The sequence below is a fragment of the Nocardia sp. NPDC050718 genome (assembly GCF_040654235.1).
In the GTDB taxonomy this organism is placed as follows: Bacteria; Actinomycetota; Actinomycetes; order Mycobacteriales; family Mycobacteriaceae; genus Nocardia.
The window spans coordinates 211,235-266,785 of the sequence record NZ_JBFAHQ010000006.1; the positions used below are offsets into that span (position 1 = coordinate 211,235).

General features: G+C 69.7%; 56 protein-coding genes, 1 tRNA gene and 2 pseudogenes (2 of these 59 only partly in view). 30 read left to right on the forward strand and 29 right to left on the reverse strand.

Annotation, left to right across the window (positions count from 1 at the left end):
* A protein-coding gene (locus tag AB0H54_RS26615) for a WYL domain-containing protein (RefSeq protein ID WP_357348826.1) crosses the window boundary here: on the reverse strand, nt 1-277 show its start. The gene continues 734 nt to the left of window position 1, outside the view; only the first 277 of its 1,011 coding nucleotides appear in the window; it begins with the start codon at nt 275-277; its stop codon lies off the left edge, out of view.
* Nucleotides 278-387: 110 nt separating this feature from the next.
* On the opposite strand from AB0H54_RS26615, the gene AB0H54_RS26620 reads away from it, so the two are divergent.
* Nucleotides 388-783: a RidA family protein gene (locus tag AB0H54_RS26620; protein ID WP_357349098.1), complete on the forward strand. Its 396-nt coding sequence runs from the start codon at nt 388-390 to the stop codon at nt 781-783.
* Nucleotides 784-861: 78 nt separating this feature from the next.
* Here AB0H54_RS26620 and AB0H54_RS26625 read toward each other — a convergent pair whose 3' ends face one another.
* The 3 genes from AB0H54_RS26625 to AB0H54_RS26635 form a co-directional block, all read right to left on the reverse strand.
* Nucleotides 862-1,848 (reverse strand): hypothetical protein, encoded by a 987-nt coding sequence (locus AB0H54_RS26625; RefSeq protein ID WP_357348828.1) that lies wholly within the window; start codon nt 1,846-1,848, stop codon nt 862-864.
* Between the two features lie 242 nt (nt 1,849-2,090).
* Entirely contained in the window at nt 2,091-2,786 is a 696-nt protein-coding gene (locus AB0H54_RS26630) for a DUF2993 domain-containing protein (RefSeq protein ID WP_357348830.1), read from the reverse strand.
* Between the two features lie 83 nt (nt 2,787-2,869).
* On the reverse strand, nt 2,870-3,130 hold the full coding sequence (locus AB0H54_RS26635; protein WP_357348832.1) for a hypothetical protein: 261 nt from the start codon (nt 3,128-3,130) through the stop codon (nt 2,870-2,872).
* Between the two features lie 184 nt (nt 3,131-3,314).
* On the opposite strand from AB0H54_RS26635, the gene AB0H54_RS26640 reads away from it, so the two are divergent.
* Together AB0H54_RS26640 and AB0H54_RS26645 are read left to right on the forward strand one after the other, a co-directional pair.
* Entirely contained in the window at nt 3,315-4,205 is an 891-nt protein-coding gene (locus AB0H54_RS26640) for an SDR family NAD(P)-dependent oxidoreductase (protein WP_357348833.1), read from the forward strand.
* Nucleotides 4,205-4,966, forward strand: coding sequence for a glucose 1-dehydrogenase (locus AB0H54_RS26645; protein ID WP_357348835.1), 762 nt, complete (start codon nt 4,205-4,207; stop codon nt 4,964-4,966). Before AB0H54_RS26640 ends, AB0H54_RS26645 begins: the two co-directional genes overlap by 1 nt.
* A 6-nt stretch (nt 4,967-4,972) precedes the next feature.
* On the opposite strand, the gene AB0H54_RS26650 is transcribed toward AB0H54_RS26645, so the two are convergent.
* The 4 genes from AB0H54_RS26650 to AB0H54_RS26665 all read right to left on the reverse strand — a co-directional run bounded on the left by AB0H54_RS26650 (nt 4,973) and on the right by AB0H54_RS26665 (nt 9,330).
* Nucleotides 4,973-5,683 (reverse strand): hypothetical protein, encoded by a 711-nt coding sequence (locus AB0H54_RS26650; RefSeq protein ID WP_357348837.1) that lies wholly within the window; start codon nt 5,681-5,683, stop codon nt 4,973-4,975.
* Between the two features lie 191 nt (nt 5,684-5,874).
* Nucleotides 5,875-7,530: an AMP-binding protein gene (locus AB0H54_RS26655; protein ID WP_357348839.1), complete on the reverse strand. Its 1,656-nt coding sequence runs from the start codon at nt 7,528-7,530 to the stop codon at nt 5,875-5,877.
* A complete protein-coding gene (locus tag AB0H54_RS26660; RefSeq protein ID WP_357348841.1) occupies nt 7,527-8,081 on the reverse strand; it encodes a nuclear transport factor 2 family protein in 555 nt (184 codons plus the stop codon). Before AB0H54_RS26660 ends, AB0H54_RS26655 begins: the two co-directional genes overlap by 4 nt.
* Before the next feature lie 82 nt (nt 8,082-8,163).
* On the reverse strand, nt 8,164-9,330 hold the full coding sequence (locus AB0H54_RS26665) for a helix-turn-helix domain-containing protein (protein ID WP_357348843.1): 1,167 nt from the start codon (nt 9,328-9,330) through the stop codon (nt 8,164-8,166).
* A 159-nt stretch (nt 9,331-9,489) separates the two neighbouring features.
* Between AB0H54_RS26665 and AB0H54_RS26670 the strand changes: the two are divergent.
* Nucleotides 9,490-10,251 (forward strand): annotated as a pseudogene (locus AB0H54_RS26670) (class I SAM-dependent methyltransferase).
* A gap of 218 nt (nt 10,252-10,469) precedes the next feature.
* Nucleotides 10,470-12,530, forward strand: a complete 2,061-nt coding sequence (locus tag AB0H54_RS26675; RefSeq protein ID WP_357348845.1) for an AMP-binding protein — start codon at nt 10,470-10,472, stop codon at nt 12,528-12,530.
* A gap of 25 nt (nt 12,531-12,555) precedes the next feature.
* Here AB0H54_RS26675 and AB0H54_RS26680 read toward each other — a convergent pair whose 3' ends face one another.
* Nucleotides 12,556-13,212: a TetR/AcrR family transcriptional regulator gene (locus AB0H54_RS26680; RefSeq protein WP_357348847.1), complete on the reverse strand. Its 657-nt coding sequence runs from the start codon at nt 13,210-13,212 to the stop codon at nt 12,556-12,558.
* Between the two features lie 101 nt (nt 13,213-13,313).
* On the opposite strand from AB0H54_RS26680, the gene AB0H54_RS26685 reads away from it, so the two are divergent.
* Nucleotides 13,314-15,110: an FAD-dependent oxidoreductase gene (locus AB0H54_RS26685; RefSeq protein ID WP_357348849.1), complete on the forward strand. Its 1,797-nt coding sequence runs from the start codon at nt 13,314-13,316 to the stop codon at nt 15,108-15,110.
* Between the two features lie 24 nt (nt 15,111-15,134).
* Here the strand turns inward: AB0H54_RS26685 and AB0H54_RS26690 are convergent, their stop codons facing one another.
* Nucleotides 15,135-15,485, reverse strand: a complete 351-nt coding sequence (locus tag AB0H54_RS26690) for an Lsr2 family protein (protein ID WP_355282535.1) — start codon at nt 15,483-15,485, stop codon at nt 15,135-15,137.
* 129 nt (nt 15,486-15,614) lie between these two features.
* Complete coding sequence (locus tag AB0H54_RS26695) at nt 15,615-16,796, reverse strand: MFS transporter (protein WP_357348851.1); 1,182 nt, start codon at nt 16,794-16,796, stop codon at nt 15,615-15,617.
* 394 nt (nt 16,797-17,190) lie between these two features.
* On the opposite strand from AB0H54_RS26695, the gene AB0H54_RS26700 reads away from it, so the two are divergent.
* Nucleotides 17,191-18,258, forward strand: coding sequence for a cytochrome P450 (locus AB0H54_RS26700; protein ID WP_357348853.1), 1,068 nt, complete (start codon nt 17,191-17,193; stop codon nt 18,256-18,258).
* Between the two features lie 39 nt (nt 18,259-18,297).
* On the opposite strand, the gene AB0H54_RS26705 is transcribed toward AB0H54_RS26700, so the two are convergent.
* The 5 genes from AB0H54_RS26705 to AB0H54_RS26725 form a co-directional block, all read right to left on the reverse strand.
* On the reverse strand, nt 18,298-19,578 hold the full coding sequence (locus AB0H54_RS26705; RefSeq protein ID WP_357348855.1) for a hypothetical protein: 1,281 nt from the start codon (nt 19,576-19,578) through the stop codon (nt 18,298-18,300).
* A complete protein-coding gene (locus AB0H54_RS26710) occupies nt 19,575-20,042 on the reverse strand; it encodes an AAA family ATPase (RefSeq protein WP_357348857.1) in 468 nt (155 codons plus the stop codon). Before AB0H54_RS26710 ends, AB0H54_RS26705 begins: the two co-directional genes overlap by 4 nt.
* A 77-nt stretch (nt 20,043-20,119) precedes the next feature.
* Nucleotides 20,120-20,665 carry a dihydrofolate reductase family protein gene (locus AB0H54_RS26715; protein WP_355282552.1) on the reverse strand — a complete coding sequence of 182 codons (546 nt, stop codon included), beginning with the start codon at nt 20,663-20,665 and terminating at the stop codon, nt 20,120-20,122.
* Between the two features lie 93 nt (nt 20,666-20,758).
* Nucleotides 20,759-21,436 (reverse strand): response regulator transcription factor, encoded by a 678-nt coding sequence (locus AB0H54_RS26720; protein WP_357348859.1) that lies wholly within the window; start codon nt 21,434-21,436, stop codon nt 20,759-20,761.
* Nucleotides 21,433-22,653: a histidine kinase gene (locus AB0H54_RS26725; RefSeq protein ID WP_357348861.1), complete on the reverse strand. Its 1,221-nt coding sequence runs from the start codon at nt 22,651-22,653 to the stop codon at nt 21,433-21,435. The genes AB0H54_RS26720 and AB0H54_RS26725 overlap by 4 nt, the downstream gene beginning before the upstream one ends.
* Before the next feature lie 195 nt (nt 22,654-22,848).
* Between AB0H54_RS26725 and AB0H54_RS26730 the strand changes: the two genes are divergently transcribed.
* On the forward strand, nt 22,849-23,994 hold the full coding sequence (locus AB0H54_RS26730) for a lipase family protein (protein WP_357348863.1): 1,146 nt from the start codon (nt 22,849-22,851) through the stop codon (nt 23,992-23,994).
* Between the two features lie 18 nt (nt 23,995-24,012).
* Here AB0H54_RS26730 and AB0H54_RS26735 read toward each other — a convergent pair whose 3' ends face one another.
* From AB0H54_RS26735 to AB0H54_RS26750, 4 genes are all read right to left on the reverse strand, one after another.
* Complete coding sequence (locus AB0H54_RS26735) at nt 24,013-25,053, reverse strand: oxygenase MpaB family protein (protein ID WP_357348865.1); 1,041 nt, start codon at nt 25,051-25,053, stop codon at nt 24,013-24,015.
* 111 nt (nt 25,054-25,164) lie between these two features.
* Nucleotides 25,165-25,704, reverse strand: coding sequence for a nitroreductase family protein (locus AB0H54_RS26740; RefSeq protein ID WP_357348867.1), 540 nt, complete (start codon nt 25,702-25,704; stop codon nt 25,165-25,167).
* A 41-nt stretch (nt 25,705-25,745) separates the two neighbouring features.
* Nucleotides 25,746-26,177: a MarR family transcriptional regulator gene (locus tag AB0H54_RS26745; protein WP_355282570.1), complete on the reverse strand. Its 432-nt coding sequence runs from the start codon at nt 26,175-26,177 to the stop codon at nt 25,746-25,748.
* A 133-nt stretch (nt 26,178-26,310) separates the two neighbouring features.
* Nucleotides 26,311-26,916 (reverse strand): helix-turn-helix domain-containing protein, encoded by a 606-nt coding sequence (locus AB0H54_RS26750; RefSeq protein WP_357348869.1) that lies wholly within the window; start codon nt 26,914-26,916, stop codon nt 26,311-26,313.
* 106 nt (nt 26,917-27,022) lie between these two features.
* Here AB0H54_RS26750 and AB0H54_RS26755 point away from each other — a divergent pair, with 106 nt between their 5' ends.
* Together AB0H54_RS26755 and AB0H54_RS26760 are read left to right on the forward strand one after the other, a co-directional pair.
* Complete coding sequence (locus tag AB0H54_RS26755; protein ID WP_357348871.1) at nt 27,023-27,874, forward strand: SDR family NAD(P)-dependent oxidoreductase; 852 nt, start codon at nt 27,023-27,025, stop codon at nt 27,872-27,874.
* The gene (locus tag AB0H54_RS26760) at nt 27,871-29,118 is read left to right on the forward strand and encodes an NADH:flavin oxidoreductase/NADH oxidase family protein (RefSeq protein WP_357348873.1); all 1,248 of its coding nucleotides are present in this window, start codon (nt 27,871-27,873) and stop codon (nt 29,116-29,118) included. Before AB0H54_RS26755 ends, AB0H54_RS26760 begins: the two co-directional genes overlap by 4 nt.
* Nucleotides 29,119-29,228: 110 nt before the next feature.
* Here the strand turns inward: AB0H54_RS26760 and AB0H54_RS26765 are convergent, their stop codons facing one another.
* The gene (locus AB0H54_RS26765) at nt 29,229-30,179 is read right to left on the reverse strand and encodes an alpha/beta fold hydrolase (RefSeq protein ID WP_357348875.1); all 951 of its coding nucleotides are present in this window, start codon (nt 30,177-30,179) and stop codon (nt 29,229-29,231) included.
* The gene (locus AB0H54_RS26770) at nt 30,176-31,702 is read right to left on the reverse strand and encodes an NAD(P)/FAD-dependent oxidoreductase (RefSeq protein WP_357348877.1); all 1,527 of its coding nucleotides are present in this window, start codon (nt 31,700-31,702) and stop codon (nt 30,176-30,178) included. The genes AB0H54_RS26765 and AB0H54_RS26770 overlap by 4 nt, the downstream gene beginning before the upstream one ends.
* A gap of 160 nt (nt 31,703-31,862) precedes the next feature.
* Here AB0H54_RS26770 and AB0H54_RS26775 point away from each other — a divergent pair, with 160 nt between their 5' ends.
* Nucleotides 31,863-33,101, forward strand: a complete 1,239-nt coding sequence (locus AB0H54_RS26775) for a helix-turn-helix domain-containing protein (protein ID WP_357348879.1) — start codon at nt 31,863-31,865, stop codon at nt 33,099-33,101.
* A gap of 213 nt (nt 33,102-33,314) precedes the next feature.
* Here AB0H54_RS26775 and AB0H54_RS26780 read toward each other — a convergent pair.
* Nucleotides 33,315-33,391: transfer RNA gene (locus AB0H54_RS26780), tRNA-Pro, on the reverse strand.
* Between the two features lie 367 nt (nt 33,392-33,758).
* Here AB0H54_RS26780 and AB0H54_RS26785 point away from each other — a divergent pair.
* From AB0H54_RS26785 to AB0H54_RS26800, 4 genes and pseudogenes are all read left to right on the forward strand, one after another.
* Nucleotides 33,759-34,340: an ATPase gene (locus AB0H54_RS26785; protein WP_357348881.1), complete on the forward strand. Its 582-nt coding sequence runs from the start codon at nt 33,759-33,761 to the stop codon at nt 34,338-34,340.
* Between the two features lie 159 nt (nt 34,341-34,499).
* Nucleotides 34,500-34,748, forward strand: coding sequence for a hypothetical protein (locus tag AB0H54_RS26790; protein ID WP_357348883.1), 249 nt, complete (start codon nt 34,500-34,502; stop codon nt 34,746-34,748).
* Nucleotides 34,749-34,825: 77 nt separating this feature from the next.
* Nucleotides 34,826-35,017: pseudogene (locus AB0H54_RS26795) on the forward strand (YceI family protein); the annotation flags it as partial.
* Between the two features lie 191 nt (nt 35,018-35,208).
* Nucleotides 35,209-36,882: an aldehyde dehydrogenase family protein gene (locus AB0H54_RS26800; RefSeq protein ID WP_357348885.1), complete on the forward strand. Its 1,674-nt coding sequence runs from the start codon at nt 35,209-35,211 to the stop codon at nt 36,880-36,882.
* Here AB0H54_RS26800 and AB0H54_RS26805 read toward each other — a convergent pair.
* Nucleotides 36,861-37,463: a TetR/AcrR family transcriptional regulator gene (locus AB0H54_RS26805; RefSeq protein ID WP_357348887.1), complete on the reverse strand. Its 603-nt coding sequence runs from the start codon at nt 37,461-37,463 to the stop codon at nt 36,861-36,863. The genes AB0H54_RS26800 and AB0H54_RS26805 overlap by 22 nt on opposite strands.
* A gap of 96 nt (nt 37,464-37,559) precedes the next feature.
* Here AB0H54_RS26805 and AB0H54_RS26810 point away from each other — a divergent pair, with 96 nt between their 5' ends.
* Nucleotides 37,560-38,291, forward strand: coding sequence for an alpha/beta hydrolase (locus tag AB0H54_RS26810; protein ID WP_357348889.1), 732 nt, complete (start codon nt 37,560-37,562; stop codon nt 38,289-38,291).
* 484 nt (nt 38,292-38,775) lie between these two features.
* Nucleotides 38,776-39,774: an alpha/beta hydrolase family protein gene (locus tag AB0H54_RS26815; protein ID WP_357348891.1), complete on the forward strand. Its 999-nt coding sequence runs from the start codon at nt 38,776-38,778 to the stop codon at nt 39,772-39,774.
* Nucleotides 39,775-39,937: 163 nt separating this feature from the next.
* Here the strand turns inward: AB0H54_RS26815 and AB0H54_RS26820 are convergent, their stop codons facing one another.
* Complete coding sequence (locus AB0H54_RS26820; RefSeq protein WP_357348893.1) at nt 39,938-40,876, reverse strand: NAD-dependent epimerase/dehydratase family protein; 939 nt, start codon at nt 40,874-40,876, stop codon at nt 39,938-39,940.
* Nucleotides 40,877-41,006: 130 nt separating this feature from the next.
* On the opposite strand from AB0H54_RS26820, the gene AB0H54_RS26825 reads away from it, so the two are divergent.
* Both AB0H54_RS26825 and AB0H54_RS26830 read left to right on the forward strand, forming a co-directional pair.
* Nucleotides 41,007-41,690: a TetR/AcrR family transcriptional regulator gene (locus AB0H54_RS26825; protein ID WP_357348895.1), complete on the forward strand. Its 684-nt coding sequence runs from the start codon at nt 41,007-41,009 to the stop codon at nt 41,688-41,690.
* A gap of 65 nt (nt 41,691-41,755) precedes the next feature.
* A complete protein-coding gene (locus AB0H54_RS26830) occupies nt 41,756-42,208 on the forward strand; it encodes a flavodoxin domain-containing protein (protein WP_357348897.1) in 453 nt (150 codons plus the stop codon).
* A gap of 23 nt (nt 42,209-42,231) precedes the next feature.
* Here the strand turns inward: AB0H54_RS26830 and AB0H54_RS26835 are convergent, their stop codons facing one another.
* Together AB0H54_RS26835 and AB0H54_RS26840 are read right to left on the reverse strand one after the other, a co-directional pair.
* Nucleotides 42,232-42,852 (reverse strand): DUF1345 domain-containing protein, encoded by a 621-nt coding sequence (locus AB0H54_RS26835; protein WP_357348899.1) that lies wholly within the window; start codon nt 42,850-42,852, stop codon nt 42,232-42,234.
* 129 nt (nt 42,853-42,981) lie between these two features.
* On the reverse strand, nt 42,982-43,575 hold the full coding sequence (locus AB0H54_RS26840; protein ID WP_357348901.1) for a TetR family transcriptional regulator: 594 nt from the start codon (nt 43,573-43,575) through the stop codon (nt 42,982-42,984).
* A gap of 146 nt (nt 43,576-43,721) precedes the next feature.
* Between AB0H54_RS26840 and AB0H54_RS26845 the strand changes: the two genes are divergently transcribed.
* Genes AB0H54_RS26845 through AB0H54_RS26860 form a run of 4 tightly spaced genes read left to right on the forward strand, consistent with a single transcriptional unit; the run spans nt 43,722 to nt 46,929 of the window.
* Nucleotides 43,722-44,939 carry an acetyl-CoA C-acetyltransferase gene (locus tag AB0H54_RS26845; protein ID WP_357348903.1) on the forward strand — a complete coding sequence of 406 codons (1,218 nt, stop codon included), beginning with the start codon at nt 43,722-43,724 and terminating at the stop codon, nt 44,937-44,939.
* On the forward strand, nt 44,936-45,691 hold the full coding sequence (locus tag AB0H54_RS26850; RefSeq protein ID WP_357348905.1) for an SDR family oxidoreductase: 756 nt from the start codon (nt 44,936-44,938) through the stop codon (nt 45,689-45,691). The genes AB0H54_RS26845 and AB0H54_RS26850 overlap by 4 nt, the downstream gene beginning before the upstream one ends.
* A gap of 30 nt (nt 45,692-45,721) precedes the next feature.
* On the forward strand, nt 45,722-46,480 hold the full coding sequence (locus AB0H54_RS26855) for an SDR family oxidoreductase (RefSeq protein ID WP_357348907.1): 759 nt from the start codon (nt 45,722-45,724) through the stop codon (nt 46,478-46,480).
* On the forward strand, nt 46,477-46,929 hold the full coding sequence (locus tag AB0H54_RS26860) for a MaoC family dehydratase (RefSeq protein ID WP_357348909.1): 453 nt from the start codon (nt 46,477-46,479) through the stop codon (nt 46,927-46,929). The genes AB0H54_RS26855 and AB0H54_RS26860 overlap by 4 nt, the downstream gene beginning before the upstream one ends.
* 149 nt (nt 46,930-47,078) lie before the next feature.
* Here the strand turns inward: AB0H54_RS26860 and AB0H54_RS26865 are convergent, their stop codons facing one another.
* Nucleotides 47,079-48,038, reverse strand: coding sequence for an alpha/beta hydrolase (locus AB0H54_RS26865; RefSeq protein WP_357348911.1), 960 nt, complete (start codon nt 48,036-48,038; stop codon nt 47,079-47,081).
* Between the two features lie 154 nt (nt 48,039-48,192).
* Between AB0H54_RS26865 and AB0H54_RS26870 the strand changes: the two genes are divergently transcribed.
* Genes AB0H54_RS26870 through AB0H54_RS26880 form a run of 3 tightly spaced genes read left to right on the forward strand, consistent with a single transcriptional unit; the run spans nt 48,193 to nt 50,958 of the window.
* Nucleotides 48,193-48,855, forward strand: a complete 663-nt coding sequence (locus AB0H54_RS26870; protein ID WP_357348913.1) for a hypothetical protein — start codon at nt 48,193-48,195, stop codon at nt 48,853-48,855.
* On the forward strand, nt 48,848-50,197 hold the full coding sequence (locus tag AB0H54_RS26875) for a glutamine synthetase family protein (RefSeq protein WP_357348915.1): 1,350 nt from the start codon (nt 48,848-48,850) through the stop codon (nt 50,195-50,197). The genes AB0H54_RS26870 and AB0H54_RS26875 overlap by 8 nt, the downstream gene beginning before the upstream one ends.
* Nucleotides 50,194-50,958: a gamma-glutamyl-gamma-aminobutyrate hydrolase family protein gene (locus tag AB0H54_RS26880; RefSeq protein ID WP_357348917.1), complete on the forward strand. Its 765-nt coding sequence runs from the start codon at nt 50,194-50,196 to the stop codon at nt 50,956-50,958. The genes AB0H54_RS26875 and AB0H54_RS26880 overlap by 4 nt, the downstream gene beginning before the upstream one ends.
* Before the next feature lie 63 nt (nt 50,959-51,021).
* On the opposite strand, the gene AB0H54_RS26885 is transcribed toward AB0H54_RS26880, so the two are convergent.
* Entirely contained in the window at nt 51,022-51,699 is a 678-nt protein-coding gene (locus AB0H54_RS26885) for a TetR/AcrR family transcriptional regulator (RefSeq protein WP_357348919.1), read from the reverse strand.
* A gap of 282 nt (nt 51,700-51,981) precedes the next feature.
* Between AB0H54_RS26885 and AB0H54_RS26890 the strand changes: the two genes are divergently transcribed.
* The 4 genes in view from AB0H54_RS26890 to AB0H54_RS26905 are tightly spaced (at most 32 nt apart) and all read left to right on the forward strand, a layout consistent with a single transcriptional unit that may run on beyond the window.
* Complete coding sequence (locus AB0H54_RS26890; protein ID WP_357348921.1) at nt 51,982-53,589, forward strand: AMP-binding protein; 1,608 nt, start codon at nt 51,982-51,984, stop codon at nt 53,587-53,589.
* 10 nt (nt 53,590-53,599) lie between these two features.
* A complete protein-coding gene (locus AB0H54_RS26895; RefSeq protein WP_357348923.1) occupies nt 53,600-54,364 on the forward strand; it encodes an enoyl-CoA hydratase/isomerase family protein in 765 nt (254 codons plus the stop codon).
* Nucleotides 54,361-55,455, forward strand: coding sequence for a Zn-dependent alcohol dehydrogenase (locus tag AB0H54_RS26900; protein WP_357348924.1), 1,095 nt, complete (start codon nt 54,361-54,363; stop codon nt 55,453-55,455). Before AB0H54_RS26895 ends, AB0H54_RS26900 begins: the two co-directional genes overlap by 4 nt.
* A gap of 32 nt (nt 55,456-55,487) precedes the next feature.
* Nucleotides 55,488-55,551, forward strand: partial view of an aldehyde dehydrogenase family protein gene (locus AB0H54_RS26905; RefSeq protein ID WP_357348926.1) — the start only. The gene runs 1,394 nt beyond the window's last position; the window shows 64 of its 1,458 coding nt (coding positions 1-64); its start codon is at nt 55,488-55,490; its stop codon lies off the right edge, out of view.

Genomic DNA, 55,551 nt, shown 5'->3' on the forward strand with positions numbered 1-55,551 from the left:
CGAAAGCCTGTGCGCCACGGCGTGATCCGGCGATCAGCAGGGCCAGCGCCTCGTCGTTGTTCACCCCGGTGAGCTCGGTCCGGAACCCGGGGAGCAGCGCGAAGCCGCCGTGCCTGCCGCGTTCGGCGTAGACCGGCACACCGGCCGCCGACAGCGCCTCGATATCGCGCAGGACCGTCCGGGTGGACACCTCCAGCTCGGTGGCGAGCTCGGTCGCGGTGAGTCGGCCGCGCTGGCGCAGCAACAACACCAGCGACACCAACCGGTCTGCGCGCATCCGCAAACTCTACCGAATACACGACAGAGGATGTCGTGATTGCTTGCGAGGGTTGTCCCACGGCGTCGCGGACGCCGGACTACGACGAATCGAATGGAGCTGAAGTGGGACTGGAACGAACCGCGGTCAACCCGGTGACCTGGTCGGTGGCGATGGGATTCAACCAGGGCGAACTCGTCACCGGGCACACGCGCACCCTGTACTGCTCCGGACAGACCGCGATGAGCGGCGACGGCACGCCCCGGCACGAGGGCGATCTGGCCGCGCAGCTGGCGCTGAGCCTGGACAACCTGGAGGCCGTGCTCGCCGAGGCGGACATGTCGCTGGCCAATCTCGTCCGGCTCAACGTCTACACCACCGACGTGGACCTGCTGTTCCAGCACTACGGCGTGCTGGCGGCCCGGCTCGGCGCGGCCGCGGTGGCACCGGCGACCACCATGCTCGGCGTGACTCGGCTGGCGATTCCCGGTCAGCTGGTCGAGCTGGAGGGAACCGCCGTCGACTGAGGTGTTCCGGTGCGCCCGCGCAGCACAGTTCTGCGCGGGCATGGACGCGGAAGGTGCTCCGGGAGTACGACTTTCGTGTCAGGCGACGCGGCGGGTCGGGGGTTCCAGCACGTCGGCGAGCGGACGGCGCGGGCTCGCGGAGACCGGGGGAGCGGTGTGGTGCAGGCGGCCGACGCGGACCACCACCTGGGGGTGCGCGCAGTCGTGCAGCAAGGAGTGCCGGATCGCGTCGCGGAGTTCGGGGATGCCCAGCGGTTCGGATTGGATGCAGGTCGCCAAGCCCAGGCTGGTGGCCCCGAGCAGCAGGGCGCTGGTCGCCTCGCCCGCCCGCAGGCGGGCGCGGCGGTCGTCGGCCGCGGTGCAGATCACGACCCAGCTGGCGTGGTCGGCGCCCTCGCCGGGATCGTCGAGACCCGGGTCACGGAAGGCGCGGAGCGGGAGGGGGTCGTCGTGCCTCGGCAGCACCGTCGTGTGGGACGGCACGCCGTCCCCGTGATCGGCACGCCCGCTCCAGGTCGCGAGTTCGCGCAGATACGCGGCGTCGGAGCGGTGCCGCGCCGCCGCGGCCCGCATCGGCTCGGCCAGCAGGGGCAACAGCTGTTCCGGGATATTCCGGGCGACCGCGCCGAATTCGACAACGGTCGAGGACAGGGCGCGCAAGGCGCCCGCGGGCAACGGCAACGGCGCGAATCGGCGCCGCTCGGATTTCCGGAGCAGAATCGCGGCGGCGAGCTGGATATCGGTATCCGACGGCGGCCTCGGCGAGACGGTGACGGTGGCCAGATGATTCGGGTCGTCCGGGTCGGGCAGGAATTCGGGAATCGCCGACCAACCGGTGACCGCGAGTGCCACGCGCAAATGATGGAGGGCGGCGCCGCAACTGACGACCATGGCCTGTCCATCGGGATCTTCCACCGGCAATTGCCGCGCGGGATCGCTGTACAGCTCGACCCGTCCGTCGCCGACCTGCCAGCGCCACGGCTGCGTGTTGTGCACCGACGGCGCCTTCACCGCGAGTTCCAGCGCGGCGGTCATCGTATCCACGTCGAATAGCAACGGTGTCATTTCACGATCCCTCCTGACGGGATTGCGGCACGCGCTTCTCTTCCGGTCTTCCCACTGTGGAAGACGCGCCGCAATCGACCATAAGTCGGTCTCCCGAATTAAGCGAATTCATATCGTTTCAAATGCCCCGCATATCGGTCCGGCGCGCCCGGCCGTCGATCGAGCTGACCGGGGGGACAGCGGCGCGAGCTATCGGTTCCGTAACGAAAACAATGCGCGGGGCATTTCGCCGATCGCGTCGATCAGGGGAGGTCGGTGAAATGGACGTCGTGGGCGACGGCGGTGGCGTGCAGGCCGTCGGGGGCGGGGCGGATAGCGGTGAGGCGCGCGCCGAGGGGCAGTTCCTGGAGGGGAACGACGAAGGTGAGGGGGCCGCGGAGCAGCGACAGCGGGACGGTCGGGCCGCCGAGGGCGGACTGGACCGACACGGGGGTGACCTCGATGCCCGCGTCGGTGGGGGCGACGGTCACGAAGACGGTCGCGGGGACCGAGAGGCCGGCGACCGGGAAGGTGCCGGTGACGCGCAGTCCCTCGGGACTGTCGGAGATCGACTCCACGCCCGAGGGCGCGAAGGTCCGCACGACGTCGTAGGGAACCACGGCCGTCGCGGTCGCCGTGTCGGCGACGAGGTTCGCGGTGCGGTTACCGACGATGTCGGCGAGCGGCGCGGAGACGTCGGTGAGTACCACGTCGAGATCGCGGACGGAGATGTCCTCGCCACTCCAGTCGCCGACCCGGATGTCGATGTCGCGGTAGATGCCGTCGATGGCCTGGGTCAGGAACGGGACGCCGCCGATCTCGACGTCCGGTGGCTGCGCGAGGTCGTACCGAGCGGCAACGGCGCGGCCGATCTCGTTCTGCGCCAACACGACTGCGACGCGATCGCCGACGACGAGTCCGATCACCCCGACGACGATCAGTATCAGCACTGCGCGCATACGCTCACCCTCTCGGCCATCCCACCATCATGCTGTGGATCGTGGCCGCGTGCGGGCAGGGCGACATCGAAAGGCGGGAACCGCTACATCGCGCGGACGGTCACCACGGTCTCGGCGCTGGGGAATTCGATCACCCGGAGCCGCCCGTTGACGAGATCGATCGTGTCGGCGATCACCCGTCCGGCGTGCTGGGCGCCACCGGTAAAGCTCGTGCTGATCACCCGGAAGCTGCGCCGCGGGGTGAGGACCACATCGCCGGATCGCAGCAGTCCGGCCGAGGTGGGGGCACCCGGGCAACTCTCGATCGTGGTCTTGCGGCCCCGGCCGCCGAGCAAACCCAGCACGGTGTGTCTCCAGTCGTGTCCGTCGCGGAAGCCGCGTTCCGTCGCGGGAATCGCGAGCGGGTATCGGAGACTTCTTACCCATCGGCCGCGCCCAGGAAACCCCAGGCAATCCGACCCGACGCCGTTCCCGATGAGCGGGAAGAGGCGCAGGCAGCCGCGCGGGCCCGGTCCTACGGTGAGCGACATGACCGCGACACCCCACCCCGACGACCCGGCGAGCACGCCGGGCGTGCCCGCGATCGCCCTGGTGACCGGCGCCAGCCGGGGCGTCGGCCGGGGCGTCGCGCTGGCGCTCGGCGCCGCGGGGTGGACCGTGTACCTGACCGGCCGGGGCAGCGCCGGTGACGGCGGGCCGCTGGAGGTGGCCGCCGCCGAGGTGAGCGCCCGCGGTGGCACCGGCATCGCCGTGCACTGCGATCACCGCGACGACGCGCAGATCGCCGCCGTCTTCGCCCGGATCGCGTCCGAGCAAGACGGGCTCGACCTGCTGGTCAACAACGTCTGGGCCAATCCCGACGGCTTCGCCGGTTTCAGCGACCCGTTCTGGCGGCGACCGGTCGGCGACTGGGACTCGCTGATCGGCGTCGGCCTGCGGGCGCACTACGTCGCTTCGGTCGAGGCGGCGCGGCTCATGGTCGCGCGCGGCCGCGGCGTCATCGCCAACATCTCCTCCTTCGGTACCCGCGGCTACCTGCACTCGGTGCTGTACGGGATGTCGAAGGCGGGCCTGGACAAGATGGCCGCCGACATGGCGGTGGAACTGCGCGGTACCGGTGTCAGCACGCTGTCGCTGTGGCCGGGGATCGTGCGCACCGAGCAGGTACTGGCCCTGGGTGTCGAGGACATCGAGGGTTTCCCGATCGCGGGCGCGGAGACGCCCGAATTCGTCGGGCGGGTCGTGCTGGCGCTGGCCACCGACCCCGCGATCGGCGACCGCAGCGGCGCCACGGTGATCACCGCCGAGGCGGCGCTCGACTACGGCATCACCGATATCGATGGTGGACAGCCGGTCTCGCATCGCGCGGCCTTCGGCGGCGGCGCGGTCTTCGGCATCCGAGAAGAAAAGGAACTGTGATGGATCTTTCGGGCAAGGTAGTGCTGGTCACCGGTGGTGCGCGCGGTCTGGGCGCGGCCTTCGCGCAGGGCATCGTCGCCGCGGGCGGCAGTGTCGTGATCGGCGACCTGCTGGACGACGACGGTGCCGCCGTCGCGGCGGAGCTGGGCGAGCGCGCCCGCTTCGTGCACCTCGACGTCACCGACCCGGCCGCGTGGCAGACCGCGGTCGACACCGCGATCGCGGCGTTCGGCTCGCTGACCGGCCTGGTCAACAACGCCGGGGTGACCGCCACGGGCGTCCCGCTGGTCGAGGAGCCGCTGGAGACCTTCCAGCGGGTGATCCAGGTGAACCTGGTGTCGGTCAACATGGGCATCCACGCGGTCGTGCCCGCACTGCGGGCGGCCGGCGGCGGTTCCATCGTCAACATCTCCTCGGCCGCCGGACTCGTCGGCCTGGCGCACACGGGCGCCTACGGCGCGGCCAAGTGGGGTGTACGCGGGCTGACCAAGGTGGCCGCGATCGAGCTCGCGAGCGACCGGATCCGGGTGAACTCGGTGCACCCCGGCATGGTGCTCACCCCGATGACCGCGCCGACCGGCATCGTCCTCGCCGACGGCGCCTTCCCCAACGCGCCGCTGGGCCGGGTCGGTCGCCCCGAGGAACTCGCCGGGGCTGTCACCTACCTGCTCAGCGACGCCGCCTCGTACACGACCGGCGCCGAGCTGGCCGTCGACGGCGGCTGGACCGCCGGTCCGCCGGTCGTGCGTGTCGAGGCCTGACCCGACTCAGGGCCGAGCAGGCTTGCGGCACACCAGCATCTGGTGGGCGCCCGCCTGGAACTCGTAGTCGACATCGACGATCCGCCCCTCGATCCCGTGCTCGCGCAGATCCGCGAGCAGCCGGTCGAGGTCGCGGTAGCGTTCGTCCGCACCGATCGGGACCAGCGGGAAGATCCGCGCCTCGGTGCCCACCCGGAGCAGTTCACGGACCGCGGCGAGATGGAACGCGTAGTCGAGGTCGGCGGCGTAGCTGAACAGCAGGTGCGAGCTGAGCACGAGGTCGAAGGCGTTGTCGCCGAACGGCAGACCGGGCAGCGTGCCCGCGACATAGCGGTCCGGTTCGGCCCGGCTGTGCGCGGCGAACAGCTCGGCCGCACGCTGCCGGACCGTCAGGTGTTCGCCCGGGTCGGCGAAGTACGTGAACCGGAACTGCTCCGGATGCGCGCGGACGTAGTCGTTGCCGCGCACGACCTCGTCCGCCGCGGTGGCGGCGACCTCGGCGGTGCCGCCGTTCGCGTAGGCGAGGTCGCAGGCCGTCACGTCGCCGCCGAGGCCCCGGACCGCGGCGGTGAACCCGGCCGCGCCGCCGGGACAGTCCAGCAGGCGGCGGCGTAGGTCCGCGTCGGTGAGGGCGAACATCGCCCGGTACTCACCCAGTGCGCGGGAGCTGACCAGGAAGCCGCCGAACGGCTGGTTGCTGGTGTGGTCGGAAGTCATTGCCGGTACCCCGTTCTCGTCGGGGCCGCCGACCGGCGCGGACCGCGAGTCCGACGCGAGGACGGGATGCGGCCGCTCCGGGGGCGGCCGCACGCACAGTCGATGATGGCCGCTACCGCGGCCACCACCCCTGCGCTGTCATCGTCACCTGGCCATTGAATCACAGCGGGCCAGTGATTTACCGCGGGCGATCACAGCATGCGCTGCCTGCCGTGCGCGGCGAATTCCGATTCCAAGTCCCGTCGGTCCGCGTCGGTCATGCGGCGGTACCGCGGTCGGCCGCGGCCGACCCACCGATGCACCGGCTCCTCCGTCCGCCAGGCCTGCTCCTGGAGTTCGCGCTTGAGGACCTTGTTCGACCCGGTCACCGGCAGATTCGCCGAGACCCGCACGAACCGGGGCATGCCCTTGCTGCCGAGATCGTCCTGGGCGCAGAGGAATTCGGTGAACTCGTCGAGATCGAAGGCGCCCGGATCGGCGACTTCGACGGCGGCCATGACCTGATCGCCCGAGCGGGGATCGGGCACCCCGAACACCGCGGCGGCGATGACGGCGGGGTGCCTGCGCAGCACCTGCTCGATCAGCAGGGTCGAGGTGTTCTCACCGTCGACCCGCAACCAATCACCCTTGCGGCCCGCGAAATACAGGAATCCGTCGGTGTCGAGGTAGCCGAGGTCGCCGGTCCAGTACCAGCCGTTGCGGATCCGGTCGGCGTCGGCGGCCTCGTTCTTGTAGTAGCCCTCGAAGACGAGCGCGCCCGCCTTGTCGATCATCTCCCCGATCGCCTCGTCGGGATTGCGCACCCGGCCGTACTCGTCGAGCTCGGCCCGCGCGCACTCGCGCAGGGTTTCCGGATCCACCACCGCGACACCGGGATGCGCGGGCCTGCCGAGCGCGGCGGGCGGTGCGGCCGGATCCAGTGCGGCCAAGCTCGGCCCCTCGCTGGAGCCGTAGCCCTCGTGCAGTGCCGCGCCGAAGCGGCGCCGGAACTCGTCCTGGTCGGCGACCGACGCCTCGGTTCCGAAACCGCGGACCAGCGGATTATCCGAATCCTGCGCGGTTTCGGGGGTGGCGAGCAGGTAGCCCAGTGCCTTGCCGACATAGGTGAAGAAGGTCGCGCCGAAGTACCGCACGTCCGGAAGGAACTGCGACGCCGAGAATTTCGGCGTCAGGCACACCGTCGCGCCGACCGACAGCGCGGGCGCCCACAGCGCCATGATGGCATTGCCGTGGAACAGCGGCATGCAGCAGTAGTCCACGTCGTCGCGGATGTGCCCGAACTTCGCCGCCGCCGCGGCGGCGATCACCGCGAGGCGGCGCTGGGTGCACCGCACCGCCTTGGAGGTCCCGGTGGTGCCGGAGGTGAACAACAACAGCAGCAGATCCGCGGGTCCACCCACCGCTGTCGGCTCGACCCGGTGGGCATCGACGCGGGCGGCGTAATCGGGGCTGTCGACCAGCAGGAATCGGTCCTCGGTCAGGTCCAGATCCAGCCGCCGCAGCCGCGCCATCCCCGCCGCGTCGGTGACGATCAGCTGGCAGTCGACATACCGGATGTCCTCGGCCAGTTGCGCGTCGCCGCGGGTCGGATTGAGCCCGGCCACCGTCGCGCCCGCCAGCGCCGCCGCGCCCAGCCAGAAGACGAAATCGGGCACATTGTCGAGCAGTACGCCGAGGTGGAACGGGCCGTCGCGGCGCAGGCTCCGGGCCAGTTCCGCGCGCGCGGCCGACTCGTGGACAACCGCGTCCCAGGTCCAGTCGGTCTCGCGGGTGCGCAGACCGAGGCGCTGATCGCCGAGCCGGTCGAGCAGCATGGTCGCGATGTCGGCGTGGTTCCCGTCCGTCATCGCACGCCCGGGTGGACGAGGTCGATGTACTCCTGCGGCAATTCGTCGAAGGTCAGTTTGCGGATCTCGGACGGGCCGGAATGGTAGGAATCCTCGCCCTCGATGCGGCCCTCGGCATCGATCGGCCACAGCAGCAGCTGGCGGAACACGATCAGATAGTCGGCGTCGGGATCGTCGACGGGGATGCCGATCTGGAGGGCGTAGGAGCCCGGGTAGATCTGCTTCAGGAAGCCCTCGGTCACCACGCAGTCGTCGTCGACGACGAGCCGGTCCAGCTCGTACTCGAGGACATTGCTGCGACTGGCGACGAAGTCGGAGTAGTAGGTGTGCACGGTCTCGCGCCCCTTCGGGCCGACATCCCGGCCTGCGTTCCAGAAGTGGTAGGCGGGTTCGGGCACCAGGGTCCGCATGAGCCCGTGCAGGTCGGGGGCGGCCTCGGCCTTCATATGCTCGATGACGATGCCGAGCACCTGGCGATGCCGTTCGTTCGTGGTGACGGCCAGGCGCTGCTCCAGCGGCGCCCAGGTGCTGGTCGGATCGATGACCGCCATGGCGGGACTCCTTCTCGTTCACCGGGTTTCCCCGGTTGCCTCATCGGTGCCTGCCGATCATCGCTCGCCGGAGTGACCCAGATCACCCGACACCTGTCGCGGGATGGTCCGTCTCGGCCCGACGCGCGTCGGATCCGTCGGGCGACAGCTCGGCCGCGGACAGGGCGATCCGCCGCATCATCAGCGCCAGCGTGGCCATGAACCGGTCGAGCGATTCGCCGACGTCCCAGCCCATCGCCGCCTCGACCTGCGCGATCCGCGCGGCGACCGTGCTGTGGTGTAGGTGCAGTTCGTCCGCGGTGCGCCGCAGCGAACCGAACAGGCAGAACGCCTCGAGCGTGTCGACGGCCAGCGCACCGGCCTCGGTCGCGGCGAACTCGTCGAGCCGCATCACATCCGGTGCGCCGAGCAGTTTCGGCACCGGGAGTTCGCCGAGCAGGGCGAGTGAACCGAGCCGTTCGAAGGCGATCACCCGGCGGCCGTGCCAGGTCGAGGACGCGAACCGCAGCGCCCGGCGCGCCTGCTCCCACGAGGTGGCCGCCGCCAGCGCGGGCAGCCGTTCGCCCATGCCCACCCAGGGTCCGTCGGCGCCCCGGCGCGAGGCCGGAAATGCTTGGACGACAGCGGCATTCAGCACATCGGACAGTTCCCGGCAGCTGCTGCCGTCCTGGAGGAGGACGGCGGTGACGGTGCCGAGGATCGTCGAGCGGACCACCGGGACGCGCGCGCCGATGATGCGCACCGCGTCGGCCGCGCCCGGACCGGAGATCGCTAGCAGGCACAGCGGCCGCGCCGGGTCGACGCCGAGCAGCCGCATCGCGCGCACCCGATCGGCCCGCCGCTGTTCCTCCGAGAGCACCACCTCGAGCAGGGCCGGATCGGCGAGCCCGGTCGGCCCGGCGGCGCCCCGGCGCGAGGTCACTCGCAGGCAGTGCCGCATCCGGGCCACCAGCACCGCGTCGAGCGGGCGGGCGTCCCCGGCCCGCTCCAGCCACACCACCGGGTCCACACCGAACGCCGCGGGCGGCGGTGCGGCGGCGGCCAGCAGCCGCCCCGCCGCGTCGTACCGGATCGTGGTCCCCGACGGCCACCGCGCACCCGCCGGACACTCGGCCAGCACCGCGGCCGCCCGGATCACGGTGTCGGCATTGGCATCGGACTCGGCGAACCCGTCGAAATACTCGACCACCCGCAGCAGATCGTCGGCGAACTCCGCCGCACCCGGCGGCTCGGGATCGGTCGCACCCATTCGGCACCTCCACTGGCGGGGACGTCTCGACCAGAGTGTCAGCAGCATGCCGCCGCGCCGCGGAATTTCCCACGCGCCGTCCCGCTGGGTGGCACGATCCGAACCCTCCGCGGCTCGCCGCACCGATCGATCCATCGGCCGGTGGGGCAAGATCATGGTGTGCACCCGACCTTCGACGACTTGGTGACGGAGGCCGCGGCCGTGTCGGTGGACGGCTGGGACTTCACCTGGCTGGACGGGCGTGCCACCGAGGAGCGGCCGCCGTGGGGATACCAGCGGTTGATCGGCGAGCGGCTCGGGGCCGCCGCGGCGGGGCTGGACCTGCAGACCGGCGGCGGTGAGGTGCTGGCCGGGGTGCCGCGACTGCCCCGGGTCATGGCGGCGACGGAGGCGTGGCCGCCGAATGTCGCCGTCGCGACCGCGTTGCTGCGTCCTCGGGGCGTGGTGGTCGTCGCCGACAACGGCGAGCCGCCGCTGCCGTTCGCGGACGGGGCTTTCGATCTGGTGGTCAGCCGTCATCCCGTCACCGTGCACTGGGCCGAGATCGCCCGGGTCCTCGAACCCGGCGGTGCCTATCTCGCTCAGCATGTCGGACCGGCCAGTGTGTTCGAGCTCTGCGAGTTCTTCCTCGGCCCGCAACCTCGGGACGTGCGCTAGCGCCGGCACCCGGACACCGCCCGCACGCGGGCCGAAGCCGCGGGTCTCGAGGTGACCGATCTGCGGTCGGCGCGACTGCGGATGGAGTTCGGTGACATCGGCGCGGTGATCTACTTCCTGCGCAAGGTCATCTGGATCGTTCCCGGGTTCGCCGTGGAGCGCTACCTGGATCGGCTGCGGGAACTCCACGAACAGATCCGCGCCGACGGCCCGTTCGTCGCCCATTCGACGCGCTTTCTCATCGAGGCCCGCAAGCCGCGCTGACCGGTCGGTCCGGCCGGAAAGTTTGGTTCTTTTCACGATGGCGACCGGTCTCGTTTCGTTCGGTCGCCAGAATCCGGAGATCTTTCGTTCGCCCACGGCGGGCCGCGCCACCATGGGTTCTGGTGCAGTGCCTGCCGACCGGGCACCGCCGTGGCACGGGGGCCGCGGTGACGAGGCACTTCCCGGCAGTGTGGCCGGGCCTGCGGAAGCGCGAACGAATGCCGAGTGACGTCGTCGATGTGGCCGTGGACTTCGCCGTCCCGCGCCGGCCGCTGTGGGATGTGCTGCTGGAACCGCAGAGCTACCCGCGCCTGTGGACCGGGATCGGCGGGTGCGAGCGGATACTGCACCCCGACGGCGGCACCGTCTGGCAGGTCCGGGTCGGCGACGCCGCCCTCGGGGTCCGGACGGTGGGCCTGGCGCTGACGATCGGGCGCTGGTACGAGAGCTTCGAACTGCACAATCCGGAGACCGGCAGCTTCGCCATGGTCCGGCTCACCGGCGCCGACGACCGCACCTCGGTGAGTGTCACCGTCTTCGCGGCGCCCCGCCTGCATCCGGCGCTGCGCGGCGCGACCAACGCCACGATCGTCAACTGGGTCAAGGACGGCCTGCGCCGGGCGGCCGACGTGGTCCGCGGGGCACGGACGTCGGTGGTGGCCAACGGCGACCGGGCCCCGATCCGGCGCCGCTCCGAAATCGCGCGGTGGTGGGTGAACTCGGGCCTGGTCGCACCGCCGCTGACCTCGGCCCGGCAGCTGCGCTCGCTGTACCGGTGGGGATTCAATCTGGCGGGCGGGTACGCCGCGGGCGCCGCGCACAGCCCCGACCAGCTCGCCCTGCTCGACGACGGCAGTACCGCGACCTTCGCCGAGACCGACAAGCGCACCACCGCGCTGGCCGGCGCGATGTACGAGGTCGGCCTGCGGGCGGGCGACGCGGTCGGCCTGCTGGCCGGAAACCATTGCGGCATGGTCGAAACCATGGTCGCCGCGGGCAAACTCGGCGTCGACGTGGCACTGCTCAACGCCGGTCTGTCCGGACGGCGCATCGAGGAGATCGTGCAGCGGCACCGCCTCTCGGCGCTGTTCGTCGACACCGACCTGGCGCACCTTGTGCAGTACCTGCACCGCGATCTGCCCCGCTTCTGCACCGACGACCGGCCGGTGCGCCCGGATCAGACCACCATCGAGGACCTGATCGCGTTGCGCCGCACCAAGTTCCCGGTGCCGACCGTGCCAGGCAGGCAGATCGTGCTCACCTCGGGCACCAGCGGCACCCCCAAGGGCGCCCGTCGGCCGCACGCGAAGGGCTTCGACACTCTCGTCGCGCTGCTGTCCCGGATTCCGATCCACGTCGGCAGCACGATGATGATCCCCGCGCCGCTGTTCCACACCTGGGGACTGTCCGCACTGCAACTGAGCACCGCCGTGCGCGCCACCGTCGTGCTGTCCCAGGGTTTCGACGCCGAGGACTGCCTGCGCCGCATCGCCGAACACCGGGTCCAGACCCTCATCGCCGTGCCGACCATGGTGCAGCGCCTGGTCGACCTTCCCGAGGCGGTGCGCACCCGCTACGACCTGAGCAGCCTGCGGCACGTGATCAGCTGCGGCGCTCCGCTGGCGGCGATTACGGTGGACCGCTTCCTGGCCGACTACGGCGACGTGCTCTACAACCTCTACGGGTCGACCGAGGTCTCCTGGGCCAGTGTGGCCGGACCCGAGGAACTGCGGGCCGCCCCCACCACCGCGGGCCGCCCGCCGCTGGGCACCCGCATCGCCGTCCTCGACCCCGAGCGCGTGCCGGTGCCGGTGGGCATGATCGGGCGGATCTTCGTCGGCAACCACATGCTGTTCGACGGCTACGTCAGCGATGCGCCGCCGGAGGAGTCCGACGGCATGCTGGATACCGGTGACCTGGGCTACCTCGACGCCGAGGGCAGATTGTTCGTGGTCGGGCGCGACGACGAGATGATCATCTCCGGTGGCGAGAACGTCTTCCCCCGCCCGGTCGAGGAGGCGCTGTCGTATCTGCCGCAGGTCACCGATGTCGCGGTGGTGGGTGTGCCGGATCGCGAGTTCGGTCAGCGGCTGGCCGCCTTCCTGGTCAAACACGAGGGCTCTGGACTCGACTCGGACATGGTCCGCACCTACGTGCGCAATCGGCTGAGCCGCTTCTCCGTACCGCGCGATGTCACCTTCCTCAACGCGCTGCCACGGGGCGAGACCGGCAAGGTGCTCAAGCGGCTGCTGGTCGATCCGGAGGGGCTGGCGGGTTGATCCCGGTCACCGGAGCCGACTGTGCTCAGCCCGCGGTGCCGGGCACGGAAATCCGTCCGCTGTAGATCGCCCGCAGGGACGTGGCGGCGAACGCGGCGCAGTAGTCGATCAGGTCGGCGATCGGCACGTCCAGCCGTCCGCTGTGCTTCTCGACGATGACGCGCTCGAGCGTCCCGACCACCGAGAGCGCGAAGATGTCCATCACCTCCGCGGGCGGGTGCTCCTCGGGCCTGGCGCTGGTGCCGGTGGCCGCGACCAGCCGGGCGAATCGCCAGAGTGCCTCGCGCATCCGGTCTTCGGCGCCCGCGCCCGCCGGTTCGACGAAGACGATCCGGAGCTTGCGCGGATCGCGGTCCAGGGCGGTGAGGTAGGTGCCGATGCCCGCGCGCAGCTTGTCGGTGCCGCGGGCGGGCGTCGCTTCGACGGCCGCCGCCACCGACCGGTACAGCTCGTCGATGACGACGTCGAAGACCGCGGCGAACAATTCCCTGGTGCCGGTGAAGGATTCGTAGAAGTAGCGGTCGGTGAGCCCGGCCTCGCGACACAGGTCCTTGACGCCCGTCGCGGCGTAGCCGTCGGTGCCGAACAGCGCGAGCCCGGCATCGAGCAGCTTCGCCCGCCGGGCGGCGGCCCGTTCCTCGGCGCCCAGGCCGCCGTAGGTGCGGCCGGGCCGGGTGCTCACCGCGTCACCGTGATCGTCATGTCGGCATTGTCTCCCATCCGCGCGGACTCTGTGTCAGCATGTGACGATCGCGATCGTCAGATTGAGAACGGGGTCGATCAATGGCAGCTCGACAGCAGGACCACCTGGTCAGCCGACGGACCGTGCTGCGCGGTGCGGCCGCGGTGGCCGCGAGCGCGGGGCTGGCCGCCGGGCCAGCGCAGGGGAGTCCACGGAGGCGAAACAGTCCGGCGGGCACGACCGTCGCGATCTTCGGCGCGGGTATCGGCGGTTTGACCGCCGCCCACGAACTGGCCGAACGCGGCTTCGCGGTGACGGTCTTCGATCGCAAGGAACTCGGCGGGAAGTCGCGCACGATCCCGATGGCGGGCACCGGGGCCGGGGGCCGCGCGGCACTGCCGGGCGAACACGGCGCGCGCGGATTCACCTCCTTCTACCACCACGTGCACGACACCATGCGCCGCATCCCGGTGCCCGGCACGCGGAAGACCGTGTACGACAACCTGATCCCGTTCTCGGTCACCGACCCGCGCTACCCCCGCGCGGGCAACCTGCCCGACGGCTTCCCGCTCATGTTCGGCTTCTACTTCGATCCGGCCGAAGCGCTCACCCCGATGGGGCTGCAGCGGATCCTGACCGAGGTGTTCATGAAGAACAACCTCGTCCCGCTGCCCGAGGCCATCCACATGGCCGGTCGGGTGGTCACCTATCTGACCTCGAGCGAGGAACGGCGCTTCGGCCAGTGGGAGCACGTCAGCTGGTGGGATTTCATCGGCGCGGGCAGCCGATCCCCGCAATTCCAGGCGCTCGCCGCGACCGGCCTGACCCGGGCGCTGGTGGCGGCCAAGGAATACGTGGCCAGCACCCGCACGATGGGCAACATGATGGAGGGCTTCTTCCTCGCGCTGCTGCGGGAGCTCACCGGCGGGCCGAAGGTCTACGAGGTGCTCAACGGCCCGACCAACGAGGCCTGGCTGGACCCGTGGATCACGCTGCTCGAGGGCATGGGTGTGCGATTCCGGCCGGGGGAGGCGCTCGAGGAATTCGTGGTCGCGGACGGGCGAATCGCCGGTGCCCGGATCCGGGGTGCGCGCGGCAACTCGGCGCAGGTCGAGGCCGACTGGTACGTGTGCGCCGTGCCGACCGACCGGGCCCGCGCGCTCTGGACACCGGAACTGCGGGAACTGGATCCGGCGCTGGGCCGGATGGACGCGCTGAACCTCGACTGGATGAACGGCCTGCAGATGTTCGTCAGCGAGCAGCTCGATCTCGGCCGGGGCTACAACATCTACCTCGACGCGCCGTGGCGGCTGACCTCCTACACCCAGCGCGCGTTCTGGGACGTCGACTATCCCGCCGTCTACGGGGACGGCTCCGTCGCCGACGGTCTCACCATCGACATCGCCGACTGGGACACCCCGGGCATCCTGTTCGGCAAGCCCGCGAAATACTGCACCCACCAGGAGATCTACCAGGAGACCTGGGCCCAGCTGACCGCCGCGCTCAACGACGACGGCCGGATCCAGCTGCCCGACGGCATCGTCCGCGAATGGATGATCGACCCCGGCATCGTCTGGAACGGCAGCGAGAACACCAACGACGAACCGCTACTTGTGAACACGATCGGCTCCTGGGACAACCGGCCGACCGCACGGACCCGCGTCCCCAACCTGTTCCTGGCCGCCGACTACGTGCAGACCAACTTCGACCTGGCCACCATGGAGGGCGCCAACGAAGCGGGCCGCACGGCCGCGAACGCCCTGCTCGCCGCCGCGGGCTCGGCGGCGACACCGGCGCAGCTGTTCACCCGGGAGTCGATTCCGGCATTCGAGCCGTTGCGGGCGGCCGACGCCGCCCGTTTCCGCGCGGGTCAGCCGAACCTGTTCGACCTCGGGTGACCCGCGCGGCCTCGGGTCGTGTCGCTAGGCGGTCGCCTCTTCGTACGCGGCGATGATGTCGGCCGCGATTCGGCCGCGCGCCGAGACCGGGTGACCGTTGTTGCTGGCCCAGGTCCTGATCGCGGTCAGATCGTTGCGTCGCGCCGGAGCGGCGGCCGAGGTGGTCGATTCGGAGCGGCGACCGCTCGCCTTGATCCGTCCGGTGCGGCGGGCCGCCGGGATCCACTGTTCGAAGACATCGCGGAGTTTGGCCGCGTTCGTTTCCGACAGGTCGATCTCGTAGCTCGCACCGTCGATTCCGAACGATACGGTCTCGTCGGCGGCGGAGGCGCCGTCGAAATCGTCGACGAGGGTGACAACGACTTTGCGCGCCATGAGGATCCTGTTCGATGAGGGGCTGTTTCCTCAGTGATCGTAATGCGAGCCCGGCGACCGCTTCCGCCGCCCCACTCCCGGCGATATTTCGGGGTTACCCGTCGGTCGGTCGGGGCTCGGTGCGGTGGTCTACCGGCCGCGGTCCTCGGGGCGGACCGCCAGCGCGACGGTAACGGCGAGCAGCCCGAGCACGGCCGCGGTCGGCGCCAGCGCGACCGCGCCGGCCAGGGCCAGCGCCCCGCCGCCGAGACCGGCGCCGAGCGCGACCGCGAGGTAGACCGCTGACCCGTTGAGGCCCATCGCGATCGGCGCGATCGCGGGGACGAGCGCGAAGAACCGGTGCTGCTGCGGCACGATCGAGATGCCGACGCTGATACCGAGGCCGATCATGGCGACGACCGCGCCCAGAGTGGTCGTGCGGGCCGCCGCGAGCAGGACCGCGGCGACGGCGACCCCGGCCGCGCCGAGGGTGAGCGTGCACGGCGCGCCCCGCCGATGGATGAGTCGCGCGACGATCGTGGTGCCGATGACCTGCCCGCACCCGAAAGCCAGCATCGCCGCCACGACCAGCGTGCCGGAGACATCCAGGACCGTGGGCAGGTAGGCGATGAGGAGGAACGCGGGCACGATCACGGTCACGGTGCCGAGTAGGATCGCCCGCACCCGCGCGTCGGTCAGGATGCGCAGCCGGTCACCCAGCGACAGCCTCGGCGCGTGCGCGGGCGGGAGGAACGCCACCGCGCACCCCGCGATCACCGCGGGCACCACCAGGATCCACACGGCGGTGCGCCACCCCCAGGCGTGCCCGGCCAGGATGCCGAACGGGAGTCCCGCGACCAGCGCGAGGGATCCACCACCCGCGACGACGGCCAGCGCGCGGGCCCGGTGCGCGTCGTCGCTCAGCAGCCCCGCCGTGCTGAACGCGTTCGCCTGATACGCCGCCGCTCCGAGCGCCGCGACGACCCGCCCGGCCGCCACCGTCGCGAAGTTCGGCCCCGCCGCCTGCACCACCAGCCCGCCGACGAACACGACCATCCCGCCGACCAGCAGCACCCGGCGATCCCAGCTCCCGGTCAACGCGGCGATCACTGGCGACCCGACCGCGTAGACGATCGCGAACAGCGCGGTCAGCTGCCCCGCCGCGCTGATCGAGACGCGCAGATCGACGGCAACCTCCGGAACCAGCCCCGCCAGCACATAACCATCCACCCCCAGGGTGAAGGTGCCGATGGCGAGCACGAGCAGGTGCGCGAGGGTCAGATTCCGCGGCCCCGCCACCGACGGCGCGTCGAGCTCGGCCCTCGTACTCATCGCGGTCCCCACGGCATGATCCTCAGTCTCGGCGGTCGGCGCCGCAGCGGCCCCCCGATCCCACACCTCCTATCGCTGACAAGCTTTCACCGATCCTCACTCCCCGCACCGACCGGCGCCCCCACCTGCGCTGCCTGCCTTCTCGCGATCCACCCCGCCGGACCCCACGCGCCTGCGCGGTCTGGTCGCCACGGCGTTCACGCCGGGCCGACCGAGGGTTGACTCGGCACGATGGCGGGCGCACCATCGGTGGGGTCGATGCTCCGGGGTGGGAAGAGGTTTTGCCGTGAACGCAAGCGGACAAGGGTTTTTCGATCAGCTCGACTGGTTCGACGAAGGTCATTGCGCGCGGTTGGACGGGGAGCTCGCGTGGGCGCGCGAGCACTGTCCGGTCGTGCACACCGGGTTCGGCGGTGGGATGCATGTGGTGACGCGGTACGAGGATCTCGTCACCGTGGCCGCGCATCCGAAGATCTTCAGTTCGGCCATGCCCGGCTTGACGACGGTGCCGGTCGCGTTGCCGCCGATCGACGTGGATCCGCCACTGCACCACGACTTCCGGGCGTTCCTGAACGGGCCGTTCGCCAAGCCCGCGCTGCAACGGTACGAGCCGGTGGTGCGGCAGCTCGCCGACGACCTGATCGATCGGTTCGCCGAGCGTGGGGAGGTCGAGTTCGTGAGTGAGTTCGCGATCCCGTTCACCGCGGGCGCGCTGGCCAAGATCGTGCTCGACGACGACAACGAGGAGCGCCTGGCCCGCGCGGTCGACGCCGTCACCCAGGTGTCGGTGCAGAACACCCCCGAAAGTTTCGCCGCGGTGGCGGGATTGGCCGCCGAGCTGATGGCGGAGCGGGCAGCGGCGCCGCGCGATGACCTGCTCCAGTCGATCGTCGACGCCACCGTGGAGGGCGGCCGTCCGCTTACTATGGAGGAACGACTCGGGGTCGTCACCGTATTGCTGCTCGGCGGTCTCGACACCACCCGCGGCGCTCTGGCCTACATCGCCGAGTACCTCACCGCGGTCCCCGGTCTGGAGGAGCGCCTGCGTGAACCCGACTGGGCGACCCGCGATCTCGACGAGATCCTGCGCTACACCTCGACCGTCAGCGTCATGGGGCGCGTCGTCGCCGAGGACAACAACCTGCTGGGCGTCCCCCTGGTCAAAGGCGACCGGATCGCCGTGCACTGGCGCTCCGCCAACCGCGACACCGTCCGCTTCGACAACCCCGAACACCTCGACTTCGACCGTAACCACAACCCCCACTTGGCCTTCGGCATCGGCATCCACCGCTGCGTCGGCCGCCACTTCGCCCGCATGCAACTCGACATCGGCATCACCCGCCTCCTGGACCGCCTCACCGGCTTCCGCCTGGCCCCCGGCACCGAGATCGAGCGCTCGGTCGGCATCAGCGTCGGCGCACCCCGCGAACTCCACCTGACTTTCGACAGCGTGACGCGCTGACACCCGCGCTCCGCATCGAGACCGGAGGGCGTGGGGTCGCTAGCCCGGCGTCGTCAGGCCGAGGAGCAGCGCCTCGAACTCGGCGGCGTACCGGTCGGCTCGTTCCTCCGACAGTGAGGTCGAGAAGTCGACGCCGAGCCTGCCCGCCCGGGTGTGGATCATGTGCACCGAGGTGCGCAGTAGTGGATGGTCGGTGTGCCCGGCGGCGGTCATCATGGCGACGAGCGGTGCCCAGTCGAACCGCAACGCGTAGCGCAGATCGGTGATCGTCGTTTCCAGTGGCGTGGGAGTCGGTGCCAGCACGCCCAGGTTCGTCGTGATCGTGCGCGGCACCAGGGGCCGCGGCCGGTCGACGGTATCGGCCATGTGCAGGAACGATTGGTGCACAACACCCGCCGCCAAGTCCGCGGCCAACTGTCCCGTCACGACGGCGCCCACGTCGGCGGGATCCGAACCGGGGTCTACCGCGACGACGGCGTTCGCCATCCCGAGGATGTTCGTGCCCGCCCAGACCGGCACCGGCGGGTCCAGCCTCGGCCGAATGTCCACGGGCGAAACGACATTGATGTCGATCGGCCGATCACCCTCGATCGGCAGGAATCGCCGGGTCGCGACGCCGGCCACACCGGCGACGAGGCTGTGCACCGTCTGACCTCGACGCCTGGCGGTGGCGAGCAGGGCCGTGGTGTCGGCCGCGCGCAGCCGCACCTGGCGCCAGCGCACGGGAGGCGCCGCCCGGCCACTCGGCAGATTCGTGGGAGTGGCGTGGCCCAACCGGTTCGGCGGGCCCGCGGTCCTGACGACGCCGCGTTCGCCGAGTAGTGCCTCGGGGGACCGGGGCACCGGATGCGGTCGGATCGCCGGTGTCCGCCCGGCGGCGAGTTCGGTGTAATACGACCACAACTCGTCGTGCCAGAACTGCACGAGCCTGCCGTCGGCGATCGCGTGGTGGCACGCGAGGGCGACCCGAGTCGGGTCCGTGCCGACGGAGAGCCGCGCGACCGGACCGCCTGCGCCGAGCGTCAGCGTCTCGTCATCGATCCGGCCGATCGGCGCCGTCTCCGGCCGGGCCGGGACCACCAGCTCGAGACGGCGCAGACCGGCGACGGATTCTTCGTCCCCGTCGGTCGGCACGAGCCGGGCGGTGAGCACCGGGTGCGCCCGGCGTACCAGGTCCCACGCCGCCCGCAACCTATCGAGGTCGAGCGGCCCGACCACCTCATCGGTGACCCAGATCGTCGCCGAGGTGACGGCGAAATACGACTCGAACGACGACAGCGGGCGGGCGAAGGCGCGGGTCGGGGACGTTTCCGGCTTCACGACCCGAGGCCACGCAACCAGCGCCGGACGTCGCCGGCCGACGTCAGATGCACCACGGTCAGTTCGGGAAATCGGGCGATCAGTTCTTCGGTGCGGATCCGACGGTCCTCGTAGCGGGCCCAGGCCCACCGAATGGGGTGGTCGTGATCCGGCCAGTTCCGGAACGATTCTCGATTGCCGTTCCACAATTCCCGGCCGGTGACGGCCCGGGTGAACGAGCGCCACACGACCCGCGTCATCACCGTCCGCTTCGGCAGGTCCAGCCAGACGACGGTATCGGCCCGCGTCCACAGCAGATCGCCCAGCCACCGCCGATACTGGTCTTCGGTCACCCAGCACGGCCCCGCCGTGAACTGCTCGACCTCGGCCTCGAATTCCGGCCGCTTCACCCATCCCGGCCCGTGATGCAGCGCATCCAATTCCCGCCTGGGCAGGGCGAGCCGGTCGGCCAGCGCGCCCGCCAATGTCGTTTTCCCCGCCCCCGAGATTCCGGAGATCAGAATCCTCTGCACCGACCCACCTTATCGGCGCCGCGGTCTCGTCAGCGGGGAGCCAGCCGGTGCACGACGATGCCCGAGTCGAACCGGGTGGTGCCGAGCAGCTTCAGGTGTGTGGTGTCGGCCTTGCCGTCGAACAGCCGGGTGCCCGCACCGGCGATGACGGGAAACACCCAGAAGTGGTACTCGTCGACGAGCGCGTTGTCGAGCAGGAGCTGGGAGAACGCGCCGGTGCCGAACTTCAGGAGCGCCCCGTCGGTCCGGGCCTTCACCTCGCGCACGGATTCCACGGTGTCGCCGGCGAGCAACTCGGCGTTCCAGGTCAACTCCGACGGCCGCAGGGTGGTCGAGGCGACGTACTTGGGCAGGGCATTGATGCGGTCGGTGTAGGGGTCGCCCGCCGGGCGCGTCGGCCACACCTGGGCGAAACCCGCGTAGGTCTCGCGGCCGAGCAACAGCCCGTCGGCGGCGGACAGCAACTCCGAGGCGTAGGCGGCGTGCTCGTCGTCCCAGTACGGCGCGCTCCACTCGTGCGGTGCGTCGACGCTGCCGTCGAGAGTGACGAAGGTGGATTCGATCAGCTTGCCCATTGTTCTCTCCTGCATAGTGGTTCGTGCGATGTGAACACTGTGGCCGTGCGGGTTTACGGTTTCCTTACGCACGCGACGACGACGGCCCGTCGTTCACTCGTCGGGGGTCGTCAGGCCGGTCCGGAAGGCGATCACGACGAGCTGGGCGCGGTCGCGGGCACCCAGCTTGGTCATCGCGCGGCCGACATGGGTGCGGGCGGTGGCGGGACTGAGGAACAGCGCCGCGCCGATCTCGTCGTTGCTCATTCCCCGGCCGACCAGGGCGAGGACCTCGCGTTCCCGGTCGGTGAGCACCGACAGCCGGTCCGCGGCCGACGCGGCCAGCCGGCGTTGTGCGGCGAACTGCCCGATCAGGCGGCGGGTGACCCGCGGCGCCAACAGGGCGTCCCCGGCCGCGATCACCCGGATGGCATGCAGCAGCTCGGCCGGGCCCGCGTCTTTGAGCAGGAACCCGCTGGCCCCGGCCTGCAGGGCATCGAAGACGTTCTCGTCCGTGTCGTAGGTTGTGAGGATCAGGACCTTGACGTGCTCGAGCCCGGGGGTGCCCGCGATGCGCGCGGTGGCCCGAATCCCGTCGAGAGTGGGCATGCGAATGTCCATCAGCACCACGTGCGGGCGGGCGGTCCTGGCGAGATCGCACGCTTCGACGCCGGTGGTGGCCTCGCCGACCACGCTGATGTCGTCCTCCAGGTCAAGCAGCACCTTGAACCCCGATCGGACGAGATGCTCGTCGTCGGCGAGGACGACCTTGATCGCGGGCGCCGGGCTCACCGGAGCGCTCCGACCCGATCCAGCGGGAGCTGGGCGAGGACCTCGAACCCGCCGTGCGGCAACGGATTCGCGGTGAGATCTCCGCCGAGCAGGCGGCAACGTTCCCGCATGCCGGTGATGCCGCGACCGTCGCCACCGCCGTCGGCGAGTTCCGGTGCGCGCGCCGCCTCGGCCGGTCCGGTGTCGGCCACCCGGACCCGGAGCCCGTCGGCACTCGACTCCAGGACCACGGTCACCGAGGTGCGCCCGACGTGGCGGATCACATTGGTGATCGACTCCTGCACGATCCGGTAGGCCGCGCTCTCCACCGCGCTCGGCAGCGGCGTCCTGGCGTCGGACCGTTCGACGGTGAGTTCGAGTCCGGCCTCGCGGGCCATGTCGAGAATGTCGTCGAGCTGCCCGAGCCCTGGGCTCGGTGCGCGGCGGTCGTCACCGCGCAGCACGCCGAGGATCGCCCGCATCTCCCGCAGTGCTCGCGCGCTGGTCTGCTCGATGATCCGCAGCGTCTCGCGCGCCTGCTCCGGTCGCTTGTCGAGAATGTGCGCGGTGACACCGGACTGCACATTGATGATCGCGATGGCGTGCGCGACGGTGTCGTGGACTTCCCGCGCGATCCGGAGCCGTTCGGCGTCGACCCGCGCTCTGGCCTCCTCCTCGCGATGTCGCTCGGCCAGTTCGGCGCGCTGCTGGGCGTCGGCGGCGATGATCCGGCGGGAGCGCACCGACATCCCCAGCGTCATGCTGATCACCGTCGCGCCGATGCGGAAGAACACCCAGCCGATGGCCACGCTCGGCTCGGTGTCGGCGGCCGCCGCCAGCCAGCCCAGCGACAGCACCGCGATGCCCGCGCCGGCGATCACCACCGAGTGGCGACGGTCGCTGTGCGCGGTGAGGGTATAGGTGGCGACGAACAGTGCGAGGCAGGACAGGCGGTCGGGAAATCCGAGACCGAAGTACACCAGGCTGAGCACACCGGTGATGCCGAAAATCAGCACCGGATAACGGCGCCGGACGACGAGCACGCCGCCGCCGAGGATCAGCAGCGCATAAGCGGCATGCCCGAAATCGGTGACGGGCCTGGCCACCGGCTCCGCCCCGAGCGCCGTCCCCGCGCTCTCCACCTGCATCCCGATGACGAACAACGCCAGCAGCAGATCCGTCAGCCACGGTGGCCTGCGGGCCGCCCACGCCCTCGCTCGCGGTACAGGGCCGCCCACGCCCTCGCTCGCGGTACATCCCACCGTCGCATGTCGTGATCGTAGGGGACCGGTCGCCGCGTCCGCATGGGTGCGAGGGTGCGCTCGGCTACGCGGCTCGGCGTAGCCGATAGGGCCGGGGCTACGTCGATCGGCGTAGCGGCGCGATGCCGGCGCCGGACGCGAAAAGTACAGGCCGGGAGTGGAATCGGAGGCATGAAACGTATCGTCTCCGTCGGGGCGGCAGTGCTCGCTCTCACCTCCATGACCGCCGCCGGTCGCGCGTCGGCCCAGTCACCGGAACCCGGCAGTGTCGTCACCGCACGCGAATTGACCGGCGGCGAACTGATTCCCGGCGCGGCGCGCGGCTACCGCCTGCTCTACCGGACGACCGGACAGCACGGCGAACCCCAGGTCAGCGGCGCCACCGTCCTGGTGCCCGCGGGCGACCCGCCCGCGGGCGGATGGCCCGTGGTGTCCTGGGCGCACGGGACCAGCGGCATGACCTACGGGTGTGCCCCCAATCTCGATGGCGGGCAGGCCGACACGTTCGACGAGACACCGCAGATGTCCACCTACCTGGACCAGGGCTACGCCGTCGCGGCGACGGACTACATCGGGCTGGGCGGACCGGGGACCTACGAGTACCTGGCGTGGCGCGCGGCGGGCCACGCCGTCCTCGACGCCGTGCGCGCCGGCCACACCGTGGACCCGCGGCTGTCGCGGTCGTTCGTGGCGGCCGGACATTCCATCGGCGGCCAGGCCGCGCTCGCCGCGTCGCGGCTGTGGCCGGACTACGCCGCCGACCTGGACCTGCGTGGCACCGTCGCCTACGCGCCGACCAGCAATATCGGCGAGGCGATCGCGGCGCTCGCCCGTCCCGGCACACCGGCCCTGCCCGGTCTCGACGGGCTCCATGCCCGGCTGGTCATGATCCTGGCCGGGCTCGATCACTCCCGCCCGGACATCGGGGTGGCCGACTATCTGACTCCGCACGGCAGGCATCTGCTCGATGTCGCCCGGGCCGGCGAGGACTGCCTGGGCGTGCTGGAGGCCGCGGTCGCGGGCCGACCGGTCGGCGCGTTGTTCGCCGCGCCCCTGGCCGATTCACCGCTCATGACGGCGTTGGCGGACTATCTCGCCCCGCCCACCGACGGGTTCCGGCGGCCGGTGCTGCTCCTGCAAGGTGACGCGGACCGGGTTCAGCCGATGCCGACCACGGTGCTGCTGCAGGAGCAGCTCCGGTTCGCCGGGGCCGACAGCAGGCTCGTGCGCCATCCCTCGGCCGACCACTTCGCCATCCTGGTGGCCACCGCGGGCGACACGCGATCGTTCCTCGCCGGGGTGCTTCCGGCGAGCTGACCGCGAGATCGAAGACCGTTACGCCGCAGCCGATTCCGTCGTCTCGGTGGTCGGCTGACGTCGGCAGCGGCGGCGGGCACGCAGGACGTGTTCGGGGTCGCCCGCCGCCCGGTCGTAGACGAAGAACACCACCCTCGTGATCAGCCGTGCCGGTGCGTCCAGCCATCGGCGCGGCGTGATGCCGAGCTCGGCCGCCGCCCAGCCGGGCAGCATCCCCACGATCACCCGCAGCAGGATATTGGCGCAGTACCAGATCGGAAACCGGGACAGGGCCGCCACCGTCGCGCTGACCGGCCTGCCGAAGCGGGCGAACAGCTCGCCCACCCGGCGGGCGCCGTCCCGGGCGACGGTGCCGTGCCACGACCCGACCTCGTGCAGGATCCACGCCGCTTCCGCCCGCGCGGCGGCGCGGTCGGCGGCGGACTCGGCGAGCTCGCCGCGCACGGTGTGCCAGTACGCTTCGACGGCCGCGCGATTGCGGGGAACGGCTGTGCCGCCGAGCTTCTCACCGATCGGGGCGATGTCGGCCCAGTACCGGTCGACGTCGTCGGGTGCCAGCGCCCGTCCGCTGAGCCGCTGATAGCCGTCGAGGAACCCACCCCAGATGGTGACGTGCACCCAGGTGATCAGGTCCGGGTCGGCGGCGTTGTAGTCGCGTCCGTTGATCGTCCCCGAGACCGGCACGTGCATCCGGTTGACGACCTCGATCACCTGATCGGAGACCGGACCGGCCGCATAGGTGGTCGCGCGGACGAAGCCCGCGGTCCGGGCCAGACGGCCGAGCGGATCGCGCTCCAGCTCGGTGTGCTCGAGCGTGCCGCGCAGGACCACCGGATGCAGGGTGCCGATCAGCAGCCCGACCACCCCGCCCAGCAGCGCGGCGGGCTGGTGACCGAGCACCCGCCACGCCGGACTGTCCGGGCCGGTGTATCCCTGATCGCCCGCCGGTTCGTCGTAGGACTCCCACGGGAGATAGCCGGCGTCGAGAATGAGGACGGGCAATCCGTGGATCAGGGGGCGCGGGCTGTACCGTCCCCAGACCGGCTCGATCGAACTCATCGTTCCCCCTCCCCGCGCAAACCCCGGGAACTCTGAAGGGTCTGCGGGACAAGCTGTTCGGCAGTAGGGGACACCCTAGCGGCGGAAGCGATGCGCGACAACGCGACCGACTCACCCCCAGGGCGCCGCCCGCAGGTGGGCGATCTCGTGCCGGGTGCGCGCGGTCGCGGTGTCGGCGGCGCGGCCGACCGCGATCATCGACAGCACGGCCCAGCCCGGATTGGGGGCGAGGTCGGCGGTGACCGCGTCCCGGTCGAAGGCGCGGAATTGGTGGCAGGCCAAGCCGAGGGCTTGGGCTTGCACGGTGAGGTGGGCGACGGCCTGGCCCAGGTCGTAGTCGGCGAACTCCGAGTACGGCAGATCGGAGTCGTCGACGAAGCGCCGGGCCAGCGTGACGATCAACAGCCCCGCGTCGGGCGCCCAGCGCGCCGAACTCGGTGCCAGATACCGGAGGAGCCGCTTGTGCTCGACCTCGCCCGGCCGGGCCGGATAGAAGCTCCACGGCTGCGAGTTGCCCGCCGAGGGCGCCCACCGCGCCGCCTCGAGCAGCACGTCGAGGGTCTTGTCGTCGACGGTTCCCGCCGGGTCGAACGCGCGCGGGCTGTAGCGGCCGGCCAGGAGCGGATGCAGGCGGATCGGTTCGGAAGACACGCTCACTGCCAACCCGGGTCCGCCCGTTCGTATGCCCGTCGTCACCGCGCGGCGATGCGGCCGATGATCTCGACCGCCCTGGCGAGCTGCGCGATCTCCTCGCCGGACAGCTCGGACAGCCGTTCGGTCATCCAGGATTCGGAGGCCCGGGATTCCTCGGCCAGCAGCGCCTGCCCGGTGGGGGACACCGACAGCAGCGTCTGCCTGCGATCGGTCGGGTGCGGTCGCCGATCGATCAGGTTGAGCTCGGTGAGCGACGCGATGGTCCGCGTCATCGAGGGATGGCGCACCTGTTCCCGGTCGGCCAGCGCGCCTGCCGCCATCGCCCCTTCCCGGCCCAGGGTGGTCAGGGCCGAGAGCTGGGACAGCGAAATCTGCGGATCGGCGCGGTGGCCGCGCAGGCGGCGGGCGAGCCGCACGGTGGCCAGGGACAGGGCGCCGGCCAGATCAGGGGTTGTCGACAACGTGGACACGGATCCGAAACTACGAACCGGTCCCGGTGGTCAGCTGTCAGTGAGCTGAGAATTTCCCATGAACTCCCGAGCGCGGGTCGGGTCGGTGCGTCGAGATCGGTTGTCGCCCAGACCGGTCGACGGTGGCACCGGTTCAGGGGAGGAGGGTGTCGAGCATCCGCATGAGCAGATCCCGTACCTGCGGCCAGGGCGGATGGACGTCACCGAGGCCGGGAATCGAGGCGAGGGTAGAGGAACCGCGCACGGTGGACACGGCCACCGAGATGGCATCGGGAAAACCCGCCGCCCGCGCGTAGGTGGGCAGCGCCGCGGCCGCTATCGCGTGGATGGCCGCGAGTCCGGCCCGCGTCGAGGGCACCACCTGTTCCGCGATCTCGGTATCGGTTCTGGCCGCGTTGAGCAATTCGATCACCGCCGAGCCGATCGGCAGGTTGTGTAGGTCCCACAGCCGGTCGAGCAGTTCCTCGGCGCGGTCGCGTTCGGTCTCGGCGCGCAGCGGCGTGGCCACGGCCTCGGCGGCCAGCTCGTCGACCATCCGCTGCAGCGCGGCGTCGACCAGGGCGTTCTTGGTCGGGAAGTAGTGCTGCTGGGCGCCTTGGCTCACGCCCGCCCGCTCGGCCACCCGGCGGGTGGTCAGCGCCGCGTACCCGCCGTCGGTCAGCACCTGGATCGTGGCGTCGAGCAGGGCGTCGACCGTCGCGGCCCGCCGCTGCGACTGGGTACGGGTCGGGTTCGGCACAGGCCGATCCTACCGATGGCCAGATTTGCCAGTCGAATGACTTGTAATGCAACTGACTGGTAACTACGGTTGCCTGGGACCGCACACCGCAATCGGGAGAGACACGATGAAGGATTTCAACGGCAAGGTCGCCGTGGTCACCGGCGCCGCCTCGGGTATCGGGCGCGCGCTGGCCGTCGAGCTGACCGCGCGCGGCGCCCGCCTGGCGATCAGCGACGTCGACGCCGCGGGCCTGGCCCGCACCGCCGAACTCTGCGGCGGCGCACCACATCAGCAGATCCTCGACGTCGCCGATCGCGAGGCCGTGCACGCCTACGCCGACGCCGTGGCCGCCACCTTCGGCACGGTGAACCTGGTGATCAACAACGCGGGCATCACCAAGTTCGGCACCGTTGACGAGACGCCCTACGCCGATCTGGAAGCCGTCATGGACGTCGACTTCTGGGGCGTCGTGCACGGGACCAAAGCGTTCCTGCCACACCTGATCGCCTCCGGTGACGGGCACGTGGTCAATATCTCCAGCGTCTTCGGCCTGTTCGGCGTGCCCACCCAGAGTTCGTACAACGCGGCCAAGTTCGCGGTCCGTGGCTACACCGAGGCCCTGAGCCAGGAGATGCTGATCTCCGGCCACCCGGTGGCGGTGACCTGCGTGCACCCGGGTGGCGTGCGGACCGGCATCGTGGCGAGCGCGACCTCGAGCGTCGGCACCGACATGACCGCCCTGCGCACCCTGTTCACCGAGAAGCTCACCCCGACCAGCCCCGAGTCCGCCGCGCAGACCATCCTGCGCGGCGTCCTCGCGCGCAAGCCGCGCGTACTGATCGGCTACGACGCCGTCGCCATGGACACCGCGGTGCGCCTGCTCGGACCGACCTACCAGCGGCTGTTCGCCTCCGTGGCGACCAGGGTGCTCGGCGCGCTCGCGCCGCGGCCGGTCCAGACGGGAGCGCACCGATGACCGAAGCGATCGCGCAGCGCACCCTGTCCGACCGGGTCGAACTCCCGTGTGGCGCAACGCTGCCCAATCGGTTGATGAAGTCGGCACTGAGCGAGGCGCTCGCCGACGCGCACCACGGCCCGACCGAGCGCCTGGAGAACCTGTACCGGCGGTGGGCGGACGGTGGGTTCGGCCTGGTCGTCACCGGCAATGTCATGGTCGATCGCCGTCACCTCGGCGAGCCCGGCAATGTGGTGATCGAGGACGACCGCGACCTCGATCGGCTGCGGCGCTGGGCCGGGGTCTTCGCCGGCACCGGCACCGCGCTCTGGATGCAGCTCAATCACCCTGGACGGCAAGCGAATCCGCTGGGACGTGGGCGTCCGGTGGCGCCCAGCGCGGTGGCGGCGGGCGTACCGGGCGCGAGCACGCCGCGAGCGCTGACCGAAGGCGAGATCCTCGACATCGTCGAGCGGTTCGCCACCGCGGCCGCGGTCGCCGAGGCCGCCGGGTTCGACGGTGTGCAGATCCACGGCGCGCACGGCTATCTCGTGACGCAGTTCCTCTCGCCGTCGGCCAACCTGCGCGATGACTACTGGGGCGGTGATCCGGTGCGCCGCAGGCGATTCCTGCTCGAGATCGTGCGCGCGATCCGGGCCAGGGTGTCGCCCGGCTTCGCCGTCGGGGTCAAGCTGAACTCGGCCGACTTCCAGCGCGGCGGCTTCTCCGAGGAGGAATCGCGGGAGGTGGTGCGCGCGTTGACCGCGGAGCGGATCGACCTGCTCGAGATCAGCGGTGGGTCCTACGAGTCCCCGGCGATGATGGGCACGGCCGCCGCGTCCACCATCGCGCGTGAAGCGTACTTCCTCGAATACGCCCGCACGGTCGCCGGAATCGCGGAGGCGCTGCCGGTCGCGGTCACCGGCGGATTCCGTACCCCCGACGCGATGACCGAGGCCGTCGCCTCCGGCGACTGCGACCTGATCGGCCTCGGCAGGCCCACCTGCCTGCTCCCCGACGCCGGGCACGCGGTCCTTCGGCGTCGCGTGGATCGCCTACCCAGCCACACCCTGCGCGTCCCCTTCGCCGACCGCGCACCCCAGCTGCGGCCCCTGGTCGGCGTCCTGGACCTGCAGTGGCACACCGATCAACTGCACCGCATGGGCGCCCGCCGCGACCCCGACCCCGCCCGCCCCTGGTGGCGCACCGCCGTCGACGCCTCGCTCCGCAACGGCGCCGATCTGTGGCGCCCCAAACGCGGCTGAGGTGAACCTCTCGTCCCGGCCGGGTATCTCGGCCGGGACGATCCCATCGGTCGGTCGGCGTAGTCGTCCGGCGACACGGCCGATGCCCGGGACCGCGCCGGTGACGACAGCTACTCTGCCCTGGCAGCCGGTCGACCGAGGTCTCCCGCGGACTGCGGGGTGCGGGCGTGGTCGGTGATGACGCGGGCGAGCCGGTCGAGGACGCCGGGCGTGAGATGGTGCCGCATCCCGGGGATTTCGAGATAGCGGGCGCCGGGGACGGCGACCGCGGTGGCGCGACCACCGCTGGGATGCACCATCAGGTCGGTGTCGCCGTGGATCACCAGGGTCGGCGCGGCGATGATGCGCAACTCGACGGTCCGGTCGCCGGACGCCTGGATCGCCCCGATCTGGCGGGCGATGCCTTCGTGCGCCCGCGGACCGGCGCCGCGGATCCACGCCCCGGCGGCCCATCGGCACTCGAGCGCCGGATCGGGCGGGAAGGTCGTCGACCCGATGTGGCGCAGCAGGGCCAGATGGCGATCGACGGCCTGGTCCGTCGTGCGCGGCGGGCGCGCACCCAGCCGGGCCTTCGTCGACCACGCGGGCTGACCCACCTTCGGATTCCCCGTCGTCGAGAAGATCGACGTGAGGGTGACGACGCGTTCGGGATGCCGGGCGGCGAGGGTCTGTGCGATCATCCCGCCCATGGACATGCCGACCACATGCGCGGCCCCGATGTCGAGGTAATCGAGCAGCCAGTAGACGTCGTCGGCCATATCGGCGAGCGTGTACGCGTCGCGGCGCGGACGCGAGAACAGCATCCGCGCGGTGCCGGGCGGTCGACCATGCCCGGCACTGGATCGGCCGACATCCCGGTTGTCGAACCGCACCACCCGGAACCCGGCCGCGGCGAGCTGGTCGACCAGGCGCGCAGGCCAGGCCGTCAGATCGAGGCCGAGTCCGGCGACGAGGACCAGGGGGACGCCGCCCGCAGGCCCATCGATCCGGTAGCAGATGCGCGCGCCGGTCGGCAGTGGCATCACCCGTTCCCGTTCCGCCCCACCGTCGGGAGCCGTCACGCGGGGACCGTCGCCGTGCGTCGGGCCGGCTGGTGCGCGGTCTCGAAGTGCAGCTCCGGGTCGAGGACGTCGGCCTCGCGCAACAGCTTCACATCGTCCTGGTAGTTCATCGAGGTCCGCCACGGCATCCGGTCGCCCTGGCTGGGCAGTTGATCGACGACCCGCTGGATGTACCCGGCGGCGAAGTCGAGGAACGGCCGGGTCGACATGGCGGTGTCGGCGATCTCGGCGCGGGCGATCCGGTAGCCGTTGTCGTCCATGTGAGCCAGCACGCGGCAGAAGTGTTCACACAGCAGGCCGATCTTCAACGTCCACGAGGAGTTCGTGTAGCCGATGGCATAGGCGAGATTCGGTACGCCCGAGAGCATCAGGCCCTTGTAGGCCACCGTGTCCGACACCGCGACCGTGCGGCCGTCGATCGTCACCGGGACGCCGCCGAACGCCTGCACGTTCAGCCCGGTCGCGGTGACGATGATGTCCGCCTCGAGTTCGCGGCCGGAGGTCAGCCGGATCCCGTTCTCGGTGAAGGTGTCGATGCGATCGGTGACCACCGAGGCCGTGCCGTTGCGGATGGACCTGAACAGGTCACCGTCGGGCACGGTGCACAGCCGCTGCTCCCACGGGTTGTACGGCGGATGGAAGTGTTCGTCGACCGGATAGCCCGCGGGCAGCTGCTTCGCGTTGGTCCATCGGATGATCCGGCGCATCCGGTCCGGGTACTTCTGCGACAGACTCCAGACGAGCTTCTGCTGGGCGATGTTCTTGCGGCGGGTCAAGGCGTAGCCGCGCTCGTCGCCGAACAGGCGCTTGAGCGCGTTCGCGATCGGGTCCTTCCTGGGCACCGGCAGGATGTAGGTCGGGGTGCGCTGCAGCATCGTCACGTGCGCGGCGGTCTCGGCCATCGCGGGAATCAGCGTGACCGCGGTCGCGCCGCTGCCGATCACCACGACGCGTTTGCCCGCGTAGTCGAGGTCCTCGGGCCAGTGCTGCGGGTGCACGACGGTGCCCTGGAACCGGTCGCGGCCGGGGAATTCGGGGGTGAACCCTTCGTCGTAGCGGTAGTAGCCCGCGGCGGAGAAGATCCAGTCGGCGGTGAGTTCGAGGTGTTCGCCGGTGTCGGTGCGTTCGACCTGCACGGTCCAGCGTGCTTCCGCCGACGACCACGAGCCGCCGACGACCCTGTGGTGGTAGCGGATGGTGTCGTCGAGTCCGTTCTCGGTGGCCGTTTCGCGCAGGTAGTCCAGGATGCGTGCGCCGTCGGCGATGGATTGCTCGTCGCGCCAGGGCTTGAACTCGTAGCCGAAGGTGTGCAGGTCGGAATCGGAGCGGATGCCGGGGTAGCGGAACAGGTCCCAGGTCCCGCCGAGGCTGCCGCGGGCCTCGAGGATGGTGAAGCTCTTGTGCGGCAGCAGGGTTCGCAGGTAGCGCCCCGCGCCGATGCCGGAGATCCCGGCACCGATGATCAGGACGTCGACGTGGTCGGTGCCCGTCTGCGCCGGTTCGGCGGTCGGGGTGGATGTCATGGCGGCTCCTTGATCCGGCTCCGCGGTGCGTGTGCCGGTGCGGAGGCTGAGGGCGACGTGCTCGGCCCGGGCGAAACGGCGCCGGGGCTGGGTGTGCCTTCCAGAGTCCGCCGGATCGACGGCCTTGCGCTACGACATAAAGACGCAGCATGATCGAAAGATGCGGCAAAATGATGCACGCGATCTGCGCTGGCCCGAGCCCGGGCCGGAGATCGTCGCCCTGATCCGGACGGCGGCCGAAACAGCGCTCACCCCGTCGGGGGAATGGCTGGAAGACCTGCACGCCGCCTCGCTGGCGGGGGAGCGGATGCGCCGGATCGCCGAGGACCCGGCGCTCGCGGCGGCGGTGCGGCGCGCCAACCTCGCCAACATCACCCACTGGGCCTGGTCGAACGTGCAGCATCCCGGCCGCCGGGTCCCACCGCACCTCGGCCCCGAAGCCCTGACCGCGGCGCGGGACCTGGTCCGGCGCGGCCTGGACGAATCCTCCCTCGATGCCTATCGCACCAGCTATAGCGTCGTCTGGAACCGCTGTATGGAGATCTGCTTCGGGCTGACCGACGACCCCGCGCAGCTCCGCGAGCTGCTGGAGTTGGCGTCGCTGTCGATCTCGACCTATGTCGAGGACACCGTCGCCGCCATCACGGCCCAGATGAAGGCCGAACGCGAGGACCTGACCCGCGGCACCAACGCCGAACGGCGCGCGACCGTCTCGCTGCTGCTCGAGGGCGCGCCGATCCGCCGCGGCGAGGCCGAACGCCAGCTCGGCTACCGGCTGACCGGCCCGCACACCGCGGCCGTCCTCTGGGCGAGCTCGCCCGGCGCGAGCGACCAGCTCGAAATGGCCGCCGAACTGCTGCTGCGCGTCGGCGGCGCCCGCCCCCCGGGCCCCCTGGGGGGCCGCGCCCCCCCGCTGGGGGGGTGGCTAACCGTCGACGCCGCCCCCGGCCGGGTCCCGGTGACCACCGGTCTCTCCGACGCCCCGGACGTGCGTGTCGCCATCGGCAGACCCGGCCTCGGCATCCCCGGCTTCCGCCGCAGCCACCTCGACGCCCTCGAAACCCAGCGCATGCTGACCCGGCTCACCTCCCACCGCCGCGTAGCCCGCCACGAAGACGTCCAACTGGTCGCCGTCCTGACCGCCGACCCGCTCCGCGCCGACGAATTCGTCACCGACACCCTAGGCGACCTCGCCACCGCCGACCCCGACGTCCTCGAAGCGATCACCACCTACCTCGAACACCAATGCAGCATCACCCGCACCGCCGACCACCTCTACACCCACCGCAGCACCATCGTCCGCCGCGTCTCCCGCGCCGACGAACTCCTACCCCGCCCCTTGTCGAGCAACACCATCGCGGTGGGTGCCGCCCTCGAAGTCCTCCGCTGGACCCGATGACCCGACCCTGCTCTCGCGGTCAGTTCACACCGATGCTGTAGCCCCGCGCAACGACACCGAATTCCCTTGTCTTGGAGCATCTTTAGGAAACAGTGCGATGAAGTGTGCCCTAGCCACGCGCGAAACCCGGATGGTCCCGGAATGGTCCCCAACTGCGCGCGGCCCATGAACCAGAAAAATCCCCTCCGACCGAGGTCGGAGGGGATTTTTGCATGGTCGGGCTGACAGGATTTGAACCTGCGACCACCTGACCCCCAGTCAGGTGCGCTACCAAGCTGCGCCACAGCCCGTTCTTGCCCCCGTCTCCGGGTGCTCGAAAAGATTACCGCACTAGTCGGCGTAGGAACTAATCGGCTGGTAGACGGCTGTTTTTGCGTTCCCGCGAGGTCCGAGCGCACGTATCGCTGCCATGCCACCCCGGATGACTGGCAGACGCGACACGTAGGTGGACCCGGTCCTGACTATAGGTTTGTGTGCTCGGCGGGACCATCCACGATGGGGGCTGCGGGCGACCTCGGGATCGTTGCTGGTCGACTGGTAGTCGAGGCGGATTTCGTTCTGGGCTGAGAGAATGTGCGATGTTCCCGAGACCGGTCCGCCGAACCCGCCTTCAGCGAAACCGGAGCGGGGCACCATCGGCAGTAGGGTCGGCAAGTAATGGTGGAAGAGAATCCGGGCGCGTGCGCACCGACCGAGGCGCTGTTCATCGGGGGGCGGTCAGGAGTGGGGAAGAGCGCTGTCGGCAACGAGATTCATGCCCAGTTGTCTGTTGCGGGAGTGCGACGCTGCGTGATCGATGGCGACTTTCTCGACATGGCGTACCCGTCGGCGGAAGATCATGGACTAGCTGAGCGGAACCTCGCCGCGATGTGGGCCAACTACCGCGTGCTGGGATATCGGAGATTGATCTACATCAACACGGCCAGTGTCCTGGGTGAGGTGACCGACCAGTTGACCGCAGCTATGGGCGACAGCCCCCATGTCATCGGTGTGCTTCTGACCTGCACGGACGAGACCGCGCTCCGGCGCCTTTCCCAACGCGAGAAAGGTTCCACCCTGGACGCGCATCTCGAACGCAGTGCCGCCATGGCGCATCGGCTGAACAGTGGGTCCCGGCCCCAGATCCGCCGAGTCGCGACCGACGAACGGTCGATCATCGCATTGGCCACGGAGATCATCAGGTTCGCGGAGTGGCTCCCGCCGGAGACTCGAGCGCGTGGACGCGGGGTACGACGATGAGTGTGAGGACGCGGTCACCGGTCGACGATCTCGGTCCACTCCGCACCGACCGGGCGAACCGTGTATTCGACTGCCTCATTCGGGATCTCAGTACGACCGCGAGGGAGCTGCCTGGTTCTTGCCTGGGTTGGGTGTTGGTTCGGCGGTCACAATGAACGGATGCAGGTGTTCATTGCCGAGTCCGAGATCCGGTTCACGGACTGTCCGTTCGTAGGTGCGTCGGTGTATCCGCACGGGACGGTCGCGGTCGGGCAGATCCGTGATGTCGACCCTGCCGCCTTGCCGCCGGAAGTCCGTACTGTGGGCGGCGAGACGTTGTTCGTCAGGCGCCGCGGATCGGTCCGAGTTGGCGGTGTTCTGCTCGCGCAACGCGATCCTGGTCCGCAGCCGTCCCGATATTTGGGCTGATCTGCCCGGACCTTTCCTCGACACCACAGTCGACGCCGACGCGGAACGGTCCACTGAGGACCGACTACACCGCCACGGGGCGCGCTGAGATCGAGGCGGCGGGCATCGATACCGGTATCTCGATGCGTGACGATCACCTGCGCTCACCAGATTTCCTCGATGTCGGCAGCTATCCGATCATCGCGTTCACCGGTCTCGGATTGCGCCGCACCGTCAAGATCGAACTCGACATCGAGGTCGTGCAAGGCGATCGACTACCCGCAATGTAGCGGAGGCGAGTGGGGAGGAGCTCGGGCTGTCGACGTGGTCTGCGCCCGAGCGGTGTTCTCCGCGAGCGCACGCACGCCATGTCCGAGCGGAGCTCCACGGGAATCGCGGCGGTACCGAGCTGTTACGTAACTTCTTGTGGTCGTGTGGATCCCGGGGACAGTGAAGGCATGACAAAACAGTCGATCGCGCCGTGCTCGATCAGGCGTTGACGGATCTGGGCAGCGGCGAGAAGGTTTGGTCGAAGACGACGCCGGCCGAGCGTCGAGACCTGCTGAGCCGAGTCCACGGCCTGACCGGTCGCTACGCGGCGGACTGGGTGCGGGCGGCAATCGAGATCAAGAGCCTGGACGAGGACTCGCCCCTGCTGGGTGAAGAGTGGATGTCGGGACCGCTCGCTCTCCTGCAGGGGATCGAAGCGCTGGGCGACACCGCGCAAGCGCTCGCCGAGGGTCGAAGCCCGCTGGACGGTGTGCGGATCGACGCGGCGCCCGGCGGTCGCGTCGCGGTGCCGGTGCTGCCTTTCGACACGCTGGACAAGCTTGTCCTCAACGGGTTTCGCGCCGAGGTCTGGCTGCGCCCTGGCGTCGACGCGGAAACCGCCAGGCGACGGGCCGGCCTCGCGCAGCTCGATCCGGCTGCTACCGCGGGAATCGGCGTTGTCCTGGGAGCGGGCAACATCATGTCGATCGCTCCGCTGGACGTTCTCTACGAGTTGTTCGCGCACAACCGGGTGGTCGCGCTGAAACTGAACCCGATCACCGATCCGCTGTTGCCGGTGTTCGAGAAGATCTTCGCGCCCTTCATCGACCTCGGTGTCGTGCGCATTCTGCGCGGTGGCGCCGCCGAGGGCGGGTACCTCGTCGAGCATCCCGCCGTCGCCCACGTTCACATGACCGGCGGTACGCAAACTCACGATGCCATCGTGTGGGGCCAGGGCGCTGAGGGTGACAAGCGGCGCCGGTCCGGTAAACCGCTGCTGGACAAGCCGATCACCGGCGAGCTCGGTGGCGTCTCGCCGACCATCGTGGTTCCCGGGCCGTGGAATGGCGACGATCTGAGGTTCCAGGCCGAACACGTAGCCACCTCGCGGCTGCACAACGGCGGCTACAACTGCATCGCCGTGCAGGTCGTCGTCGTGAGCCGGGATTGGGAGCACAAGGCGACGTTCCTCGACGAACTGCGCGCGGCTCTGCGGCGGGCGCCCCAGCGCGCCGCCTATTACCCGGGTAGCGCGGGACGGGTGGACGCGGCGCTGAAGTCCTATCCGGGCGCGACCGAGTTCGGTGGGCGGGTGCTGGTCGAGAATCTGCCGACCGCCGACAGTCCGTTGCTGCGCACCGAGTATTTCTCCCTGGTCCTCGGCGTCGTCGAGCTCCCCGGCACTGGTGCGGAGTTCCTCGCCGGCGCGGTGGAATTCGCCAATGACGAATTGATGGGCACGCTCGGCGCGAACATCCTCGCGCACCCGGATACGCTCGCGGAACTGGGACCGGCGTTCGACGGCGCGATCGAGAGCCTGCGATACGGAACCATCGCGGTGAACGCGTGGACCGGACTGGCGTTCGGCATCGCGCGAGCTGCCTGGGGCGCCTACCCGGGGCACACCCTCGCCGATATCCAGAGCGGCATCGGTGTCGTCCACAACGCGCTGTTGCTCGACGATGTCGAACGGACCGTGGTGCGGGGGCCGTTCCGGCCCGCACCACGCGCCCTGCTGTCGGGAATGTTCACGCTCAGCCCGAAACCGCCGTGGTTCGTGACCAACCGCACCGCGGTGGCTACCGGACGTGATCTCGTCGATTTCTACGCGCATCGCCGCTACGGGAAGCTTCTGAGGATCTTCTACTCGGCGCTGGCCGGCTGACCTGTTCGCTCGCTGACACCGCGCGCGACGATGTCGGCGATCGTGTCGACGTAGTCGGGGCCGAGCGTCTGCCCGCGCAGTACCAGACGCGCCCACAGCGAGCCCGCCAGTAGATCGATCACGGTGCCGGCGTCGGTGTCGGCCGCGATCTCCCCGCGTGCGACCGCCCTGTCGAAGATGACCTGCTCGCGCTCGAGCCGATCGCTGAAGAACCGGTGGCCGACAGTGGCGAGCGCCGGTCGCGACGCCGAGGCGGACAAGACCGCCGCCGCGATGGCCGCGGTGTCCTCGGCGGTCAGCAGTCGGGCGATCTCGCGTCCGAGCGCGGCTAGATCGCCGCGGAACGTTCCGGTGTCGGGAATGGAGATCCGCAGCGGCGCTGCGACCGTCAGCGCCGCCGCCACCAGGGCGTCCTTGGAAGGCCACCACCGGTACAGCGTGGTCTTGTTGACCCCGGATCGGTGGGCGACCGCCTCCATCGTCATGTCGTCGTACCCGGCCTCGGCGAGGAGCTCGAGGGCGGCGAGGTAGATGACCTCCGCTTTACGCGGGCCTGCGGCGGGTGAGTCGGTGGCGGACACGCCGCAATGATACAACGCAACGTTGCGTTGCAATTCTGCCTGCGCTAGCCTCATTGCAACGCAACGTTGCGTTGCTTATCGCGAGGAGGGGTTGCGATGTCGGATCGTCTGCCGGTGGTTCTCATCCACGGAATCAGGCTCAGCGGCGCGGCCTGGACGATGGTCGCCGATCGTGTCGCCGACGATCATCCGGTGATCGCGGTCGACCTGCCAGGACACGGTCGCCGTCGCGGCGAGAAGTTCACCCTCGCCGCCGCTGCCGAAACAGTGCGCACCGCCATTGATTCCGTCGGTGGCCGGGCCCTGGTCGTCGGGCATTCTCTGGGGGGATACGTCGGTATCGCGGCGGCCGCCGAGGCTCCCGGCGCAGTGGTCGGCCTGGTCGTCGCCGGCTCGACCTGTGTGCCGAGTCGAACGCTGATGCTGCCCTTTTCCATCATGCATCGGGTGCTGTCGCTGCAGTCCGACGGCGGGCGGCGGGCGAGTGCGCGCCTGTTCGACGCGATGCTGCCGGGACCGGTGGCGGCCGCAGTGAACGGCGGGGGCATCGCCACCGAGGTGATCCCGGACGTAGTCGCCGAGCTCAGCCGATTCGATGTGCTCGGGGCGCTGGCCTCGTACCCGGGTCCCGTGTGGCTGATCAACGGCCGCCATGATCACCTGCGGATCCACGAACGCCGCTTCGTCCGGGCCTGCCACAGCGGACGGCTGAGCGTGGTTCCCCGAGCCGGGCACTATCTGCCACTGGCCGATCCGGTACGGTTCGCCGGCTTCGTTCGCGAAGCGGCGGCGTCGGCTGAGAACCGCCTGAACACCGACCCGATCTGAGTTTCGCGCTCCAGCGGTGACGGCCCGCGGGATGCTGCCCGCGGGCCGTCGCCGTCAGCGCTGCGGCACTGCGAACTCCAGCCCTGTGGACTTGCGAACGGTGATGATCCGAACTTCTCGCTGATCGGCCGGGGGGAGAGAGCGTGCAGGGTTCGACACGGCTTTCGAACTGCAGGGCACCCTTCTCATTCGAACCAGTGGGAGAAGCCAACCGCACCAGGTCAACGTTGGCATCAGGTCGCCGACGACCGGCGACAACTCGGACGAGGTTGAAGACCGGAGTGACAACTGGCTCGGTAGCAGAATCCTGCTGACCCGTGCGGACTGCCGTCCGGAAAGTCCTGCGAATCGTCAGCGTTGCGGGATCGGGTCGCGGTGCTGAGCACGCACTCGTTGAGTGGAAATCCCTTGTGGGGTAACAGGATTCGAGGAAGAAGCGGTATCCCTGTCGGATCCGGCGACCGTCCGGGCTCAGGAGGATCTGATGACGGCATCACCTTCTCGGTTCGCCACGATGCACCGCCGGATGCTCGGCGCGGTAGCGGCTCTCGGCATCGTCGCCTCGCTACTGGCGCCGGGCCCGGCGCATGCTGCCACTGCGACGATCGATCATCGCGTCGCGCGCAACGATACCTGGGAGCAGCTCTACGTCTCTTCGCCGGCGATGGGGCGTGTGGTCGGCCTGGACGTGCTGCGTCCGCGGGGGTCCGCACCGCGTCCCACCCTCTATCTGCTCGATGGCACGGGTGCGCGGGATGATCAGGCGCAGAGCACCTGGACGATGCGCACCGATGCGCTTGCCTTCTTCGCGGACAAGAATGTCAACGTGGTGATGCCGATCGGCGGTGGTGGCACGTTCTACACCGATTGGCTCGAAGACGACGACGCGCTCGGTCACATCCGGTGGGAACAGTTCCTGACTCACGAACTGCCGCCCTTGCTGAATCGGGAGCTCGCCGGGAACGGGGTGAACGCGGTCGCGGGGCTGTCGATGGGCGGGCAGGCCGCGGCCACACTTGCCTTCCGTAACCCTGGCCTCTACCGGGCGGTCGGCGTCTTCAGTGGTTGTCTGCTGACGGGCGGTGTCGGTCAGCCCATGGTCCGTGCTGCGGTGCATCACCGTGGGGGGAACCCGGACAAGATGTGGGGTGGCTCGCTGGCGCCCGGTTGGGCAGCGCACGATCCCACCAAACACCTGGGCGCCCTGCGCAACACCGCTTTGTACATGTCTGTCGGGAGCGGCAAGCAGGGGCCGGCCGATGTCGACTTCGATCCCAGCTTCTCCTACCCGCTCGACCTCGCCGGGGCGATCAGCCTGGAGGAAGGCGCGCACGCCTGTACCCGGACCGTCGAAGGATTGATGCGGGGCGCGGGCCTGCGACCCACTGTGCGGTACACGGCGTTCGGCACCCATTCCTGGCCGTATTGGCAGCAGGCGCTACACGACTCGTGGCCCACTCTCCGTAGCGGGCTCGGTATCTGACGAGGCTGTAGGACCGTCTGTGCTGAACTACGCCAGCGCCGACAATCTCCACGCGAACCCCGCCGGATACCAGGCCATGGCCGAGGCGGTGCCGCTCGAATCGCTGGCGACGGCATGTCGCCACTGAACGACAGTGGCACCGGCTCAGTAGCTCCCGGTCGGATCATGCCGATGCGGAGGTGTGTTCCCGGGCGGCCGCGATCATTTCGTGCAGTGCCGCGTCGGTCGGGGTCGGTGTGAGGCCGAACGCGGACGTGGCGGCGGAGGAGTCCATGACGAACGGGCGGTCCGTCTGGTAGCGCATCTCGATCATCGCGCGGGCCGCGGGATCGAACAGGCCCGCCAGGCGCAAAGCGACGACCGGCAGGGCGCTCACCCGGGCGGGTCCGGTGCCTGCCAGTTCCGCCAGGCGCTCGGCGAGTGCGCGCACCGACATCGGCGGTGGGGTCGGGACGTGCCAGGGTCTGCCCCAAGCGGATTCGTCGGACGCGACGGTCACCAGCGTGCGGGCGACGTCGCCGACGTAGGTCCAGCTGTGCGGTGCGTCGAGATCTGCGGTGATCGAGGCTCGGCGCCCGGCCAGGATCCGGGGCAGGACCAGCACGGTGAACGACGACACCACGGCCGCGCCCAGGTAGTCCGCCCCACGGACTTCGACGGTGCGCAATCGTCCGGCCTCGTGGTCGGCGAGCGCGTCCAGCCAGATCTGCGCTCGGACACGGCCTTTCACGGTGTTGGGGCGGAGCGGAGTCTGCTCGGTCATCGGTTCGTCGACGAGGCCGTAGCCGTAGAGGTTTCCGGTGGTCGCCAGGACCGCGCCGGTCTGCCGTGCGGCCGTGCGCAGTGCGGCGCTCAGCGGCGGCCATTCCTGCGGCCAGCGGTGGTATGCCGGGCCCGCGCAGCTGTACAGCGCCACAGCGCCTTCGGTGAGGCGGGTCAGGGCGGCGGCATCGTTGGCATCGGCGGCGATCAGCTCGATCGACGGGTGCGTCGGGCCGCCGCCACGGCGGGTGACCACCCGGACGTCGTGTCCCGCGTCGGCCAGCAAGTGCGCGGTCGCGGTGCCGACCGGACCCGCGCCGACGACGACATGCAGCGACATGGCTGCTCCTTCTCGGAGATGAGAGAACAGTGTTTCTGTTCCAGTTCACCGTACTCGCAAGGCTCGAGACGCGTCAAGAACGGTGTTCTCGAATCGACTCGGCGTTCTCGAACTGTGCGACACTGGTTCCATGACAGCCAGATCACTGCGTTCGCGCGTGCGCGAGGAAATGACCGAGGAGATCAAGCGGGTCGCGCGTCGTCACCTCGCCACCCAGGGGGCGGATCTGTCGTTGCGTGCGGTCGCCCGAGAGCTGGACATCGTGGCGTCTGCGCTCTACCGGTACTTTCCGAACCGGGACGCGCTGCTGACCGCGCTGATTCTGGAGGCCTACGAGTCGCTGGCGGAAGCCGCGGTTGCCGCCGAGGCGGCGGTGGATCGGGCCGATGGTCGTGGTCGCTGGTATGCGATCTGGCGCGGTGTGCGTGCGTGGGCGCTGGCGCATCCCGCCGAATACGGACTGCTCTATGGCACACCGGTTCCGGGGTACAGCGCGCCGGCGGACACTGTCACCCCGGCCTCCGCGGTCGTGCTGTCGCTGGTACGCATCGTCGTCGACGCCGATCTCGGACCGGCTCCCGTGTCCACTCCGATGACCGCGCCGCTGCGTGCCGACCTGCGCCGCCTGATCGACGAGCAGCCGGGAGACCTCGACGAGCACCGCCTCGCGCTGGTCTTCGCGGGGTGGACGCAGTTGTTCGGCCTCGTCGGTTTCGAGGTGTTCGGCCGGCTGGATCAGACCGTCACGGCGGTCTCCGACTACTTCGACCACCAGGCGGCGCTGATGGCCGACCTCGTCGGTCTGCCAGGGTGACCCACACTGCCGCATTAGGTGTTAGGTTAGGCATAGATAACCTAATGGGAGAGTGAGGTCTTCTGGTGCGCGTGGTCATCCTCTTCGGATCGGAGCTGGGCACGTCCGAATCGGTGGCGGACTGCCTGGCCGACGAGCTGGCGAGCCATGAGGTCTCGGTCTATGACATGACCGACTTCGACCCCGGCGATCTGGACGCGGCGGACTTCCACATCGTCGTCTGCTCGACCTACGGTGACGGCGATCTGCCCACCGGCGCCGAACCGTTCTTCGACACCCTCGATACCACCCGTCCCGATCTGACCGGTCTGCGCTTCGCGGTCTTCGGCCTCGGCGACAGCGTCTACGGTGACACCTTCAACCGGGGTGGCGAGATCGCCGCCGAGAAGCTGACCGAGTGCGGCGCCGTGCAGGTCGGCGAACACGCCCGCCACGATGCCTCGTCCGAGATCAAGCCCAAGGACCTGGCCAGGCGCTGGGCGGCGACACTCCCGCTGCACAGCTACGCGGTCGTGTGATTCCCGGTGCGAGCCGGTGTTCGTCATGCCCCGGTCGTCACGACATCGACGGCGACGCCGATGACCGCGACGTTGTAGAAGAACCCGATGACGGAATGGAGGAGCACCTGGGAGCGGACTCGGCGGGTTTGGGTGGTCACATCGGAGACCGCGAACGAGACGCCGATCGTGAGGGAGAAGTAGGCGAAGTCCAGCAGGTTCGGCCGTGGTGTCTCGGGGAACGACAGCGACTGTTCCGGTAGGTGCCGATGGTAGGTGCGGGCGTACTGTTCGGCGAAGCCGAGGTGCAGGAGAAACCAGGCCAGCAGTGCCACTGCCACCGAGATGGCTTCCGTCGACACCATGTGGGTGTCGTCGTCGGTGCCGATCGCGCTCGACAAGACGGCGGCCAATCCGACGGCGCTCGTCACTCCGGTCAGCAACAAGGCGGTCCAGCTGTTCGGGATCTCGTCCAGCCACTCGTCGGGGTCCTCGACATCCTGTCTCCGTAGGAGCTGCACCAACCAGGTGCCGATGTACACGGCGGCGAGGAAACCCCAAGCGATCAACCAATTGCGTGGTTCGGCCACCACCAGTGCCCCCACCCCGACCGCTACCAGCGCGGCCTCGATGGCACGGATGGTGATCACCCTTGCACTCGGCACTTTCGGGAAACCTCCTCAACTGACGAAGGAGACGGCCTGGTCGGCGCCGGGTTCGGTGATCCGCCCTGGTCGCGAACATCGGCGCGATGCGACCAGTGCTCGGAGCCTATCGCTCCCTGACTCGGGCCGTCAGTCGGCGCCGACGATGCGCAAGGCCATGGCGGCGTAGGCGGTGGCGATGTCTTCCGGCGACCAGTCGCCCCCGTCGCGGTACCAGCGCGAGATATCGATGCCGAGCGACAGCAGGGCGGTGGCCGCGATCCGTGCGTCGGGGGTATCGAAGACGCCTGCCTGGATGCCGCGCTCGACCAGATCCCGAATTGTCTGCTCGATCTGATGGCGGATGCCGCGAATCTCGGTGCGGTGTTCGGGACTCAGCGAGTTCAGTTCGTAATTCACGATCCGGGCGCTGGTGTGCCCGCGGGCGTGGTGCACGGCGAAATCGTGGACGACGGCGCGCAGCGCGGTCGCCGGATCGTCGGACGACGCGGCCGCCTTCTGGATCAGCTCGAGCGTTTCGTCGTGGCCCGATCGCGAGATCAGGTACAGCAGTTCTTCTTTGGACTTGTGATGCACATAGACCGCGGCCGGGCTCACGCCCGCCGCTGCGGCGATATCGCGCGTCGTCGTCCCGTTGAAGCCTTTCTCTGCGAACGCTGCGATCGCGGCTTCCAGGAGGCGGGCGCGGGTCGCGTCGCTGCGGGATTCGGTGGTGTCGGTCATGGGAACGCCATTATCTCGCCTCGGTGGATGGGCACTCGGTGGGGGCGGTGTGATGTGGATAACAGGTGGTGGGGGTTGGTTGACGTCGATCCGGGGTCGCATGCACCATCTTGCTAAGCAAGCGCTCATTCATCAAGGAGATTGTGATGCCGGAAGCCGTGATCGTCGCCGCTGCCCGTTCCCCGATCGGCCGTGCGGGCAAGGGTTCGCTCAAGGACATGCGTCCCGACGACCTGACCGTCCAGATGGTGCGGGCCGCGCTGGCGCAGGTGCCGAACCTGGACCCGACCGAGATCGAGGACCTCGTTCTCGGCTGTGGGCAGCCGGCGGGGGAGTCGGGCTTCAATATCGCCAGGGTGGTCGCCGTGCTGGCGGGGCTGGACACGGTTCCCGGGACCACTGTCAATCGCTATTGTTCGTCGAGCCTGCAGACCACCCGCATGGCGCTGCACGCCATCAAGGCGGGCGAGGGCGACGTCTTCATCTCCGCGGGCGTCGAGACGGTGAGCCGCTTCGTCAAGGGCAACGCCGACGGCCTGCCCGACACCGAGAACCCGATCTTCGCCGACGCGGTCGCCCGCACCACCGAGCGTGCTGCCGGGGCGGCCTCCTGGGCCGACCCGCGCGGCACCGGCGCACTGCCGGATGTCTACATCGCCATGGGCCAGACCGCGGAGAACGTCGCCCAGTTCACCGGGATCACTCGCGCCGAGCAGGACGCATTCGGTGTGCGTTCGCAGAACCTGGCCGAAAAGGCCATCGCGAACGGCTTCTGGGCTACCGACATCACGCCGGTCACGCTGCCCGACGGCACCGTGGTCAGCGCCGACGACGGTCCGCGCGCCGGTGTCACGCTGGAGGCGGTGAGCCAGCTGAAGCCGGTGTTCCGGCCCGACGGCACTGTCACCGCGGGCAACTGCTGCGCGCTCAACGACGGCGCGGCCGCCCTGGTCATCATGTCCGACACCAAGGCGAAGGAACTCGGCCTGACCCCGCTCGCGCGCGTCGTCAGCACCGGGGTCTCCGGACTGTCGCCGGAGATCATGGGCCTCGGCCCGATCGAGGCGTCCCGGCAGGCGCTGCGCCGCGCCGGTCTCGGCATCGACGACATCGACCTGGTCGAGATCAACGAGGCCTTCGCCGTGCAGGTGCTCGGCTCCGCCCGGGAACTCGGCATCCCCGAGGACAAGCTCAACATCAACGGTGGCGCGATCGCGGTGGGTCACCCGTTCGGCATGACCGGCGCCCGCATCACCAGCACCCTGATCAACTCGCTGCGCTTCCACGACAAGCAGTTCGGGCTGGAGACGATGTGCGTCGGCGGCGGCCAGGGTATGGCGATGGTGCTGGAGCGGCTGTCGTGACCGGGCGTTTCGCGGGCAAGGTCGCGATCGTCACCGGCGCGAGCCGTGGCATCGGCCTGAGCATCGCGCAGCGGCTGGTCGAGGAGGGTGCGAAGGTCGTCGTCACCGCCCGCAAGAAAGACGCGCTCGACGAAGCGGTGCTGCAGCTCGGTGGCGCCGAACACGCACTGGGTGTCGCCGGCCGCGCCGACGATCTCGACCATCAGCGCGACACGGTCGAGCGCGCCATCGCCACCTTCGGCGGTGCCGACCTGCTGGTCAACAACACCGGTATCAACCCGGTCTACGGCCCGATGATCGAGATGGACCTCGACGCGGCCCGCAAGATCATCGAGGTCAACTGCCTGGCCGCGCTGTCGTGGACGCAGCAGGTGCACAAGGCGTGGATGGCGAAACACGGCGGCGCGGTGGTCAACGTGTCATCGGTGGCCGGGGTCAAGCCCGCGCCGGGGATCGGCTTCTACGGCGCCAGCAAGGCCATGCTGACCTACCTCACCCAGGAACTGGCCGTGGAACTCGGCCCACGGCTGCGCGTGAACGCGGTCGCGCCCGCGGTGGTGAAGACCAAGTTCGCCACGGCCCTCTACGAGGGCAAGGAGAAGGAGCTCGCCGAAACCTACCCGCTCAAGCGCCTCGGTGAGCCCGAGGACATCGCCGGCGCGGTGGCGTTCCTGCTCTCCGACGACGCGTCCTGGGTCACCGGCCAGCTGCTGGTCCTCGACGGCGGCATCACGCTGACCGGCGGCGTCTGACCACCACATCGAACTTTTCAGGAGACAGTGATGAGTACCCCCACCAGGACCGCCATCGTCACCGGGGCGGCCCGTGGCATCGGCGCGGGCGTCGCCCGCAGGCTCGCCGCCGACGGCATGGCCGTGGCCGTGATCGACCTCGACGAGGTCGCCTGTAAGCCGGTCGTCGAGGAGATCGAAGCGGCGGGCGGCCGCGCGATCGCCATCGGCGCCGACGTATCCGACGAGGCCGCGGTCACCGCCGCCGTCGAGCGGGTCACCGCCGCGCTCGGCGCCCCGACCGTGCTGGTCAACAACGCGGGCGTCCTGCGCGACAACCTGCTGTTCCGGATGACCACCGACGACTGGGACACCGTGATGAACGTGCATCTGCGCGGATCGTTCCTGATGACCCGCGCGGCGCAGAAGTCCATGATCGACGCCGGATTCGGCCGCATCATCAATCTCTCGAGCACCTCGGCGCTCGGTAATCGCGGCCAGGCAAACTACGCCGCCGCCAAGGCCGGTCTGCAGGGTTTCACCAAGACGCTCGCCTTCGAGCTCGGCAAGTTCGGCGTCACCGCCAACGCCGTCGCCCCTGGGTTCATCGAGACCGAGATGACCGCCGCCACCGCGGCGCGCGTCGGCATCCCGTTCGAGGACTTCAAAGCCGGTGCCGCCAAGGAGATTCCGGTCGCCCGGACCGGTCTGCCCGCCGACATCGCGCACGCTGTGTCGTTCTTCGCCAGCGAGGGCGCGGGTTTCGTGTCCGGTCAGGTGCTCTACGTCGCAGGAGGGCCGAAGGCATGAGGACTTTCCACGGCATCGCCGATCTCGAAGCGGCGGTCGGTTCCCATGTGGGCTATTCCGAGTGGCACACCGTCACCCAGGCGCAGATCAATGCCTTCGCCGACGCGACCGGTGACCACCAGTGGATCCACATCGACACCGAGAAGGCGGCGAACGGACCGTTCGGCACCACCATCGCGCACGGCTACCTGACCCTGTCGCTGGTCCCGCTGCTGGTCGCGCAGGTGTACCGGGTCGAGGGCGTGCGGATGGCGGTCAACTACGGCGCCAACAAATTGCGCTTCCCGGCACCGGTGCCGGTGGATTCGAAGGTGCGCGCCGGGATCGAGCTGGTCTCGGTCGTCGCGGGTGCCGCGGGCCACCTGGTCACCACCAAGATCGTGATCGAGACCGAGGGCGGCGACAAGCCGGCCTGCGTCGTCGAGTCGCTCACCCTCGTGGTGGCCTGAGCGACACCCGGACCGACCTGTCCGCTACCTCGGGCTCGCCCGGCTCGACGATCGGGTCTGAAGCGGGAAGGGCGGCAGTGCCACAGGCGCTGCCGCCCTTTGTCGGCTTTCGGGTGGCGGTGGTCGACTAGGTCGCTCACACGCGTCGTCTACGCGAGCGCGCGCAGGTAGACGCACACCTCGTCGATCGCTGCCTTGGTCTGCGCGAAAACCCCGACCTCGGTGAAGAATCCGTGGAAGACGCCGGTGTATCTGGTCGACGACACCGCGACACCCTCGGCGCGCAGCCGCTGCGCGTAGGCCTCGGCGTCGTCGCGGATCGGGTCGACCTCCGCGGTGACGACCAGTGCGGGCGGCAGACCACGCAGTGACCGCGCGCGCATCGGCGCCGCGAGTGGGTCGCCGCCGGGATGCCCGGCACCGACGTATTGCTCCCAGAACCACTGTGCGTCCGCGGCGCCGAGCAGTGGCGCGTCGGCGAAGTCCGACCACGACGCCCTGGTGAACCTGTCGTCCACGGCCGGGTAGGCGAGTACCTGGGCCACGGGCAGGGCGCTGCCCTCCTCGCGTCGGTGCAGGCACAGGGCGGCCGCGAGATTACCGCCGGCGGAGTCGCCGCCGACCGCGACGCGGTCGGGGTCGATGCCCAGGTCGGGCGCCGATCGAATCAGCCACGCGTAGGCATCGAGGCAATCTTCCAGCGCCGCCGGGTACGGGTTCTCCGGGGACAGTCGGTAGTCGAGGGACACGACCGTCCAGCCGGATCCGGCGGCGATCGCGCGGCACAACTCGTCGGCGCCGTCCAGGGTGCCGAGCACGAAGCCGCCGCCGTGTAGGTAGACGAGGGCGGGCGCGGCGCCGTCGGGAGACGTACCGTCGGCGCGGTACAGACGGGCCGCGATCGTGCCGGAACGCGTCGGCACGGTCAATTGACCAACATGGTCCAGCGGCGTGATCGGGTCGGTGGACGGGGTTGAGTCCACCAGCGCGCGGGCCTGCTCGGGCCCTAGCTCGCGCAGGGGTTTCTGCAGGATCTGGCCGAGCATTCCGGCCACGGTCGCGGCCTGGTCGTCGAGCAGATCCCACCAGGCGGGGGTGGCGTGGTTCATGGGAATCCTCGCTGGTCGTTGACAAGAAGTGATCTGTGCCTCACCATCATAGTCACATGACCCAGACATTTGACTGTGAGTTCATGTTTCATTTGGGATCCGCTGTCGACGCTGTACCGCGCACACGATCTCGTCGAGTCGAAAGGACAACATGATGACCGAAACGACGATCGATCCCGCGACACGCGGGGCCGACGCGGTCGGCGGGGTCGATATCCGGATCGAGGACGACGCCAGTCCGATCGTCCGGCTGATCGCCCGGACCATCACCGATTCCCTCCGTGCCGACAGCTCCCTGCTGTCCGCCGGTCCGGAAGGTGCGATCGCGATCCGCTCCCATGACACGCCGCAGGCCGCGACCATCACCATCGCCGACGGTGCCATCGCGGTGTCGGGCGGCGTGTTCGTCGAGCCCGACCTCGACGTGACCGTCGACCTGAACCAGTTCTTCGCCCCGGTCGGCGAGCCCATCGGCGCGCCCGAGTTCGTGGCCCTGGCCGTCGCGCTGCTGTCGCCGCCGCTGCCGGACTGGAAGACCGCGGCCGCGAGCTTCTGGGCGGCGACCAGGTCGGTTCCCGGCATCCCGGACATGCTGATCGCGGTCATCGAGGGCCCCGAAGGCCTGGATCAGGTCGTCGCGGGCGAGGGAGAGACCCACTACGTCATCGCGGGCCCGCCGGAGCTGCTGGCCGCCATCTTCACCGGCGCGGTCGATCTGCTCGCCGCGCTGTCCACCGGCCTCATCGGCGTGCGCGGCACGCTCGCGCAGCTGTCCGTGCTGGTCGCCGCATCCTGGAAGGTTCGCTACGATGTCTGAAATCGCCACCACCGCAACGGTGTTCGCGCCCGAGGTGCACACGGTCCGGATCGAGTCGACCAATCACGACGGTTCGTTCCACGGCAAGAACATCGCACCGAAGAAGTTCGCCACGACCGCGGAGTTCGGGATAGCTGATCTGCTGTTCGGGCTCGACCTGGGCAACGCGCCGACCATGGGCTTCGCCTACCCGTCCTGGCGTGGGCACCTGGCCGACCTGCAGTTGCGGCCCGACATGTCGACGTCGGTGCTGTGGGAGCCCGGCGTGCAGTCCGTGATCGGTGACTACTGGCAGGCCGACGGCACTCCGGTCGGCATCTGTCCGCGCAACCTGGCTCGCACGCTGGTCGATCGGCTCGCCACCCGAGGATTCACCGCGACCATCGCGGTCGAGATCGAGGCCACGTTGTTCCAGGAGCCCGTCCACGAGGCCAGGGCGAAGGGATACCGCGATCTCACCCCACTCGGTGGATCTGCGGGCACCGCGTTGAACCTCGCGAAGTCCAAGGACTGGGTCGACTACATGTCGGCGGTCGCTCGTCGCCTCGAGCAGATCGGCATCGAGTGGGAGGCCTGGAGCGACGAGGACGCGGCCGGTCAGGTCGAGCTCAATCTGGTTCCCGGTGACCCGATCTCGGTGTGCGACAACTGGGCTCGCGCCCGGCAGGTGATGCGCGAGGTGGCCTTCGACCGTGGGCACACGGTCACCTTCATGGCCAAGCCGACCGCGGGCTACGGCCAGGCCTCGCACGTCAACCTGTCGCTGCAGCGCGACGGTGTCAACGCGTTCTATGCTCCCGACGGGCCGTCGGCGACGATGCGGCACGCGGTCGCCGGGCTGCTCGCGACGATGCGTGGGGCGACCTCGGTCATGCTCCCGCAGATCACCTCCTTCCGGCGCCTGGTCGACCTGAGCGGTCCGCCGACGACGGTGACCTGGGGCATCGCGAACAAGACCACCGCGGTGCGTGCGGTGGTCGGGCACCCCGCCTACTCCCGCCTCGAGTACCGCGTTCCCGGCGCCGACGCCAACCTGTACCTCGCGGTCGCGACGATTCTGGCCGGGGTGATCGCCGGGCTCGACGGCAGCCTCGAGCCTGCGGACCCGGTGAGCGACATGGCCTGGTGCGCACCCGATCTCGAACGACTGCCCGAGACCATCACGAAGGCGGCCGACGCGCTCGCAGCCGATCTGATCCTGCGCGAGCAGCTCGGTGACGAATTCGTCGACTACTGGGTCGGCACGCGGCGCTGGGAGTGGATGCAGTTCCACACCGGCGGCGGCGACCCCTTCTCGGAGCTCTCCGAGTGGGAGTCGACCCGCTACTTCGAGTTCCCGTGACGGCCCGCTCGGCGCGGGTGAAACCGCTGATCGGACTGACCGGGCGACGGTTCCGGATCGAGCTGATCAGCGGCTCCCACCCGGGCTACGGTCAGCGCCTCACCGACAGCTTCTTCACCGATTTCGCGGACCGGATCACCCGCGCCGGCGGTGTCCCGGTGATGCTGCCCTACGACGCGGACCCGGAAGCGTTGGGCGACTGGCTGTCCGGTGTGCTGATCACCGGTGGCCAGGATGTGCATCCGGCCTGCTGGGGCGGGGACGAGTCGGTGGTCGGTGACGTCGATGCGCTCGCCGACCCGTCGGTCCACGACCGCAGCCGCGACGAGTTCGAGATCGCGCTGACCCGGGTCGCGCTGGCGCGGCGGATTCCGCTGCTCGGTGTCTGCCGCGGCATGCAGGTGCTCAATGTGACCCTGGGCGGCACGCTGATTCCCGACCTGCCGGACGGGCCGATCCGGCACCTCCTGCCGGTGGGTCCGCTGTCGGACGGCGACCCCGAGCACGTGGTCTCCTTCGACGCGGGGACGACCGCTCAGAAGGTGTTCGGCGATCGTCTGGTGACCAACTCGTGGCACCACCAGGCGATCGATGTGTGCGGCGACGGGCTGGTGGTCACCGGCCGTACCGACGACGGTGTCGCCGAGTCGGTCGAGCTCCCCGGTGCCGCCGTGCTCGGGGTGCAGTGGCATCCCGAGTGGATGACCAGCGACGACGGCGCGCTGCGCTGGCTCGTCGACGCGGCCGCCGAGCGGCGCTGAGCGACGCGGAAACGACTGTGGCCGCCACCTTTTGCGGTGGCGGCCACAGCGTTCGTGGTGTGCTCACTCCACGCGTACCCAGGACACCAGCGACCGCATGTCCGGCTCCGGCGCGACCTCCGCGGGCCGGGGCCCCGGCGTGGCGGCGTCACCCAGGTTGGCCGCCATCCACGCGTCGAGCACGCCGACGGTGAGTTCCACCTGGGTCCGCGCCGCGGCGGCATCGGTGAACACCAGCCAGTTGAGCGCGAAGCCGTCCGACAGCGTGGACACCACGTAGATCAGTTGATCGATCGTGTTCGAGTCGACGGGTCGGCCCGCGGCGGTCGTCGTGCTCTCGATGATGGTGCGCATGGTCGCGAAGGCCGCCGAGTACACGACCTCGGCCTTCTTGCCCTCGCGCTGGCCCCAGCTGATCAGCTCGAGGATGGTCGCACCGAAGTCCGGATTCTCCAGATACCACTGCAGCACGCCGCGGAGCAGTCCCCGCGCGGTGCTCTGGGTGTCGCTGTGGACGTCGCTGCGGTTCAGCACGTCGCGGTACTCGCCGGCGAGGAACTCGAACACCGCCCCGAACAACACCTCTTTGGTGGCGAAGCAGTAGTGCAGGGTCGCCAGCGGAGCATTCGCTTCCTCGGCGATGCGGCGGGTGGTGGCGCCGTCGACTCCGTGCGTGGCGATCACGCGCACGGCCGCGGCGACCAGGTCGGCGCGGCGTTCGGCGGCGGGAATGCGAGCCATGCGGTGCTCCTTCGCATCGAATCTGAATGATTGATCAAGTCAACCACGACATTACCAGTCCGACCAGCGCGTCGGGTGATCGCCGGGGAAGCGCCGCGGCAAGAAGTTAGTCATACGCCTTGATCAAATGACCCACAACGGTTACCGTTATGGCAGGCCTCACATTCCCAGGCGCTCCGGGCGTCGCGAGAACCCACCGTGACGGCGACCGTGCCGGCATTCCAGCCCGGCGACTGCAGGTCGATCGACGACCTACCACCTGCTACCCGCGAAGAGGACGACATGACCCACGTCGAATCGGTCCACCCCGAGCGAGCGATCGCGCTCGAACGGCTGACCGTGGACCCGCCGATCGACACCCTCGTCGGTCTGCTGGCCGAGCAGGCCGTCCACGCTCCCGACCGGGAATTTCTCCGGTTCGTGGACGGGTCCTGGACCTTCGTCGAGGTCGAGGACTGGACCTCGCGGCTGGCCCGACGGCTGGTCACCGAGGACGGTGTCCGTCCGGGGGACCGGGTCGCGATCATGCTGCCCAACGTGGTGCAGTGGCCGATCGCCTGGCTGGCGATCCTCAAGGCGGGCGCGGTGACGGTTCCGGTGAACTCGGCGTATCAGCGGGCCGATCTGGATTTCGTCCTCCGGGATTCCGGCGCCAGGGTGTTGTTCACCGACGCCGAGCACACGCCGCTGGTCGACGAGGTGCGCGCGGCGAACCGTGAGCTGGCCGACGTTCGCATCGTCGAAGCGACTGCGGCAGGCGACCTCGCGGCCTACCCGGCGGACCCGCCCGCGGTCGCCGTCACGGGCGAGACCCTCGCGAATCTCCAATACACCTCGGGGACAACCGGATTCCCGAAGGCGTGCATGCTCACCCACGACTACTGGACCCGGATCGGCTGGGTCGCCGCGACGGTGGCCGGCCTCGGCGCCGACGACGTGGCCCTCACCTCGCAGCCGTTCTCCTACATGGACCCGCAGTGGAACACCGCGCTGTGCCTGACGATCGGCGCGCCGCTGGTGGTGCTGCCCCGGTTCTCCGCCTCCGGGTTCATGGCCGACGTTCGCAAGCACCGGGCCACGTTCTGCTACGTGCTCGGGTCGATGCCGACGCTGCTGTTCAAGCAGCCGCCCACGCCGTCCGACCGGGCCAACGACCTGCGCATCGTGCTGTGCTCGGCCATCCCCGTCGCGCTGCACGCGGAACTCGAACAGCGCTGGGGCGCGCCGTGGCGGGAGATCTTCGGCATGACCGAGACCGGCGTCGACGTGGTCAGCCTGCCGGAGAGCGCCGGTGATGTCGGCAGCGGACGGCTGGGGCAGCCGGTTCCCACCAAACGGATCCGCGTGGTGGACCCGCAGGGTCGCGAGGTGGCGGAGGGCGAGTCCGGCGAACTGATCACCTCGGGCAAGCCGATGATGCTCGGCTACTGGAACCGGCCCGAGGACACCGCGCAGGTCCTGCGCGACGGCTGGCTGCACACCGGTGACGTCGCCGTGCGCGAGGCGGGCAGCTACCGCCTGGTCGGCCGGATCAAGGACATGGTCCGGCGCGGCGGGGAGAACATCGCCAGCGCCGAGGTCGAACGCGTGCTGGAACGCGACGACAGCGTGGTCGCGACGGCGGTCGTCGGTGTGCCCGACGAGCTGTTCGGTGAGGAGGTCAAGGCCTTCGTGCAGCTGGCCCCCGAAGTGGAAGCGAGTCGCGAGACCGCCGAGCACATCCTCGACAACGCACGAAACCAGTTGGCGCGCTTCAAGCTTCCGCGCTACGTGGAGTTCGTCGCCGACTTCCCGCGCACCCCGTCCGAACGGGTGTCCAAGCCCGCGCTGACAGCGCGCGCGGCCGAGTATCCCGGCACCACCTACGACCTGCGACCCCCGCGCGACTGAGGAGCCGGACATGACCGACAACTACCTGGACACCCGCATCGACGAAGACGTCGCGGTGCTCACCCTGAACCGCCCCGCGAAGCTGAACGTGCTCGACGTGGCCACCCGCGTACGGCTCGCGCAGACCATCCGCCAGTTCGGTACCGGTGATCTCGTCCGCGGCATCGTCCTCACCGGCACCGGCCGGGCCTTCTCCGCCGGGGAGGACCTGCAGTCGGTGCCCAGCACCTACGACGAGATCCGCGAGGCCTTCGCGACCTTCCACGACATCACCCGCGCGATCCTCGAGACGAAGATTCCGGTGATCGCGGCCGTGAACGGGATCGCCGTCGGCGGCGCCTCGGAGATCACCCTGTGCTGTGACGCGCGGATCGGCGGCCCGGCCGCCGAGTACTTCCAGCCGGAGAACCACCGCGGGATCATCATCTCCAACGCCTCGAGCTTCCTGCTCGGCCGTCTGGTGCGCAACCACGCGATGCGGATCGTTCTCGGTTCCGAGCGCGTCGGGGCCGACGAGGCACTGCGCATCGGCCTGCTCGACGAGATCGTCGCCGAGGAGCACCTGGTGGCTCGCGCGGTCGACACGGCCCGCCGGTGGAATTCCGATCCCCGCACCACCGCACTGCATCTGGGCCTGTTGCGGCCACGCGCCGACGAGATCGAGGCCGCGTTCGCCCGCGAAGACGACGCGGCCCGCCAGTCCTGGGAGTCCGGTGCCCTGTCCGAGGGCATCGACGGTTTCTGGGCATCGAAGAACGAACGGAGACAAGGATGATCACCACCGAAGCAGCAGTTCTCACCGCGGTGAACGAACCGCTGGAGTTCACCGAGATCCTGGTCGACGACCCGGAGCCCCACGAGGTCCGCCTGGCCGTCACCAATGTCGGTCTGTGCCACAGCGACCTGCACTACATGACCGGCACGGTCGGCGCTGACCTGCCCGTGGTGGTCGGTCACGAGGTGGCGGGCGTGGTCGAGTCGGTCGGCTCCGCGGTGACCTCGCTGCGTCCCGGCGACCGGGTCGTCGGCGCGCTCACGCCCTCGTGCGGGCAGTGCCGCAACTGCCAGGTCGGGCATTCGACCCAGTGTCAGCGCGTCACCGAGATCCGGCGGCGTCCCCGGCCCGCCTTCCAACTGCCCGGTGGCCAGGTCGTGCATCGGCTCGGGGACATCGGCGCGTTCTCCCGGCACACCCTGATGCGGGAGAACGCCCTGGTGAAGGTGTCCGACGAGGTCGGGCTGCACGTGGGCTGCCTGCTCTCGTGCTGTGTCATCACCGGCATCGGCGCCGTGTTCCGCGCGGCCCAGGTGCGTCCGGGCGCCACCGTCGCCGTCATCGGTTGCGGCGGCGTGGGTTCGGCCATCATCCAGGGCGCGCGCCTGGCGGGTGCCTCGGCGATCGTCGCCGTGGATCTGGACGACGCGCGGCTCGCCGCGGCCCGCACCTACGGTGCCACGCACGTCGTCAACGGTGCCGCCGACGTCCCCGCCGAGATCCAGCACCTGCTCGGCGACGGCGTGGACTACGCGTTCGAGGCCGTCGGCAGCGCGCGGACCGCGGCCACCGCGCTCGCGGTCCTGCGCGCCACGGGCACCGCGTGCATGGTCGGGATCGCCCCCGACGGAACCGATCTGGTGCTGCCCGCCTGGAACTTCTTCTTCAGCGAGAAGCGCCTCATCGGTTCGTACATGGGTTCGGGCCAGGCGCAGGAGGACATCGCCCAGTTCGCCCGGCTGTACCTGCAGGGCCGTCTGCTGCTCGACGAGATGGTCAGCGACGTCATCCCGTTCCACGACGTCGACAAGGGCTTCGAGGCGATGAAGTCCGGTGAGGTCACCCGCATCGTCGCCGATCTCACCGTCTGACCATTCCCCATCGAGCATCGAAGGAGCCCCGGATGTCGAATCCACAACTGCCCCAACCGATCAACTACATCGCCGACGAGTGGTCCGAGTGCGCGA

Excerpts from the sequence above, each read along its gene's own strand:
- AB0H54_RS26770 (WP_357348877.1), bottom strand. The coding sequence starts at position 31,702 with ATGACATCCACCCCGACCGCCGAACCGGCGCAGACGGGCACCGACCAC.
- AB0H54_RS26865 (WP_357348911.1), bottom strand. The coding sequence starts at position 48,038 with ATGAACCACGCCACCCCCGCCTGGTGGGATCTGCTCGACGACCAGGCC.
- AB0H54_RS26655 (WP_357348839.1), bottom strand. The coding sequence starts at position 7,530 with ATGACGGACGGGAACCACGCCGACATCGCGACCATGCTGCTCGACCGG.
- AB0H54_RS26625 (WP_357348828.1), bottom strand. The coding sequence starts at position 1,848 with ATGACACCGTTGCTATTCGACGTGGATACGATGACCGCCGCGCTGGAA.
- AB0H54_RS26820 (WP_357348893.1), bottom strand. The coding sequence starts at position 40,876 with ATGTCGCTGCATGTCGTCGTCGGCGCGGGTCCGGTCGGCACCGCGACC.
- AB0H54_RS26690 (WP_355282535.1), bottom strand. The coding sequence starts at position 15,485 with ATGGCGCGCAAAGTCGTTGTCACCCTCGTCGACGATTTCGACGGCGCC.
- AB0H54_RS26685 (WP_357348849.1), top strand. The coding sequence starts at position 13,314 with ATGGCAGCTCGACAGCAGGACCACCTGGTCAGCCGACGGACCGTGCTG.
- AB0H54_RS26735 (WP_357348865.1), bottom strand. The coding sequence starts at position 25,053 with ATGAGTTCGATCGAGCCGGTCTGGGGACGGTACAGCCCGCGCCCCCTG.
- AB0H54_RS26810 (WP_357348889.1), top strand. The coding sequence starts at position 37,560 with ATGTCGGATCGTCTGCCGGTGGTTCTCATCCACGGAATCAGGCTCAGC.
- AB0H54_RS26640 (WP_357348833.1), top strand. The coding sequence starts at position 3,315 with ATGACCGCGACACCCCACCCCGACGACCCGGCGAGCACGCCGGGCGTG.
- AB0H54_RS26775 (WP_357348879.1), top strand. The coding sequence starts at position 31,863 with ATGCGGCAAAATGATGCACGCGATCTGCGCTGGCCCGAGCCCGGGCCG.
- AB0H54_RS26890 (WP_357348921.1), top strand. The coding sequence starts at position 51,982 with ATGACCCACGTCGAATCGGTCCACCCCGAGCGAGCGATCGCGCTCGAA.
- AB0H54_RS26785 (WP_357348881.1), top strand. The coding sequence starts at position 33,759 with ATGGTGGAAGAGAATCCGGGCGCGTGCGCACCGACCGAGGCGCTGTTC.
- AB0H54_RS26660 (WP_357348841.1), bottom strand. The coding sequence starts at position 8,081 with ATGGCGGTCATCGATCCGACCAGCACCTGGGCGCCGCTGGAGCAGCGC.
- AB0H54_RS26870 (WP_357348913.1), top strand. The coding sequence starts at position 48,193 with ATGACCGAAACGACGATCGATCCCGCGACACGCGGGGCCGACGCGGTC.
- AB0H54_RS26885 (WP_357348919.1), bottom strand. The coding sequence starts at position 51,699 with ATGGCTCGCATTCCCGCCGCCGAACGCCGCGCCGACCTGGTCGCCGCG.
- AB0H54_RS26900 (WP_357348924.1), top strand. The coding sequence starts at position 54,361 with ATGATCACCACCGAAGCAGCAGTTCTCACCGCGGTGAACGAACCGCTG.
- AB0H54_RS26695 (WP_357348851.1), bottom strand. The coding sequence starts at position 16,796 with ATGAGTACGAGGGCCGAGCTCGACGCGCCGTCGGTGGCGGGGCCGCGG.
- AB0H54_RS26650 (WP_357348837.1), bottom strand. The coding sequence starts at position 5,683 with ATGACTTCCGACCACACCAGCAACCAGCCGTTCGGCGGCTTCCTGGTC.
- AB0H54_RS26875 (WP_357348915.1), top strand. The coding sequence starts at position 48,848 with ATGTCTGAAATCGCCACCACCGCAACGGTGTTCGCGCCCGAGGTGCAC.
- AB0H54_RS26845 (WP_357348903.1), top strand. The coding sequence starts at position 43,722 with ATGCCGGAAGCCGTGATCGTCGCCGCTGCCCGTTCCCCGATCGGCCGT.
- AB0H54_RS26630 (WP_357348830.1), bottom strand. The coding sequence starts at position 2,786 with ATGCGCGCAGTGCTGATACTGATCGTCGTCGGGGTGATCGGACTCGTC.
- AB0H54_RS26815 (WP_357348891.1), top strand. The coding sequence starts at position 38,776 with ATGACGGCATCACCTTCTCGGTTCGCCACGATGCACCGCCGGATGCTC.
- AB0H54_RS26790 (WP_357348883.1), top strand. The coding sequence starts at position 34,500 with ATGCAGGTGTTCATTGCCGAGTCCGAGATCCGGTTCACGGACTGTCCG.
- AB0H54_RS26675 (WP_357348845.1), top strand. The coding sequence starts at position 10,470 with ATGCCGAGTGACGTCGTCGATGTGGCCGTGGACTTCGCCGTCCCGCGC.
- AB0H54_RS26755 (WP_357348871.1), top strand. The coding sequence starts at position 27,023 with ATGAAGGATTTCAACGGCAAGGTCGCCGTGGTCACCGGCGCCGCCTCG.
- AB0H54_RS26760 (WP_357348873.1), top strand. The coding sequence starts at position 27,871 with ATGACCGAAGCGATCGCGCAGCGCACCCTGTCCGACCGGGTCGAACTC.
- AB0H54_RS26825 (WP_357348895.1), top strand. The coding sequence starts at position 41,007 with ATGACAGCCAGATCACTGCGTTCGCGCGTGCGCGAGGAAATGACCGAG.
- AB0H54_RS26860 (WP_357348909.1), top strand. The coding sequence starts at position 46,477 with ATGAGGACTTTCCACGGCATCGCCGATCTCGAAGCGGCGGTCGGTTCC.
- AB0H54_RS26715 (WP_355282552.1), bottom strand. The coding sequence starts at position 20,665 with ATGGGCAAGCTGATCGAATCCACCTTCGTCACTCTCGACGGCAGCGTC.
- AB0H54_RS26730 (WP_357348863.1), top strand. The coding sequence starts at position 22,849 with ATGAAACGTATCGTCTCCGTCGGGGCGGCAGTGCTCGCTCTCACCTCC.
- AB0H54_RS26840 (WP_357348901.1), bottom strand. The coding sequence starts at position 43,575 with ATGACCGACACCACCGAATCCCGCAGCGACGCGACCCGCGCCCGCCTC.
- AB0H54_RS26665 (WP_357348843.1), bottom strand. The coding sequence starts at position 9,330 with ATGGGTGCGACCGATCCCGAGCCGCCGGGTGCGGCGGAGTTCGCCGAC.
- AB0H54_RS26855 (WP_357348907.1), top strand. The coding sequence starts at position 45,722 with ATGAGTACCCCCACCAGGACCGCCATCGTCACCGGGGCGGCCCGTGGC.
- AB0H54_RS26895 (WP_357348923.1), top strand. The coding sequence starts at position 53,600 with ATGACCGACAACTACCTGGACACCCGCATCGACGAAGACGTCGCGGTG.
- AB0H54_RS26645 (WP_357348835.1), top strand. The coding sequence starts at position 4,205 with ATGGATCTTTCGGGCAAGGTAGTGCTGGTCACCGGTGGTGCGCGCGGT.